Here is a 54,812-nt window from a genome sequence, read left to right as displayed (position 1 = left end):
AAGAAGACGGCCTTCACCCCGTGCCGGAGGAACCATTCCTCGGTCCGGTCGATGTCGCTGAGCTTCACCAACGGCAGCTTGGCGGCGATCGCGCGGACTCGCTCCCGGCCCAGGGTGGCGCCGATCCAGTAGAGCGCCAGGGCGCCCAGCAGCGAACCGAGCGTGGTCCAGAAGATCGCGCCGACCACGCTCATCCGGCCCTGGGCCGCGACGAACCCCGCCAGCGGCAGGATCACCTCGCTGGGAATCGGCGGGAACAAGTTCTCCAACGCCACGGCGAGGCCCGCGCCCGGTCCACCGAGCCGCTCCACCAGGTCGGTGACGAGGCCGACCAGCCCGTCCTCGGGTGGCGCGGACTGACTGAGCACGTCGGCAGCGGAGACGGTACGCGGAAAGTGAATCACCCTTACCACCCTACGAACTACACCCCGATGGCGCTGCGTCGGTATCGACCGCTGGCGACGAGTACTTCTAGGCTGGCCACGGTGGAGACTGCATTCGACCGGGTCCCGTTGCGGATCGCGGTGGCCCAGCCGACGTGCCGCGCGTACGACGTCGGCGCGAACGTGGCGGCGCACGCGGCGCTCGTCGCTGCGGCGGCGGCCCGGGTGGTGGTCTTTCCGGAGTTGTCCCTGACCGGCTACGAGTTGGACGCCGCACCTGTCGACCCGGCTGATTCTCGGCTGGCCCCGCTGGTCGACGCCTGCGTGGCGGCGGGATCGCTGGCCCTGGTCGGCGCACCGGTGGCCGGCGACCACATCGCCACCCTGGCGGTCGACGGGACCGGTGTGCGGGTGGCCTACCGCAAGATGTGGCTCGGCGGGGACGAGCCGCGCCGCTTCACGCCCGGCCCGGAACCGGTCGTGCTCACCGTGGACGGTTGGCGGCTCGGGTTGGCGATCTGCAAGGACACCGGGGTGGCGGAACACGCGGCCCGCACCTGTGCTCTGGGCGTCGACGTCCACCTCGCCTCGGTGGTGGAGTCCGCGGCCGACGTGGCGGTGCCCGACGAGCGGGCCCTGCGGATCGCGACCACGCACCGCGTGCACGTCGCGGTGGCCAGCTTCGCCGGCCCGACCGGTGGCGGGTTCCACGAGACGGCGGGCCGCTCGGCGATCTGGGCACCGGACGGCTCGGTGCTGGCCCGCGCCGGCAGCGAGCCCGGCGGGTACGCCCAGGCGACGCTGACCTGAGGTCAGCCGTCCTTCGGCAGGGTGGCCTCGACCCGGTCGAGCAGCTCGTCCATGCGGGCGGCGAAGTCGGCGGGAACCCGCCCCTGCTCGGCCTCCTTCTCGATGCGCTCGCGCAGGTCCTCGATCCGCTTCTGCCGATCCTTGGCGCGGCCCGCGGCGAGCTTGGCGAGGTCCTTGCGCAGCCGATCGGCCACCTTGCCGTCGAGGCCGTCGGTCAGCTGCGCCTCGGTGAGCAGCGCGATGAACTCGGTGGCGAACTCCCGCAGGTTCACCGGGTCGGGCGGCGTCGGCGAAGGGCTGGGTCGCTTCGCGGCCGGCGTGGCCGACGTCGGCGGGGCTGCGGGGGTGCTGGCGGGCGCGGCCGTGGACCGCCCGTCGTCGCCGTCCGGGGCCAGCAGCACACCGAACCCCACGAGCAGCACCAGGACGGCGGCGACCAGCACACCGACCGGGGGACGCCGGCGTCCGGGTCGGCCCGGGGCAGGTCGGAACGCCGCCGGGGGCAGCGACCCGGGCGGCCCCTCGGGACCGTACGGGCGGTGGGGCGAACGGACGGTCCGGTGCACGTCGCCGGCCACGGCGGCGGACCAGTCGCCGGTGCGGTCGACAAGGGTCGGCGGATGCGTCGGGGCCGCTGCGGTGACGGTGATGACCGCCTCGTCGGGCCCGCTCGGGGGCGTGACGATCGGCAGTACCGCGGTGGACGGGCCGGCCGGGCCGGTGGCGGCGGCACGGAACCGGGCGGCGAGCTGGCCGGCGGTGGGACGCCGCACCGGGTCCGGGTCCAGGCAGGCCAGCACCAGGGCGGCGATGTCGGTGGGCAGCCCGCTCACCCTCGGCGGCGGCACCGGCCGGCGCTCGGCGTGCACGATCAGGGCGTCCTCCCAGCTGCCCACGGGCAGCGGCACGTCGCCGGTGAGGGCGCGGTAGAGCAGCACGCCGAGCGCATACACGTCGCTGGCCGGATTCGGTGCGGCCGCCTGCAACCGCTCGGGGGCGGTGTACGCGGGCGTACCCATCATGGGTTCGACGGCGGCCTGTCCGGTGCCGGCGGCCAGCGGCCCGGCGAGCGCGGCGATGCCGAAGTCCAGCACCTTGGCGCCGGTCTCGGTGAGCATGACGTTGCCGGGCTTGATGTCGCGGTGCACCACGCCGATCCGGTGGGCGGCGGCCAGCGCGGCGGCGACCTGGGCGGCCATCCGCAGCGCCGACGGCCAGGGCAGCGGCCCGTCCGCGAGCCGGTCGGCGAGGTTGCGCCCGTCCACCAGTTCCATCACCAGGTACGGCACGATCGCCCCGTCGAGGCCGGCCTCGCCGTAGTCGTACACCTGGGTGACGTTCGGATGGGTGAGCCGGGCCGCGGCGCGGGCCTCGCGGCGGATGGCGGCCCGCAGATCGGGGTCGGCGGCGAAGCCGGCGGCGAGCACCTTCACCGCGACGGACCGCCCGAGCACCTCGTCGTTGGCTCGCCACACCTCGGACATGCCACCGAGGCCGATGCGCTCACGCACCACGTAGCGGTCGTGCAGGCGCAGGTGTGGGGTGAACGGCGACATCAGCGCCCAGTCTGCCTGGTCGATCGGCCCGCGCACCACCCGACGGTGCAGGCGGTGCGCGACGTGCCTCGGTTCGTGGCGATGATGCTGCCCGTCGCTACCGGGTGCAGTGCGGCGTGGCGGTCCGCGGGGCGGGCTGAATCTGGTCGGCCAGTAGCCGCAGGGTCTCGGCGGCGAGGTGGCGGGCACCGCTCAGCCGCGGGGTACGCGGCGGCTCGGGACGGATGGGCGCGTCCGGCCGAGCGGAATTGACGTGTCGGGTGACCGCGTCGATGGCGAAGACGAAGCCGGTGGGCTGTTCCATGGTCAACTCCTCGGGGCGGGTCCGGCGCTGGTCCGGACGACGAGCGTGGTGGGCAGCAGGATCTGGTGTGCGTCGGTGTCCACGGGCGGGTCGAGCAGGAGTTCCGCCGCGCGACGCCCCTTCTGCACACCGGGTTGGCGGACGGTGGTCAGGCCGACGGGCGCCGCCTCGGCGATGTCGTCGAAGCCGGTGACCGCGAGGTGTCGGTCGGCCTCCCGCAACGTGTCGAGCGCGCCGAGGGCGAGCACGTCGGCGCAGGCCAGCACGGCGGTGATCGGCTCAGGGAGGGAGTCCGGCGCGCCCACGGCGGCGGCACCGGCGGGACGGCTGTTGTCGGTCGCCGACAGGATCGTCAGCTGCGACCAGTCGACTCCGACCGCCGCGAAGGCGTCGGCGAACCCGGCGAGCCGTTCCCGGGTGGTGGGGTGTGGCACGTCGGCGAGGTCGCCGACCCGGACCGGCCCGGGTGCGGCGTCGGGCAGCACGCGGTCGGCGAGCAGGGCGACCCGCCGGTGACCGAGCCCGGTCAGGTGCTCGGCCACCGAGCGGGCGGCGGCCCGCTCGTCGATGCCCACCCACCGGTCCTCGGCGCGCGGGCGGGCCGAGGTCGTGACGAAGGGCAGTCCACGGCTCCGGATCGCGTCGACGATCTCCCCCTCCTCGTCGCCGCCGCAGTAGACGCAGAATCCGTCGACGGCGGCGTTCTCCACGGCCTTGCGGGCGCCGGCCGCGTCGGCGGGCAGCGGCACCAGCAGCAGGCTGCTGCCGTGCCGCTCGGCCGCCTGTGCCACACCGGTGAGGAACTGCGTGGCGAAGGGGTCGGTGAAGGCGTAGGACAGGCGGGAGGTGAACAGCACCCCGATCGCCCCGACGTAGCCGCGTCGCAGGGACCGGGCGGTCGGGTCCGGGCCGGGATAGCCCATCTCCCGCGCCGCGTCGAGGATGCGTCGGCGCAGCTCGGTGGAGAGCTGGTCCGGGCGGCTGTAGGCGTTGGAGACGGTGCTGCGGGAGACACCGACCGCCTCGGCCACCGCGCGCAGTGTGGGTTTCATCGACCCCTCCCCTCTCTGGATCGATTCAGACTAGATCGATCCAGAGATTAGTCGCACGACCGACGAGTGTCAATCGAATGACCGAAGGTGACGGTGCGGACGGTCAGTGGCGGATCAGGCGGCGTCGAACTCCGCGATCATGCGCTTCAGGATCTCCGGCGTACGCTCCGGCGGCTCGGCCTCGACGCAGAGTCGTTCCATGGCCACCGCGTAGAAGTCGAGGTCTTCCCGCTTGTCCAGGTAGAGCGCGCTCGTCAACTGTTCGATGTAGACGATGTCGGGCAGATCCTGGTCACCGAAGCGCAGGATCGTGAAGGCGCCACCAGCGGCGGCATGCCCACCGGCGGCGAACGGAATGACCTGCAACCGCACGTTCGGCGTACGGGTGGCCTCGAGCAACGCCTGCAACTGGCCACGCATCACCGCCGGCCCGCCGATCGGCCGGCGCAGCGCCGCCTCGTCGACCACCGCCCACAGGCGGGGCGGACGCGGTCGGCGCAACAACTCCTGACGGCGCATCCGCAGGTCAACCCGGCGCTCGATCTCGTCGAAGTCGGCCTGGCCGTGGCCGAGCAGCACCACGGCCCGGGCGTACTCGCGGGTCTGCAACAACCCCGGCACGAACTGGACCTCGTAGCTGCGGATCAGTACCGCCGCGGCCTCCAGACCGAGGTACGACTGGAACCACGACGGCAGGACGTCGCCGTACCGGTGCCACCACCCTGGATTGTTGGCGTCGCGAGCCAGCTTGAGCAGGGCGGCACGCTCCTGCTCGGCGGTGACGCCGTAGAGGGTGAGCAGGTCGGCGACGTCGCGTTCCTTGAAGCCGACGCGACCGAGCTCCATCCGACTGATCTTCGACTCGGACGAGCGGATCTCCCACCCGGCGCTCTCCCGGGTCACCCCGCGCGACTCCCGCAGCCGACGCAGCTGCGCACCCAGCAGCATTCGCAGCACGGTCGGGCCTGCCGCCGGGCCCTCCTCGGCGGAAACCATGGTCACCTGCCGTCCTCCGCATGCCATCGTCGGTCGCGCCGGTGGACCGGCCCGACCGACGTGTAAGCATGCCATGAACCTTCAGTGAGGTGAACATCCCCCGTGTGGGGCAAATCCCGCCGATGGGATGAGCGGATCAGTCGATCAGGTGGTCGAAGTCGCCGTCACGGGCGCCGAGCACGAACGCCGCGATCTCGTCCACTGTGTAGATCAGCGCCGGCCCCTCGGGGTGTCGTGAGTTGCGCATCGCGATGCCCGCTCCGCCGGGCAACTCCGCCAGCTCGACGCAGTTTCCACTGGGATTGCTGCGGCGGCTCTTCAGCCAGGCGAGGGGAGGCAACTGGTTGGCCGGTACACCGTTGGGCGGCTGCTGCATGGGGCGTCTGTTCTCTCCGATAGGCGCCGGCGCCGTGGGAGGAGCGGTAGCGGCACGAGGGTGTGGGTTTTCTCGTTCACATGCACGTGCATCTGCTATTGCATCTGCAATGGACAGCGAGCATGATAGCGCATGAGTATGGTGCCCATCCGCTCACAATCAGTTACACAAACCTGGTTGCCGCCAGGGGAAACGAGGCATCTGGCGACACTCGTCAGCCAGGGGATGGGCGCGCGTTGCGGCGAGGGGAGGACGGGGTGCCGGATCCGCTGACCGTCGCGTCCGGCGTCTGTGCGGTGGGAGCCCTGCTCTCCTCCTGGCAGCTGAGCCGCCGAGCCGTACGCGCCGAGGCCGAGATCGACCGCCTCCAGGCCGAGCTCACCGCCGAGCGACACGCCGCCAGCCACGACCCGTTGACCGGTCTGCCCAACCGGCGCGCCTTCTACCGGCTCGCCGCGGCGCTGCTCACCGACAACGCCGGCCGACCGCTCGTCGCCGTGGTGCTCGACCTGGACAACTTCAAGGAGATCAACGACCGGTACGGCCACGCCGCCGGAGACAAGGTCCTGATCAGTGTCGCCGAGCGGCTGGCCACCTTCGCCGGCGACAACCTGGTGGCCCGGCTCGGCGGTGACGAGTTCGCGGGGCTGCTGGCCAGCCCGACTGTCGACCACCGCTGGCTCGACCACGCCACCGGCCGGCTCTACGAGATGCTCGCCGCACCGATCCCGCTGGGCGCGGCCACCGTGCGGGTGACCGCCTCGGTCGGTCTGGCCCCGGTGCACGGCACCCAGCTCACCGAGGCGCTCGACCGCGCCGACGCGGCGATGTACGAAGCCAAGGCGATCGGATCGGCCCGCGCCCACCGGGCGTTGCGCGACGCCCCGCATCTCGCCGAGTGCTGACCGCGCTGTTCCGACGCCACCCCGGGTCCGCCGCAACGGCGGTGCGCCGGCTCAGCTCCCCAGCCGCAACCAGGCGTGGCGGGCTCAGTGCCAGGTGTGAGCCGGCGTGGCGGGCTCAGTGTCAGATGTGAGCCGGTAGAGCGCGACTCAGTGCCAGCCGTAGCCGGCGCGGAGGGCTGCGCTGACCCGGTCGAAGCGGGGACGGTCCAGCACCGCGCCTTCGCGCCGGATGCCGTCCTCCCGCATGGTGAGCACCCGGTCGAGCCGCACCCAGCTGTGTCGCTTGTCCCGGTCCCACTCCCCCGGCCCGAGGGCCAGCCAGTGCCGTTCGCCGTCGCGATCCCGGCTGGAGAGCATCAGTCCGAACAGCGTCCGGCTGTGTCGACCCACCACCAGCACCGGCCGGTCCTTACCCTGGCGGGGGTCGTCCTCGTAGGACACCCAGGTCCAGACGATTTCCCCCGGGTCGGCGTGGCCGTCGGGCTCCGGAGCGTACGACAGTTGCCGACGTTGCAGCGCACTTACCTGGCGGGGCCGCGCGACCTTGGCCGGGGTCGGCCCGGGACGCCGCGGGGCCGGAATCACCGCGCTGACGCGGGCCGCCATACTCCTCAACAGACCTGCCACGGCGGCAGCCTATCGGCTGGCGCCGACCGCCCCTACGCCAGGGAGGCGTCTGTTCGACAGCCGAACGGCCAGGACGGGTCAGCTCGACAGCCGAAGGGCAGGATCGGCGCAGACCCGCAGCTCACCAGCGACCGAGGCCGCTCAGGGCCAGGTCTCGTCCGGCCCACTGATCGGGTCGATGCTGCCGTCGGCGGCCGTGGGTAGCCCGGCCACCAGGGCCCGGAACTCGTTGACGGTGACGGCCTCGCGCAACGTCGCGAAGACCGCCGCCGCGCCGAGGCCCGCGGTCTGCTCGTCGACTCCGGCCCGCTCGCCGACCCGGCGCAGGAAGTCCCCCGGCCCGCTGGTGAACGGGTCACCGGCGGTGTCGCTCAGCTCGTCCGGCAGGTATCCGGTGGGATCGGTGGTCGGTTCACCGGTCATCCGTTCCGCCAGGGTCCGCAACACCGCCCGCGCCACACCGGCGGACTGGTCCGGTGACAGCCCGGACCGACGCGACACCGCGTCGACGAATAGGGGAAACCGCACGGCACCCTCCCGTCGTCAAGCCCGCGCTGGTTACCCCCGCCCCGGCCAGATAAACGGTGGCCGTCGTTCACCTCGCCCCGGAGCTCTCCTCGTCGGTCAGGGACAGTCGGGCCTCGCACCAGTCGGCGGCACGATCCTGGTCCACGCTGTAGCACAGCTCCCGGGGCGCCTCCGGGCGACCGGGTGACCTGTCGAACGGAAGCCCCCGCCCCGCGTAGTCGTGGTGGGCCTTCAACAGCCGGGTCAGCCCCGCCATCGCACCGATGATCTTCTGCCGGGGCCGGCCGGTGCGCTGGCTCAACTCCTCGACGGTGAACCCCCGTCCCGGCTCGGCCGACAGCGCGTCGAGCAGCGCCGCGACCGTACGGTGGGTGGCGCTGGCGCCCCGGCTGAGCCGCCGCAGTTCGTCGACCGTCCAGCCCTGCGTCGGCGCGTCGGGCCGGGGTGTGGACCGGCGTCGCGGCAGCGGGGCGGTCCGCCGCCGGGCGTCGAGGTCGGCCAGCAGACGGGCGACGTGCGGCAGGTGTGCCACCGGCACCGCCACCAGGACCATGCCCGGCGGGGCGGACGGCGTCGGCGGCCCGGGCGGTTCCCGGTTCGCCTCGGTCACGACGCCGACGGCGTGGTCGTGGTGGGCACGAAGCGGTAACCGAGGCCGCGTACGGTCACGATCATCGGCGCCTGGTCGCCGTCGAGGGCGAGCCGCCGACGGAGCCGCTTGACGTGCACGGTCAGGGTGTTGGAGGTGTCGTCGGAGATCCCACCCCACCCGGCGGCGAGCAACTGCTCGCGGGTGACAGTCCGCTCGGCGTTGCTCATGAAGAAGTACAGCAGGCGGAACTCCTTCATCGGCAGGGCCACCAGCCGGCCGTGCTGGCTCACCTCGAACGTCGCCGGATCCACCCGCAGCCCGCCCAGCTCGATCGGCGGGTCGAGGGCACCGGAGGTCTCCGGGCGGATCGCCCGCAGGATCGGCAGCACCTCGGTCGCCCGGTAGGGGCGGCGGACCCCGGCTGTCGCGCCCGCCTTCAACGCCGCGGCGGCCACCCCACCGTCGTCGTCGCCGACGCCCACCACCGTCGGGATGCCGGCCCGGCGGGCGAGCAGCCGTACCACCTCGGTGCTGCTCATGGTGGTCAGCCCCGAGGCGACGACGGCGGCGTCCGGCTGCAGGGCGCCGGCATCCAGCAGCGCCTCGGCGGCGTGCGGGTAGTGGTGTGCGCGTACCCGATGATCGGCCAACTCGGCGACCAGCGCGCCACCGACGCTCTCGTCGTCGTCGATCACGAGCAGCACGAAACGCCCGTTCGAGCCCACCGTCGTCGTCGCTTTCGTCACTCAGCCGAAGCGACCGGTGATGTAGTCCTCCGTACGCTTGTCGGCGGGGTTGGTGAACAGCTTGCCGGTCTGGCTGAACTCGACAAGCCGACCGTGACGCACCTGCTTGTCGTCCACCTCGGCGGTGAAGAAGGCGGTGTAGTGGCTGACCCGGGCGGCCTGCTGCATGTTGTGCGTGACGATGACGATCGTGTAGTCGCTGGTCAGCTCGAACATCAGGTCCTCGATCTTCGCCGTGGCGATCGGGTCGAGCGCCGAGCAGGGCTCGTCCATGAGGATGACCTCGGGCTTGACGGCGATCGTCCGGGCGATGCACAGCCGCTGCTGCTGGCCGCCGGAGAGCGCCAGGGCGCTCTTGCGGAGCTTGTCCTTGACCTCGTCCCACAGGGCGGCCTTGGTGAGCGCCTCCTCGACGTGGTCGTCGAGACGGCCCTTGATGCCGTTGATCCGCAGGCCGTACGCGACGTTGTCGAAGATGGACTTCGGGAACGGGTTGGGCTTCTGGAACACCATGCCGATGCGGCGGCGGACCTGGATCGGGTCGACGTCGCGGGCGTACAGGTCCTGGCCGTGGAAGGACACCTCGCCGCTGACCCGGGCGCCGGGGATCGGGTCGTTCATCCGGTTGAGCGCCCGCAGCACTGTGGACTTGCCGCAACCCGACGGCCCGATCATCGCGGTGACCTGGTTCTGCTGGATCGGCATGGTGGTGCCGCGCACCGCCTCGTAGCTGCCGTAGTAGACGCTGACGTCACGCAGTTGCATCACCGGCGTGTCGGTGGGCTCGACACCGGAGGCGGTACCGCCGGGGGCGTGCACCGCGACGGAGGGGCGGGTGGTGAGGTTGTTGCTGGCCATGTCAGCGCTCCTTGATGGCGAACCGGCTGGAGATGAAGCGGGCGATGACCGTGAAGCTGAGCACGATCACGATGAGCGTCAGTGCCGCACCCCAGGCCCGGTCCTGGGCGGCCGGGAACGAGGTGCTGGCGTTGCGGAAGATCTGTGCCGGCAGGGCGGTGTTGGAGCCGTCGAAGAGGTTCCAGTTCGGCGTGAAGACGATGCCGGTGACGATGATGATCGGCGCGGTCTCGCCGGCCGCGCGGGCCACGGCGAGCAGTGAGCCGCTGGTGATGCCGGAGATCGCCGCCGGCAGCACCACGGTCAGCGTGGTCTTCCACTTGCGCGCGCCCAGCGCCATGCTCGCCTGGCGCAACTCCTCCGGGACCAGCCGGAGCATCTCCTCGCTGCTGCGGATGACCACCGGCAGCATCAGGCAGGCAAGCGCCAGCGCACCGGCGAAGCCGGTCTGCTGACCGACGAGCAGCACCCAGCTGATGTAGACGAACAGACCCATCACGATCGACGGCACGCCGGTCATCACGTCGGCCATCAGCCGGATCACCCGGGCCAGCGGCTTCTGCTTGCCGTACTCGTTGAGGTAGATCGCGCCGAAGACGCCCAGCGGGATGGCCATCAGCGCGGCGGCGCCGGTGATGACAAGCGTGCCGATGATCGCCGGCGCCATGCCGCCGCCTTCCCGGCGGTAGGAGTTGGGGATGTCCTCGGTCAGGAAGGACAGGCTCATCACCCCGGCGCCCTTGCCGATGACCGTGTAGGCCACCAGGGCCAGCGGGATGACGGCGAGCAGCACGGCCCCCCAGATGGCGGCCGTGGCGAGGTGGTTGGTGAACCGGCGACGGCCCGACAGGGCGGCCCGGGTCAGGTCGGGTCCGCCGGTGGCCGGGCGGGTGGCGGGTGGTGCGGTGACGCTCACGCGACGCTTCCCTTCATCCGGGCCTCGGCCCGACGGACGACCGTCTGGGCGAGCACGTTGATCAGCACCGTCATCGCGAAGAGCACGACGCCGAGGCCGATCAGGGCCGCGGTGAAGGTGCCGGTGGACTCGCCGAACTGCTGCACGATCACGGCGGCCATCGAGTTGCCGGGGGCGAACAGGTTGGCCGTGATGTTGGTGGCGCCGCCGATCACCAGGGCCACCGCGATCGTCTCGCCCATCGCCCGGCCGAGGCCGAGCATCACCGCGCCGACGACGCCACCGAAGCTGTGCGGGAACACCGCGCCGCGGATCATCTCCCAGCGGGTGGCGCCGAGCGCGAGGGCAGCGTCCTTGTCGGCGCGCGGCACGGTGCTGAACACCTCGCGGGTGATCGAGGTGATGATCGGCGTGACCATGATCGCCAGGATGAGACCGGCGGTCATGAAGTTCCGCCCGCTGCTGACCGGGCCGAAGATGCTGCCCAGCACCGGAATGCCGCCGAAGACGTCGTGCAGCCACTGGTAGACCGGCACCATGGCGGGCGCGACGACCAGGATGCCCCAGAGACCGAAGACCACCGACGGTACGGCAGCCAGCAGGTCGATCACGGTCACCGCCGGCCCGCGCAGCCGGCGCGGCGCCAACTCGGTGAGGAACAAGGCGATGCCGACCGAGACCGGCACCGCGAACAACAGGGCGATGAGTGACGAGATCGCCGTGCCGAACGCGAACGACAGCGCGCCGAAGATCGCGTCACCGGCGGCCGGGTTCGGGTCCCAGGTCCGTTCGGTGAGGAACCGCAGGCCCATCGCGTCGAACGCCGGCCATGCCTCGCGGACGGTGGTGATCAGGATCAGCCCGAGAATCGCCAGCACCAGCAGGCCGGTGCCGAGCGTCCACCAGGAGAAGACGCGGTCGCCGAGTGCGCTGCTGCCGCGTTGGGACAGCGTCGACCGGGCGGTGGGGGGCTTGTTCGTCAAGGTCATCTTTACTCCAGCTCAGGTACCCGGCTGGGGACGGGATCGCGTCGATCCCGTCCCCGGCTGGCGATCTTGGTCCTGATCAGCCCTGGATCTTGTCGACCTGGGCCAGCGCCTTCTCCTTGAGGGAGGCGGGCAGCGGCGCGAAGTCGATCTCCTTGGCCAGGTCCTGACCGTCGTTGAGCAGGTACGTGAGGAAGCCCTTGACCAGGTCGGCCTTGGCGGCGTCGCCGTACGAGGTCTTCACGATGATGAAGGTCGGAGCGGTGATCGGGTACGAGGTGGCACCGGCGGCGTTGAGCGGGTTGTAGCTCAGGTCCGCGGCGATCTCGGCGCCCTCCAGGCCGGCGGTGGTGCCCTCGATCGTCGGCTCGACGAACTGGCCGTCCTTGTTCTTGATGGCGGCGAACTTCAGGCCGGTGGCCTTGGCGTCGCTGAGGTCCACGTAGCCGACGGCGCCGTTGGTCTGCTGCACGATCTGGGCGACACCTGTGTTCTTCTCGCCACCCTGGGTGCTGGCCGGCCAGTTCACGGTGTCACCGCTGCCGAGCTTCCAGGTGCCCGCCGCAGCGGCGTCGAGGTACTTGGTGAAGTTGCTGGTGGTGCCCGAGCCGTCCGAGCGGTGCGCGACCACGATCGGGGTGCTGGGCAGCGTGACGCCCGGGTTGTCGGCCTTGATCGCGGCGTCGTCCCAGGTCTTGATGTCGGTCTGGAAGATCTTGGCGAGCGTCTCCGGGCTGAGCTGGAGCTTGTCCACGCCCTGCAGGTTGTAGGAGATCGTGATCGGCGCCGCCACGGTCGGGACGTAGAGGAACGAGCCGGCGGCCACGCCGTCGGTGTCCTTGACCAGGCTGTCGGTGCCGGCGAAGTCGACCAGACCCTCACCGAACTGCTTCTTGCCGGTGCCCGAACCGGTCGCGTTGTAGGTGACCGTGACCTTGCCGGCCTCACCCTTGAAGGCCTCGATGACCTCTTGGTAGTACGCGTCGGGGAAGCTCGCGCCGGACGCCTTCAACTCACCGGACAGGTTCGCGTAGGCGCTGTCGCCGCCGCTGTTGCTGCCGGGCTCCGTGCTGTTGTCGTTGCTTGCGCAGCCGGTAAGCGCGAGCGCGGCAAGCGCGACGCCGGCGAGGACGCGCCGCGAAAGCACGTTGCGGTTCACCAGGTAAGCCTCTCTATCGGGGTGCATCAGCCCGTCCGGGCCGTACGCGAATCAAGCTGTCAGGCCCAGGTAGCCGGACTCCCGGAACCAGGTGAACGAAAAATGAACTTGGCGGCACCGGTGATGGCCGACCGGGAACGAGATGTGACGCTCTGGCGCACCGACGCCTCAGATGCCCGGTATGGGCACCTGGCTCAGAGCCGGACGGTCCCGGTCACCAGGTAGACGACCTGCCGGGCGACGTTCACGGCCTGGTCGGCGTAGCGCTCGTAGTAGCGGCCGACAAGCGCCAGGTCGATCGCCGACTCCACGCCGTACGACCAGCCGGAGACCAGCATCGACAGCAGGCGTTCCTGCGCGGCGTCGACCTCGTCGTCGTCGAGGCCGAGCTGCATCGCGTCCAGCGGGTCCCGGGTGGCCAGCACCACGGTCGTCTTGTCGGCGATGCGGGCCGCCGCGTGCGCCATTTCGGTAAGCACCGGCACCGCCGGCGCCGGCACCACACCCACCGGGTGGCGCATCAGGACGACCTTCGCGATGTGTACGGCGAGGTCACCCATCCGGTCCAGGGCGCCGGCGATGCGCAGCGCGCACACCACCAGACGCAGATCGGAGGCGACGGGCTGGTGCCGCACCAGCACCTCGGGGATCATCGCCTCGGCCTCGGCGCGGCGGCGGGCCAGGACCGCGTCGTCGGCGATCACCGTCTCGGCCGCGTGCCGGTCGACGTCGAGCAGGGCGACGCTGGCTTGCCGGATCGCCGCACTGGCCTCGCGGCTCATCGTCGCCAGGATTCCGGTGAGCCGGTCAAGTTGCTCGTCGTAGCTCTCGCGGCCCATCGCCCCTCCGTCCCACCGGGGCCACGGCCCGTCCTGCCGCAGTACCCGCCCAACGTCAGGCTGAACACCGTGGCACGGCACCGCCGGGCTGGTCGGCGCCCTGGCCAGCAACCTACCTGCCGAACCCGCCCCACGCCCGCTCCACGCCCGCTCCGCAATCCGCTGGCAGGGCTTTGTTAAAAGGGGGCCCTTCCTATACATCAGGCGTTAAGAAGGTGCCCTTCCTTACATCTCGGCGAGGAGGTCGAGCAGGAGGGCGGCGGTCCAGCTGAAGGCCGGGGAGCCGAGGCCCGCGCCGGTGTCCGGATGGAAGTACTCGTGGCACCCCGCCGTGACCGCCAGCTCGATCATCGACACGCCCAGGCCGGCGGCCAGTCGGGGGTGCCCGTGTGTCAGCAGCCCGTACCGGACCAGCCAGTTGATGTTCATCCAGCTGGGGCCGCGCCAGTAGCGCAGCGGCTCGAAGTCGACTGCGGTGCGGTCGTGGCTGGGCAGCGGGCGGGTCATCCGGGCGGCGAGCCCGAAGCGGGGTGAGCCGGCCTCGACGAGGATCGCCTCGACCTGCGCGGTGGGCAGGTCCGGCAGGATCAGCGGGGTCAGCCCGAGCACCGTCCGGGCCGGGGTGAGCCGGCCGGTACGCAGGTCGCGGGCGTGGAAGGTGCCGGTCGTCGGGTCGTAGAGCCGGTCCACAAGCGCGGTGGTGATCGCCGCGGCGCGCTGTCGGTGCGGGCCAGGGTCCGCGCCGATCTCCTGCGCGATGTGCGCCAGCGCCGACTCGGCCGCGCCCATCGCCGCGTTGAACAGCGGACACTCCACCAGGAACGGGTGCCGGTCGGCCAGCTGCTCGTCCCGGTAGCCGGCCGCCCGGTAGGCGGTGACTATCGCGACGTAGCGCGCGTAGTCCAGGTCCGTGGGGCGGTGCGCGGCGGCGGCGTGCACGATGTCGCGCCGACGGTACGCCCGCAGCACCGCCGCCTCGGCCGGCACGGCGGCCAACGGCTCGTCCCAGGCCGGGCTGTTGTCCAGCCCGGACTCCCACGGATGCACGATGCTGGCCAGCCCGGCACCACCGACGTCACGATGGTTGCTCAGGTAGTGCTGCTGAGCCACCAGGCGCGGATAGAGCCGACCCAGCGCGGCACGGGCCGGCTCGGACGGTGCCCGGCGGTAGGCGTGCCATGCGGCCAGGGCGTGCACCGGCGGCTGGACCAGCCCGGAGGTGACCGTACGCGGTGTGCCGGCCACCGAGGTGGTGGCCCAGAAGGCTGGTCCGGGGAAGTAGGCGTCGTCGGCGACCACCGGGTTGAAGACGATGTGCGGGACCCGCCCGTCGCGCCACTGGGCGTCGAACAGGCTGGTCAGCTCCGCCCAGGCGCGCTCGGGGCGCAGGTGCGCCCAGCCGATGGCGATGAACGCCGAATCCCAGCTCCACTGGTGCGGGTAGAGGGTGCGAGAGGGCACCGTGTGGTCGTGCTCCCAGTTGCCGTCGAGTGTGGTCCGGGCCACCGCGGCGAGGGCGGCCCGTTCCCGTGCTGCGGTGTCGGCAGGCGGGGTGTCCCCCGGCCCGACTGCTGGCACAACCTGTTCCACCATGTGTCACTTCCCGGTAGCGCTGGGTTCCAGAATAGGCTCCGGCCAATTCGACGCTCGCCGGACCCGGCCGCCGGCTCCCGGTGGCAACGATCACGAGATAGTCTGGGAACCGGCGCATATGGGTCGAAGGTGGTCGATGGCGCAGACCCGATCCATGCGTACGGGGGCGGCCGCAGGTCCAGTGGCATGACGAGGCGAAGGAGCCCCGGATGAAGCAGTCGCGGCAGGGTCCCACGGGCACCCAGGGCGCGGACTACACCGAACGCTTGCAGCAGCTCAGCGGCGCCCGCTGGAAGCGGGTCCTGGACGTGCAGGCGCCCTACCGGTGGAACCTGCGCCGGCTGCGCCTGGGCCGGACCCTCGACGTCGGCTCGGGACTCGGCCGCAACCTGATCAACCTCGGCGAGGGGGCGATCGGGGTGGACCACAACCCGACGTCGGTGGCGCACAGCCGCGCACTCGGCCTGCAGGCGTACACCACCGAGGAGTTCTTCGCCTCCGAGCACGCCCGGCCGGGTGCCTTCGACTCGCTGCTCGCCGCGCATCTGCTGGAGCACATGCCGGCCGAGCAGGCCCGCGCGGTGGTCGCCTCGTACCTGCCGTTCGTCCGCCCCGGCGGCCGGGCGGTCTTCATCACCCCGCAGGAGCGTGGCTACCACAGCGACTCGTCGCACGTCCGGTTCGTCGGCTTCGCCGAGGCGGCCGAGGACTGCGACGCACTCGGCCTGAACGTGCAGCGGCAGTACTCGTTCCCGTTCCCCCGCGCCGCCGGGCGGGTGTTCACCTACAACGAGTTCGTGACGGTGGCCCGACTGCCCTGAGCGCCGCTGGTTACGGTGGTCCGATGAGCGAGCGCAGCACCGCCCCGGGCAGCCCGACCCGCTGGGCCACCGACACCGGACCGGAACACTCGCAGTGGTACGTCGACCGGTTCCGGCAACTGGCCGCCGAGGGCGCCGACCTGGCCGGTGAGGCACGGCTGGTCGACGCACTGGTGCCGCCACGCTCACGGATTCTCGACGCCGGCTGCGGCACCGGCCGGGTCGGCACCGAACTGGCCGCTCGCGGCCACACGGTCGTCGGTGTGGACGCCGACCCGGTGCTGGTCGAGGCCGCCCGCGCCGACCATCCGGGGCCACGCTGGCTGGTCGCCGACCTGGCGACGTTGGATCTCGCCGCGGCCGGGGAGCCGGAGCCGTTCGACGCGGCGGTGCTGGCCGGCAACGTGATGACCTTCGTGGCCGCCGGCACCGAGGTGGCGGTGCTGCGTCAGGTGGCCGCGCACGTACGCCCCGACGGGGTGATCGCGATCGGCTTCGGCACCGACCGGGGCTATCCGCTTGCCGACTTCGACGCCCATGTGGCCGCCGCCGGGCTGCGGCGCGACCACCGCTTCGCCACCTGGGACCTGCGCCCGTGGCACGACGACGCGGACTTCGCCGTCAGCGTGCTGCGCCGCCCCGCCTGACCACGTCACGAGTCGCGGTCCGCGCCGCTCTCCGGACCGGCCGCGCCCTCCACAGCGGGTGCGGCCTGCGGAGCGGGTGCGGCCCCGCCGTGGGAGGTGCGGGCCGGCGGCAGCGGGCGGATCGGGGTGATCGTGGGGAGGTAGGCGATCGCGTCGAAGCTCTCGGTCAGCGACGGCAGGTCGTAGTAGTGCTCCTCGTCGCGTTCCGCCTCGTAGAGGCCGGAGATCAGACGGGTCCGCCAGGGCCGGTCGAGTTGGTGCGCGAGGTTGGCGGCAGGTTGGCCGCGCAGGTCGACGACCTGTGCACCGGTACGGTCGAGCAGCGCCTCCACCGATGTCGGGTCCGGCGGCGGGATCTCGGTGCCCGGTATCCGGCCCCGGCCGACGGTGATGTGCACGGCGGCGTATCCGCCGCCCAGCGCGGCCCGCAGGTGGGCGCCCATCATCGTGTCGCCGTGCGCCGCGACGTGAGCGCTGCCCTCCCAGACGACGACGCGGTCACCGGTACGCCGGTGGTGATCGAGCAGTCGCCCGGCGGCGTCGCGTTCCTCCCGGGCGGTGTCCCGGCCGACGCCGATGGCGTTGCCGTGGAAGTCGACAATCGCGTCGACCAGTCGCAGCGCCTCGTCGCCCCCCGGGCCGTCGGTCACGCCGGCGACCAGGTCGCGGGCGGTGCGGGCGAGGTGGACGAACGGTACGCCGGGGTGGGTGCCGAGCCGGCGTTGGACGTGTTCGCCGTTGTCGTGGGCGGTCCGGATGATGTCGAGGAGTTCACCGACCCGGGTGGCGGCCGCCGGGTCCAGCGGGGCGAGCAGTTCCGTGACCCGGTCGTAGTCGGCGGGCAGGGTGCCCGGGGCGTTGACCGCGACGACGCGTACCCGGTCGTGCGGGTGGGTCTCGTTGTGCCGTCGGAGCCGGATGAGCGCGTCGCGCATCTCCACCGTCCGCCACGGGCCCCACGCCTGGGCGAGGGTCGAGGTCAGGTCGACGTCCTCGCCCCGGACGAACCGGTCGTAGCGGTCACCGACCCGCTGGTTGTCCAGCAGCGCAATGGTCCGGAAGCCGCGCCGGATGAGCGCGTGGGTGGTCTGCTCGACAAGCCGGAAGGGTTCGGTCGCCTCGCGGGTGCTGGTGCCCAGGCCGACGACGGTGGCCGTCCCGACGAGGGCGGCGAGTCTCTGCGCGGTGCGGTGCTCGTCCATCCCCCGACGATGGGACTTGAACCATTGTTGAAGTCAAGTCGTGAGGTCAGCGGGCCGGGTCGTGCCGCCCGATCTCGCACAGCTTGGCACCGGACTCCATCGCGGCGAGTTGCGCCTTGAGGTGGCGTACCCGCTGCTCGACCTCGGTCACCAGCCGGCCCGCGACCCGCTCCCAGTCCTCGCGCTGCGGATCGACCGGCAGGTCGGTGAACAGGTCGGCGATCTCGCGCACGCTCAGGCCGACCCGCTGGGCGAGCTTGGCCACCTGGATCCGACAGGCGGCGGACTCGTCGAAGCGACGCTGGTTGCCGGCGGTGCGTACGGCGGTGACGACCCCGTGGTTCTCGTAGAACCGCACGGCCGACGGCGCGACACCGCTGTCGGTGGCCACCTCGCTGACGCTGTACGTGCGATGCCCGAGAACCGTCATGACGGCAGGATAGGCACCTCGCCCCGTTGACTTCAACTAATGTTGAAGTTGCAGGCTGGTGGTCATGAGCGGTCCGACCGAACACCACAGCCCTCCCACCGACGTACGCATCGCCGTGATCTCGGGCAGCGTCCGCACGGAGCGGATGGGCCCGACGATCGCCGGCTGGGTCGTCGCCGCCCTCGACGACACCACCGTCGATCTGATCGACGTCGCCGACGTCACGTTGCCGGACGACAGTCTGCTGTGGCCCGGTGGTGGCCCGAGAAGCGAGGTGGCCGACCGGATAGCCGCGGCCGACGGGTTCGTCTTCGTCACACCGGAGTACAACCACAGCTACCCCGCCGCGCTGAAACGGCTGATCGACTGGCACTACGCCGAATGGCGTCTCAAGCCGGCGACCGTGGTGGCCTACGGCGTGCAGGGCGGGCACGCGGCGATCGAGCACCTGCGCGGGGTGCTCGCCGAACTCGGCGTGGTGGCGACCCGGCGGGCGATGGGTCTGCGCGCACCGTGGCAGTTCCTCGACGATCAGGACCGGTACGCCCCGGACCCGGAGGTCTGCCAGGGCCTGGCCGCGAGCCTGGCCGAGCTGCGGTGGTGGGCCGAGCTGTTGGCCGAAGCCCGCCGCGACCGGCCCCTGCCGGTCTGACGTTCCTACGGGGGCAGCCGACCCGGCCGCGCCTCGGTGCCGCAGTGGCGTCGGGGGCGCGGTCGGGTCGGCTGGGCGTCAGCGGTCAGTCCGCCGAGTTCAGCCGGGCAAGGTGCGCCTCGTCGAGGGTGAGGGCGACTCCGTCCAGGGCCGCGTCGAGCTGGTGGAGTTTGCTGCCGCCGAGGATGGGCCGGATGCCCTGGCTGACCAGCCAGGCGAGCACCACCTGGCCGCGCGTCGCGCCGGTGTCGCGGGCCACCGCGTCCAGCGCCGCCAGCCGGCGGGTGTTGCCCGGATGGTCGTAGACCTGCGGGATCGACTTGGCCGGATTGTCGTACGCCCCGCTCAGCAGCGGCGTGTAGGCCCAGAGGTCCATCCGGTGCGCGCGGGCGAAGTCGAGTTGCTCGTCGCTGAGCACCCCGTGCGGGTGGACCACGCCGTCCGGTCGGGTGCCGGGGCGTACCCGCAGGTAGGTGGCGTTCAACTGGAACGCGTCGATCGGCATGGTGCCTCGGGCGGTCGCGTACGCGCGGGCCCGTTCGATCCGCCAGGCCGGGTGGTTGGAGGCACCGACCCGGCGTACGGTGCCGGCGGTGACCTGCTCGGCGATCGCGTCCACGCTCTCCTCGATGGGCGTGGCCCGATCCTCCTGGTGCAGCCAGAGCAGGTCGACGTGTCCGACTCCCAGCCGGTCCAGGCTGCCGGCGAAGGCGTCGCTGATCGCCCGACGGCTCAGCCCTGCCCGGTGTGCGGGCCAGGAGCCCTTCCACAGCGGCTCCGCGCCGACCTTGGTGGCGATGCGCACCCGCTCACGGACGCCGGGGCGGGCGGCGAGCCAGCGGCCGAGGATCCGCTCGCTGTCCCCGCCCCGTCCGTCCGGGCTGTGCCAGAACGCGTAGCAGTCGGCGGTGTCGATCCATTCGCCCCCGCGTTCCACGAACCGGTCGAGCAACTCGAACGACGTCTTCTCGTCGACGACAGTGCCGAAGGTCATCGCGCCGAGCACAAGAGCGGACACGGCCGGGCGTCGAGCCTCATCGAGGTGATCCGAAGTCATGCGACCACGATTCAACCTGGAGCGCGCTCCAGGTCAAGCGGTACGGTCCCGAGGGTGAGGACGTACACACCCGCCGAGGCGGCGCGGCGCAGCGGTTTCTCCATCGACACCTTGCGCTACTACGAACGGGAGGGCATCCTCGCGCCGGTGGCGCGTACACCCGGTGGGCGTCGGGTCTACCGCGACAGCGATCTGTCCACACTGGATTTCCTGCGCTGCCTGCGTGATGCGGGCATGCCGATCGAACGGCTGCGTCGCTACGGCGAGCTGTGCCGCGACCCCGACACCGTCGCCGAACGCGTCGAACTGCTGCGCGAGCACGCCGCCGCCGTCCAGCAGCAGATGGACCAGCTTCGAAGCTGGCAGGCCCGGGTCGAGGAGAAGCTCGCCTGGTACGAGCGGCAACTCGAACAGAGCTGAAGACCGCCGACGTCGCCGGGGCGGCAGATGATGCCGCCTGTGTGAATTAGGCCATTTTATGCTTGTTTGTAAGCTTGACTTGGTAGTTGGCTGGTCGGCATGGCACGCATCGCATACAACGCAGCCGACGCGGCGGCGTTCAAGGCCACCCGACACGTCACCGAGGACAGCCTCGCCGCCTGGCAGGCCGCCGTGATCCGGCATCTCGACCCGCAACCGGGGATGCGGGTGCTCGACCTGGGCTCCGGCACCGGAAGTTGGGCGCGGGCCTTCACCACCTGGCTGCCCGACGCCGAGGTCGTCGCCGTCGAACCATCAGCGGCGATGCGGGAGCAGAGCGTGTTCGCGCCGGTCCTGGCGGGCGACGCGGCGCACATCCCGCTGCCCGACGGCAGCGTCGACGCGGTATGGCTCTCCACCGTCATCCACCACGTTCCCGACCTGCCCGCCGCCGCCCACGAACTGCGCCGCGTGCTGCGCCCCGGCGCCCCGGTGCTCATCCGGTCGGGGTTCGCCGGTCGACCCGAGAGGATCAGCCTGTTCCGCTACTTCCCGGAAGCCATCGCGGTGCTCGACACCTTTCCGAGCATCGCCGACGTCGAAGCCGCCTTCGGCGCGGCGGGCTTCGCCCTGGTCGCCGTCGAGCAGATCCCCGAACTCACCGCCACGTCGCTCGGCGAGGTGGTCGCGAGCCTGCGTCGGGAGGCGCACACCCTGCTGCAACTGATCGACGACGACGCGTACGCAGCCGGGCTGCGGCGACTGCACCAGGCCGCACAGGTGGACAGTGGACCGGTGATCGACGCGCTCGACCTGCTCGTCCTGCGCTGATCGTGTTTCGGGCCACCGGGCAATCGTCGACTCCACTACGGTCATCGGTGGACAGCAGCAGGTCGTCGCCGGAAGGGCCGTGATGCCGGGTCGGTTCGTGTACTGGATGAACGTCTCCGTCGATCTGCGGATCGAGTACGCCACGGGCGAGGCGGGCGGCGGCAACTGGATGCGCATCACCGAGCCGCTGCACCGCGTCTTCAACGAGCGGGCCCGGGCCATGTCGCTCGCGGTCGAGGGCCGCACGATCTACGAGACGATGGAGTCGTTCTGGCCGGCCGCCCGGCACGACGACGCGCTGCCCGACTTCCTGCGCGAGTACGGCGAGATCTGGACCTCGATGCCCAAGGTGCTGGTGTCGCGCACCCGCACGCACGCCGAGCACAACACCCGGATCATCGGCGGCGACGACGCGATCGAGCAACTGGCGCAGCTGCGCGCCGAGACCGACGGTGTCATCGGCGTCGGCGGCGCCACCCTGGCCACCCAACTGCTGCGCGCCCGGCTGCTCGACGAGGTGCTGCTGTTCACCCATCCGGTCGTGCTCGGCAGCGGTCGGCCGCTGTTCGACGCGTACGACGAGCCACTGGAACTGGACCTGCTCGAACAGGCGTCCTTCGACGAGGGTGTGACGATGCACAGGTACGCCGTCCGGAACACCCGCCCCGCGTCGTCGTGAGCGCCATCCGGGCGGCCACCACCGTGATCCGTCCTGCCCGCGACAGCGACGCGGACGCCGTCGCCGAGGTGTTCCTGGCGTCCCGAGCAGCCGCCATGCCCTACCTTCCGCGACTGTACGACGACGAACAGACCAGGGCGTGGATCACCCAGGTGATGCTGCCGGCCAGCACCACCTGGGTGGCCGAGTCCACGGCGACCGCCGAGATCCTCGGCTTCGCCGCCCTCGACGGCGACCTGCTGGCACACCTGTACCTGCGGCCCGACGCCCGCCGGCAGGGCATCGGCACCGCGCTGCTGGCCCGGGCACAGCAGGCCAGCCCGGGTGGGCTCAGCCTCCGCGTCTTCACCCGCAACAGCGCGGCGCGGGTCTTCTACGAGCGGCACGGTTTCCGCCCGGTCGACAGCGACGACGGCAGCCGCAACGAGGAGAACGAGCCCGACATGACGTACCACTGGCCGGGGCTGCGCTGACCCACGACGGGTCAGCCCACCTCGGGCAGGTCGGCGGCGGCACCACGGAGTGCGGCGACGCTGGCCAGCACCGCGGGATGGTCGGCCGCACCCAGCCGGTACGCGATCCGGGTTCGTCGGCGAATGGGCAGCGGAATCAGGCGGGTGCCGGCCGGTGGCCCGTCGACAGCCAACTGTGGCACCAGCCCGACACCCTGACCGGCGGCGACCAGGGCGAGCACGGCGGTGAAGTCGTCGGCGTGGTGGCGCACGGTGGGGCGGAATCCGGCCAGTTCACAGGCGTGCAGGGTGACGGCGTGACAGAGCGTTCCCGGGCTGCCGATGATCCAGTCGGCGTCGCGTACCGCACGCATCGGGTCGTCGGGCACCGGGTCGGCGGCGGGCAGCGCGAGGAACACCGTCTCGTCCAGCAGCGGCGTCGAGTCCAGCGCCGGGTCGGGCTGCACCGGCACGATGTCGTAGTCGTGCACGAGGGCGACGTCGAGGCGACGCTCGCGCAGCGCGGCCGGCACCGCGACCGGATCCAACTCGGTGACCAGCAGATCCAACCCCGGATGCTGGCGGGCCAGGTCGACCAGGGCGGGTAGCAGCAGAGGACGCACCGCGCTGGGGTACGCCCCGATGCGTACCGTGCCGAGCAGTCCACCGCGAGCGGCGGCGAGGGTGGCCTCGGCGGCTTCCAGCCCGGCGAGGATCACCTCGGTGTGCTGCACCAGCGCCGTCGCGGTGGCGGTGAGGCGTACCCCTCGACCGACGCGTTCCAGGAGCACGACGCCGGTCTCCCGTTGCAGCGCGGCCAGCTGCTGGGAGACGGCGGACGGTGAGTAGGTGTGCGCCTCGGCGACGGCGGCGATGGTGCCGAGGCGGGCCAGGTCGCGCAGCAGACGCAGCCGACGAACGTCAAGCATCAGCTCAGCTTACGGATTCGTGGAGGAATCGGAACTGGTGCTTCACGCTGTGCGGTCGCAGGCTTGTGGCATGACACCCACCGGACTGTACGTACCGCTGATCACGCCCTTCGACGCGCGCGGCGAGGTCGACCAGGACGCGCTGACCCGCCTCGCCGACCAGGTGCTCGCCGACGGCGCCGACGGTCTGGTGGCCCTCGGCACCACAGGCGAACCGCACGCGCTGAGCACCACCGAGCAACGCGCGGTGCTCGACACCCTCGGCGCTGCCTGTCGGCGACACCGCGCCGGCTTCATGGTCGGCGCGCACACCGCCGAGGACCTGCGCGCCCTCGCCGGGCGGCCCGGCATCACCGCGGCGCTGTGCCTGGTGCCGCCGTTCCTGCGACCCGGCGAGGAGGCGGTGCTCGCGCACTTCGCCCGGCTGGCGGAGGTCTCCCCCGTGCCGTTGGTCGTCTACCACGTGCCGTACCGCACCGGGCAGGCGCTCTCCGCCGGGGCGCTGCGTCGCCTCGCCGACCTGCCACAGGTGGTGGGCGTCAAGCACGCGGTCGGCGGCATCGACGCCGACACCATCGCCCTGCTCGCCGACCTGCCACCGGACTTCGCGGTGCTCGGCGGCGAGGACGCGTACCTCTCGCCGCTGCTCGCGCTCGGCGCACACGGCGGCATCCTCGCCTCCGCGCACCTGGCCACCGCCGACTACGCCGCCCTGGTCGCGGCCTGGCGCGACGGGGACCTCGCCCGCGCCCGGCCGCTCGGGCACCGGCTCGCCACCCTCTCGACGACGCTGTTCGCCGAACCCAACCCGTCGGTGATCAAAGCCGTGCTGCATGCCCAGGGACGCATCCCGACCCCGACGCCGCGCCCACCACTGCTGCCCGCCACCGCCCAGGCCACGGCACTGGCGTTGACGTGCGCCGAGGAGGTGACCAGGACGGCCGACCCGCGCATGATCACCTCGACCGTCGGGACGTCATCGCGGTGTGACGCCGGGGCGTGACCATTGCGCGGTGGGGCGGCCGTTGAGACGCCACGGGTGCCCGGTGACCCGAGGCCAGCCTTCAGGCGAGTTCTCCCAGTTCTCCTGCCGGCCGTACACCGTGAGGTCCAGGGCGTGGTAGGTGGTCGTCAACGCCTCCACGCCCCGCCCGGTGGTCCAGTAGGTCTCGTAGACCTTGTCGCCGTCGCGCAGGTAGCACGCGATGAGCCCGAAGCCGCGACCGTCGACCAGGGCCGGGTCGGAGTCTTTCGCCGAATACCAGGGGAACCGGTAGCCCATGAACTCCGCGAACGGGGCACTTTCGTCGTAGGAACCCTGGCAGAACACGGCGTAGGTGACGTCCCGCGCGTGCAGGTAGTCAAGCATCTGCATGTGACAGGTCGAGAAGGTGCACCCCTCACACTGCTGCTCGTACGGCTTGCCGTCGTGCCACATGTGGAAGTAGGCGATGAGCATCCGACGGCCCTCGAACACCTCCACCAGCGGGATGTCCCCGCCAGGTCCCCGCACCGTCACCGTCGGCATCAGGGTCATCGGCAGCTGACGACGAGCGGCGGCGATCGCGTCTCCTTCGCGGGTGTGGGCCTTCTCCCGGGCCAGCAGTTCGTCACGCTCGCGCAGCCAGGTCTCCCGGTCGACGATCGGGGGCGCGGCGGCGCTGGAGGTGGGGGTTGCCGTCATGGCTGTCTCCTTCGTGCAGTGGGGATCGGTCACAGGTACAGACGACCGAGTCGGCGATCGTCATCGGTGACCGATGACAAATGGGTCCACGGTCGTCAGTACGGTAGTGCGGACCAATCAGCCCCGGAGAAACCACATGTCCGACTCGCCTGATGAGCAGGCGCTCTGGCTGCAGCGCGCCTTCGACGAGCACCGGCGTGAGCTGCACGTCCACTGCTACCGCCTCGCCGGCAACGTCACCGACGCGGACGACTTGGTGCAGGAGACCTTCCTGCACGCCTGGCGGGCTCGCGACCGCTTCGAGGGGCGGGCGTCGGCGCGCACCTGGTTCTCCCGGATCGCCACGAACATCTTCCTCGACAGCCGCAAGGCGGCCGGAAACCGGACGCTACCGTACGGTGATCCGCTGGAGTGGTCCACCGAGCTCGGCCCCTATCCCGACGCCCTGCTGGCCGACGATCCGCAGACCGGTCTCGCCGCCCGGGAGACCGTCGAGCTGGCCGTGATCGCAGCGCTGATGTACCTGCCGCCGCGGCAGCGGGCGGCCTTCGTGCTGCGCGACGTCTACGGCTGGACGCCGCAGGAGATCGCCGCCGCGCTCGACACCGCCGTAGCGGCCGTCAACAGCCTCCTCCAGCGGGCCTGCCACACCCTCCGGCAGCACGCTCCGTCGGCCCCGAAGGACTGGCGCCGCCCGAGCCGCAGGTCGTCGGGATCGACGCGGCCGCGGAGTTCCTCGGCCGACCGCTCGACTGGCGTACGTTCCCCACCTCGGCCAACGGGCGCCCGGCACTGATCAACTATCTCCGCCGGCCCGGCAGCCCGCACTACGAGGCGTTGGTCGTCGACGTACTCCGGATCGAGAACGGGAAGATCGTGGAGAGCAACGCCTTCATCGGTGCCCGCCACGTCGCCGCCTTCGGCATGCCCGCCACGCTCGAGCCCGACGCCGGAGCCGAGTGACGTGGGAGTACTAGGAGGTGATCGACCGGCGGGCCGCTTGCGGGTCCAGGCTCGCTCCGGCCGGGACCAGGCTCACCAGGCCCGCCGGCAGCCGGACGGGACGGGTCTGCCCGTAGCCGAGCATGGTGGCAACCTCGGCGTCGGCGAGCACGTAGCGCCGGCCCAGGTCGGTGACCACGCAGAGCGCGCCGCCGGTGGCGCCCGGGGTCGCCGTCGCCTCGACCAGGGCGCCGCTGCCGGGCTCGACCAGCACGTGGTCGGCCACCGTCCGGCCGGCCGCCGCCGCGACGGTGGGCGTGGCGGCGGACAGGTCGGGCAGGGTCGCGTCCAGGCGCAGGTCGACGCCGGTCGGGTCGTCGCCGACGAGGGCGCAGAGCACCGGTGAGCCGGGGGCGGCCAGTCGGGGCGGCGCGCTCGGTGGCGCGTCGGGGCCGGTGGGCGCGAGATCGGGCAGCTTCGGCAGGGTGGCGAACCGCCCGAGGCTGATCTGCTCCGGTTCGCGCTGACCGGTCCGGGCGAGTTGCAGACCGGCCTGCAACTCGGTGACGCCGGCGAGACCGTCGCGCAGCACCACCGCGTACTGTCGTCCGCCGCCGGAGTTGCTGACCAGCAGGACGTCGCCGATCCGGGCGTCGACCACCCGCTCGGAGGGCTCGCCGAGGTCGGGCAGGTGCAGTGGGGCGAGGTCGAGTCCGGCGGGCACGGTGTTGAGCACGGCCGCGGCGACCGGGACGGCCCGGGCGCGGGTCGTGGCCAGCGCGGCCAGCACCCGGTCGGCGTCGCGTATCAGGTGCCGGCGCTGTTGCCGTACCAGGTGCAGCCGGCCGCCCGGGTCACGCAGGATCAACGCCTCGTCGCGCAGCGGCCGCCCGCCGGGGTCGCCGGTGCCGATCAGCAACACCGACCGGGGATCGCGCCGGCCGGCCTGCGGGCCGGTCGAGCAGACCGTCCAGGGCGCGGCGGAGAGCCGGTTGGCCGCCGGCAACGAGTCGGGTGCGTCGGCGATGCCCAGGGGCAGCCCGCGGGGTACGCCGTCGATGGCGCGTCGCGACACGAGCACGGTCTTCGGCTGTTCGGCGCCGATGACCAGCAGCGCCGAGGTGTAGTTGGGCACCGGGTGCAGCCGGTTGTCCCGGTAGACGAACCGGGCCCCCGACTCCTTCTCCACGATCACCGCCGCAGTGTCGCGCCACTTCGCCGCACCACCGGTGAACAGGCCGTAGAGGGCGAAGCCGCCCAGCCCGACGACCGCCACCAGGACGCTGGCCAGGCCCGCCCCGGCGAGCCGGCGAAACGGTGACTGCGCGGGGTCGGTTTCGCGCATGACCAGCGCGGCGACCACCCGCTGGAGGGTGAACTGATACGAGTGCAGCTGATCCTGCCGCGACGGCATCGCTTCCCTTCCGGCGAGCTGATCGGCGCACAGAATATGCGGTGCGTCGATGTCTCGCCGACCGCCCGCGACGACGCCGCAGCCGCACCGGCGGCAGTCAATCGGCATGAACCGGGCGTTTCGGGGTAGCTGACCGGTCGGGCCGTCCGGATCGACCAGGCGGCGGGTTCGGGAGGTGGGAGATGCGCGCGCTGCTCTGGGTCGTCGGAGTCGTCGGAGGAATTATCGTCCTGCTCGGCCTGCTCCTCGAAGCGGTCCGCTGGCTGGTGATCATCGGGCTGGTCGCGCTCGCCGGGGTGATCATCCTGGCCTTCGTGCGGGGACGTCAGTCGGCCCACAACTATCCGAACCGCCGCTGAGCTCAGGTCGACCCGATCGGGCACCCCGCGTCAGCCGGGACGTGGCCCTGCGGTGGCCACGGCGCCCAGGCGGTACAGACCGCCCGCGCGCCGCGCCACCGCGGGCCGTACGCGGATCAGGTGCCGGCGGGAACGAGGGCCGGGGTCGGGTTCTCCTCGACGACGCCGGGCCGACGACGGTTCGGCAGCGAGAGCCGGAAGATCTTCTTCCAGGCCGAGAAGACCTGCCGCGGCAGTGAGCCGGTGACGTACTTGAGGCCGTACTTGTCGAACAGGGCCCGCACCTCGGGGGCGATCTCCTGGTAGCGGTTGCTCGGCAGGTCGGGGAAGAGGTGGTGCTCGATCTGGTACGACAGGTTGCCGGTCATGATGTGCATCAGCCGGCTGCCGCTGATGTTGGCCGAACCGAGCATCTGCCGCAGGTACCACTCACCGCGGGTCTCGCCCTCGATCGACGTCTTCTCGAAGGTCTCCACCCCCTCCGGGAAGTGCCCGCACATGATGACGGCGTGGCTCCACAGGTTGCGGATCAGGTTGGCGGTGAAGTTGGCGGCCATGGTGTGGAAGAACGACGGACCGGACAGCACCGGGAAGAGCACGTAGTCCTTGAGGATCTGGCGGCGCAGCTTGCGGCCGGTGGCCTTCAGGTTGGCGCGGAACTGCGGGTCGTTCTTGAGGCTGCCGTCCTTGAGCTTCTCGCGCAGCTCCAGGTCGTACGCGGCGATGCCGTACTCGAAGAAGCAGGCGTTGACGAAGTTGTAGAACGGCTGACCCAGGTGGGCCGGGTGCCACGGCTGGTCCTCGTCGACACGCATGATGCCGTAGCCGAGGTCGTTGTCCTTGCCGACGACGTTCGTGTAGCGGTGGTGCAGTTCGTTGTGCGACTGCTTCCACTGCTCGGCGGGGCTGACGTGGTCCCACTCCCAGGTCGTCGAGTGGATCTTCGGGTCGCGCATCCAGTCCCACTGGCCGTGCAGGATGTTGTGCCCGATCTCCATGTTCTCGAGGATCTTCGCCAGCGACAGCCCGGCGGTGCCGACGATCCAGGCCGGCGGGAACAGCGAGAACAGCAGCACGACCCGGCTGCCGACCTCCAGCTTGCGCTGGGTCGAGATGACCTTGCGGATGTAGGCGGCGTCCCGCTCACCCCGGTCGGCGATCACCCGTTCCCGGATGGCGTCGAGTTCCTTGCCGAGGGTCTCGATGTCCTCGGCGCTGAGGTGCGCGATCGGGTTGACGGCTTTCTTCTGGATGACGGTCACGTCGACGTTCTCCGATCAAATTTCGAGTTCACAGGCGCCGGCCGCGGCCGACACGCAGGTCTGCACGCGTACGCCGTCGCCCGGCAGGGCGGTGGTGAGCTGCCCGTTACGCAGGTCACGGACCGCGCCTTGACGCATCGGCAGCACACAGCCGAAACAGATACCCATCCGGCAGCCCGAGGGCATCAACACTCCGGCGTTTTCTCCGGCGTCGAGAAGAGGGGTGCCGCCGTCGGCCTCGATGGTGACCGACGAGCGGGTGAAGGTGACCGTGCCGCCGTCACCGGCGGTGATGATCGTCGGCCGGAACCGTTCGGTGTGCAGCCGGTCGGTGGCGCCCCGCGCGGCCCAATGCTGCTCGACGGCGTCCAGCAGACCGATCGGGCCACACGCCCAGGTCTCGCGTTCGCAGTGGTCGGGCACCAGGGTGTCGAGCTCGGCCACGTCCAGCAGGCCGTCGACGGCGGTGTGCCGCTCCACCAGCCGGATGACACCGCGCGCGGCCAGGTCACGCAGTTCCGCGCCGAACACCACGTCGGCCGAGGTCGGCGCGGAATGGATCAGCACCACGTCGCTGCCGGCCAGGGCGCCGCTGCGCAGCATCCCGGCGACCGGGGTGATGCCGCTGCCGGCGGTGAGGAACAACACCCGCGACGGTGCCGACTGGGGCAGGACGAAGTCACCGATCGCCTGGTCGAGCTGCACGATGGTGCCGGGGCGCACCCGGCGCACCAGGTAGTTGCTGACCACCCCGTCGGGGATCGCCTTGACCGTCACCGTGATCGGGTCGGTCCGTCCACCCGGCGCGGACGTCACCGAGTAGGCCCGCCACAGGCGTACGCCGTCGACGTCGACACCGAGTCGGATGTACTGTCCGGGCACGTGGCCACGCCAGCTGCGGCCGGGCTGGATGACCACGGTCGCCGCGTCCGGGGTCTCCGGGCGTACGGCGAGGATGCGGCCGCGCAGGTCGGCGCCGGCCCGCAGCGGCGCGACCATGTCGAGGTAGTCCGCGGGCAGTACCGGCGTGGTCACCGTCTCGGCGAGCCGCCACAGGCGGCGCCGGAGGGACCCTTTCGCGCCCGGTGGCGGAACGGTGGCGGTCATATAACGATCGTCGCGGCCCGCTGGCATAAAATCTTGGCCAGCGAAGGTAAAGCGATCCATCCCTTTTGTGCGGGGAGAACAACGTGGCGGACATTTCCGGCACCACTCATCGGGCATCCCGCCTCGAACTGGAACAGCGGGTGGCCCGCGAGCTACGCGACCGGCTACCGCTGGTCGCCGCGCAGACGGTCAGCGCGATCACGGCCGAGGTGCCCAGCTACTCCGGCACCCTGACCGGGCAGATGCGGGACAAGATCGAAAACGCGGTGCAGATCGCGTTGGGCACGTTCCTGCAACTGTTGGAACGCCCGCAGACCAGCGCGGCCAGCACCCCGCTGGTGCCCGCGCTGGAGGCGGCGTACGCGCTGGGCAGCGGTGAGGCCCGCTCCGGTCGCAGTGTGGACGCGCTGCTGGCCGCCTACCGGATCGGCGCCCGGGTCTCCTGGCGGGAGATGGCCGCGGCAAGCGTGGCGCTCGGGCTGCCCGCGGCCACCGTTGCGGAGTTCGCCGAGCTGATGTTCGCCTACATCGACGAGCTGTCCGCCGCCAGCGTGGCCGGGCATGCCGACGAGCTGGCCAGCGCCGGCCGGGCCCAGCGACGCAACCTGGAACGGCTCACCCAGCAGTTGCTCGCCGGCGAGCCGGAGGAGGTGCTGATGCGCAGCGCCGAGCGGGCCGGCTGGCAGGTCCCGGAGACGCTCACCGTCGCCCTGCTGCCGCAGGCCAAGCTGCGCGGCGCGCTCGCGCTGCTCGACGAGCACACCCTGGAGAGCAGCGAGGAGCTACCCGCCGGTGAGCCCGGCGAGGAGACGGCCGTGCTGCTGGTGCCGGACATGCACGGCGACCGGCGTCGCCAGCTCGCCCGGGTGCTGCACGGCCGCCGGGCGGTGCTCGGCCCGGCCCGCCCGTGGGCGCACGTCAGCTCGTCCTACCGGCGGGTGGTCCGCATCGTCGGGCTGGGCATCGCCCACCCCACCGACGGTGAGCCGCTGGACACCGACCGGCATCTGGCCGAGCTGCTGCTCAGCGCCGACATGGAGGCGCTGACCGACCTGCGCGCCCGGGTCCTGCAACCGCTCGCCGACCTGCCCTCGGCCACCGCGGAACGGCTCGCCGAGACGCTGCGTTCCTGGCTGCTGCACCAGGGTCGACGCGACGACATCGCCGCCGACCTGTTCGTGCACCCGCAGACGGTGCGCTACCGGATGGGGCAGCTGCGCCAGCTCTACGGCGAACGGCTCACCGACCCGCGCAGCCTGCTCGACCTGACGGTCGCGCTGGCGCTGCCCGGCGAAATCGCCACCGCGAGCTGACGGGCGGGATCCGAGCCGATCCGGCGGAATCGCCGCCGCGAGCTGACCGGGCGCTACCTCACTCGGGGGTCCTGGGCCCGAGCAGGCGGATCTCCTCGACGTCGAGTCGCGCCTCCAGCTCGCGCTGGACGGCGTCGTCGATCTGCCGGCGGTCCCGTAGCCGGGTGATCTCGCGCCGCTTGTGGTCGAGGGCCGCCAGGCGCAGCTGGCGTTCGACCTCCCGCGCGGCCGTCGTCTCGTCCTGCGGGTCGGACTGGAGTACGTCGAGATGGCTCTCGTACTCGTCCTGGATCCGGCGCACGGTGTCCGGGTCGGCACCGACCCGGTCGGCGAGGTCCGGCAGGGCGTGCAGGGTCTGCCGGATGGCGTGGCTCTGCGCCTGCCGTTTCTCGTCGGTGCGGTCCGGGTCCCCGGTCAGCCGGGCCCATTTCATCACCAGCGGCAGGGTGGTGCCCTGCACGAGCATGGTCAACAGGATCACCGCGGCGACACAGAAGATGATCAGGTCGCGCTCCGGCACCGGCTGGCCGTCGATGCTCATCGGGACCGCGAGGGCCGCCGCCAGGGAGACCGCACCGCGGAAACCAGCCCAGCCGGCCACCATACGGACCCGCCAGTTGACCCGCCGGTCGAGGTGGGCCTTGCGCACGTCCGCCAGGCGCAGGATGACGGCCATCAGGTTCACCCAGAGCATCCGTACCGCCACCAGCACCACGGCCACCACCACCGCGATGAGCAGCGCGCGGGTCAACGCCAGGCTGGTGACGCCGCGGACCGCCCGGGGGATCTGGAGCCCGACCAGCACGAAGAGCCCGCCGTTGATGAGGAAGGTGGTCAGGTCCCAGAACGACAGGGCAAGCACCCGGGAGCGGGCCCGGATCACCCGAGGGCTGGCGTAAGCGAGGATCAGCCCGGCGACCACCACCGCGAGCACCCCGCTCTCGTGGACGGCCTCGGCGAGGAAGAACGCGGCGAACGGGGTGAGGACGCTTACCGCACCCTCCCGCAGCGGATCGTCCAGGCGCTTGCGAATTTTGATCACCACGATGCCGACCAGCAGCCCGGCCGCGATGCCGCCGAGGAAGGACAGGCCGATCCGCTCGACCAGTTCGAAGGCGTTCGGTGCGGCCCCGCCGCCGAGCAGGCCGAGTGCCACGGCGAACAGCACCAGAGCCGTACCGTCGTTGATCAGGCTCTCGGTGTGCAGGGTGGTGAGCAGCCGGCGGGGCATCTTCTTGGCCAGCCCGGCGACCGCCGCCGCGTCGGTCGGGGCGAGGACCGCGCCGAGCACCCAGGCCACCGCCGGGTCGATGCCGAAGCGCTGCACGACCAGGGAGACCGCCACCATCGTGAGGCCCACCAGCACCACCGCCAGCATGGTGATCACCACGATGTTCGCCCGGATCTCACGCAGGCTGGTGGTCAGGCTCTCGCGGTAGAGGATGGCCGGCAGGAACAGCAGCAGCACCACCTCTGGCGCGAGCATCACGTGGGAGAACGGCGGCAGCAGTCCCAGCAGCGCACCGAAACAGATCAGCAGCACCGGCGGGGCAACCCGGTACCGACCGCCGATCGTCGTGCCGATCAGCACGGTGATCCCGAGAACGATGATCAGCAGCAGTTCCTGCACGTCGCCCCCCGTTCGTCGCCCACCACATGGTGGTACGCCGAACGGCCTCTCCGGGTCGATTCGCCAGCTAACTGCGCACGCCGGCCGCGCTGTCTGCTACCGCCGGGAGCCGACGGCGCAGCCGGTCACCGGCGGGAGCCGGCGGCCAGGTCCTCCTCGATCCGGCGGGCGGTGGCCAGCAACGGTGGCAGCAGTTCCCGACGGATCGCATCGAAGGTGCCGCGACTGGCGTGGGCGGAGACGTTGACCGCGGCGACCACCGCGCCGTCGTCGCCGTGGATCGGGGCGGCCAGCGACCGCAGCCCCTCCTCCAACTCCTGGTCGACGATGGCGTAGCCCTGCCCGGCGATCCGGTTCAGGGTGGTACGCAGCTTCGCCGGGTCGGTGATGGTCCGCCGGGTCAGCTGTCGCAGCTGCGCGGTGGCGAGGTAGTCGTCCAGCCAGTCGGTCGGCTGGGCGGCCAGCAGCACGCGCCCCATCGAGGTGGCGTACGCGGGGAACCGGGTGCCGACGCTGATCCCGACCGTCATGATCCGTTTGGTGGGTACCCGGGCCACGTAGACCACCTCGTCGCCGTCGAGGACGGACACCGAGCAGGACTCGTGCACCTGCGCGACAAGCGCCTCCATGTGCGGCTGGGCGACCTCCGGCAGGCTCAGGCTGGACAGGTAGGCGTAGCCGAGGTCGAGGATGCGCGGTCGCAGGGCGAACAGTCGTCCGTCGGTGTGCACGTAGCCCAGCTCGACGAGGGTGAGCAGGAACCGGCGGGCGGCGGCCCGGGTCAGCCCGGTGGCGCGGGCCACCTCGCTGAGCGTGAGTTGCGGGTGTTCGGCGTCGAACGCGCGGATCACGGCCAGGCCCCGTTCCAGGGACTGGACGAACTCCCCCGATCGCGCCGCGTCGGTCACCGGTCCTCCTGCCGCAGGGTTTCCTGAGCCACCTTGAACGCCCGGTTCGCGGCCGGTACGCCAGCGTAGACGGCGACCTGGAGCAGCACCTCGCGGACCTCCTGCGGGGTCAGTCCGTTGCGCAGCGCGGCGCGTACGTGCATCGCCAGTTCCTCGTCGTGGTGCAGGGTGGCCAACACGGCGAGGGTGATGCAGCTGCGGGTGCGCCGGTCCAGGCCGTCGCGGGTCCAGATCTCGCCCCAGGCGTAGCGGGTGATCAGGTCCTGGAAGTCGGCGGTGAACTCGTCGGTGTTGGCCACGGCCCGGTCGACGTGCGCATCGCCGAGCACCTGCCGACGTACGGCCATGCCGGCGTCGTGTCGCTGCTTGTCGTTCACGGGTTCGTCCCGCCCTCCGGCTCGAAGTGGGCGCGCAGCAGCCGGGCCACGGCGGCGGGCTGTTCGACGTTTGCCAGGTGCGCGGCGTCGTCGACGACGGCCAGCCGCGCGGCCGGGATCCGTTCGGCGATGTCGGCGGCGTGCTCGGGTGGGGTGGCCGGATCGTCGGCCGCGCCGATCACCAGGGTCGGTGCGCGCACGGCCGCCAGGTCGGCGCGCAGGTCCATGGCGGCGATCGCCTCGCAGCAGGCGGCGTAGCCGGCCGGCGGGGTGGCGGTCAGCATGTCCCGGTAGCCGGCGACCGTGTCGGGTCGGGCGGCGGCGAAGCCCGGGGTGAACCAGCGGGACACCACGGTGTCGGCGATGCTGCCCAGCTGTCCGGCGCGGACACCGGCCGCCCGGGCCCGCCACACCTCGGCCGGGCCCAGGCAGGCCGAGGTGCAGAGCAGGGCGAGCCGGTCGATCCGCTCGGGGGCGTGCGCGGCCAGCCACATGCCGACCATGCCGCCGAGGGAGAGCCCGGCGTAGTGCGCGGACCCCACCCCCAGGTGGTCGAGCAGCCCCAGCACCTCCCGGCCGAGCAGGTCGATGGTGTACGGCCCGGGCGGTACCGGTGAGCCGCCGTGACCGAGGTGGTCGTAGCGGACCACCCGGAACCGGTCCGCGAGGGCGGCCACCTGCGGTTGCCACATGGCTCCGGTGGTGCCCAGGGAACTGCCCAGCAGCAGCACCGGCGCATCCGGCGGCCCGTCGACGGTGGCGTGCAGTGTCATCCGGTCCCCCGCTCGTAGGTCTCCAGGGCGCGGTCGACAAGCGTGGCCGCGCTGCCGAGCCAGCCGGCCGGGTCCAGTGCCGCGTCGACGTCGGCCACCGACAGGTGAGCCCGTACGTCCGGGTCGGCGAGCAGGGCGTCCCGGAAGGAGGCGGCGGTGGCGGCCCGGGCGACCAGGTCGTGTGCGGCGGCCCGGCCCAGCGCCGGTGCCAGCCGGGTGGCGACGGCCTCGGCGAGCAGCAGGCCGCCGGTGGCGTCGAGGTTGGCACGCATCCGCTGCGGGTGTACCCGCAGGTTGCCGAGCATCCGGGCGGTACGGGCGGCCGCCCCGCCGGCGAGGTGCAGCAGGTCGAGCAGGGGTTCCCATTCGGCGTGCCAGCCGCCGGTGGCCCGTTCGTGTTCCTGCCCGGCGGCGGCGAACAGGGTGCCGACGAGGCCGGGACCGCGTCGGGCGGCGGCGGTGACCAGCACCGAGTCGACCGGGTTGCGTTTGTGCGGCATGGCCGACGAGCCACCGCGCCCCGGACCGCCCTCGGCCACCTCGCCGACCTCGGTCTGGGCGAGCAGTCCCACGTCGAGGGCGACCTTGCCGGCGGCGGCGAGCAGCCCGCCGAGCGCGGCGGCCAGGTCGAGCACCGGCTGGCGGCGGGTGTGCCAGGGCAGCGGGCCGGCCGCCAGGCCCAGGTGGGCGGCGAACCGGTCCGCCACGACCAGACCGCTCGGCCCGTACCCGGCGAGGGTGCCCACCGCCCCGCCGAGCTGTGCGGGCAGCGCGGCCCGCGCCTGCGCCAGCCGGGTCCGGGCGTCGTGCAGGCCGAGCAGCCAGCCGGCCGCCTTGAGCCCGAAGGTGGTGGGGGCGGCCTGCTGACCGAGGGTGCGGGCCACCATCACGGTGTCGCGGTGGGCGCGGGTGAGCCCGGCAGCGGCATCGGTGGCGGCGTCGAGGTGACGCAGCAGCGGCCCGGCGGCCCGGGTGACCACCAGGGCCAGGGCGCTGTCGAGGATGTCCTGGCTGGTCGCGCCGTGGTGCACCCAGGCGCGGGCGGGTGGAGCGACGGCGGCGGTCAGTTCGCGTACCAGCGGGACGACGGGATTGCCGGCGGCGTCGGCGGCCGTGCCGAGCGCCGCCGGGTCGTACCGGTCGGCGTGGCAGTGCCGGGCGATCTCGTCGGCGACCGGCCCGGGCAGCAGACCGGCGTCGGCACCGGCGCGGGCGAGCGCCGCCTCGGCGTCCAGCAGCGCCTGCAACAGGTGGCTGTCGTCGAGTTCGGCGTCGACGTCGACCGCGCCGGACAGGCCGCGCAGCAGCGACTCAGACGGCGAAGAAGACGGTTTCATGCTCTCCCTGCAGGCGGATGTCGAACTGGTAGCCGTCCGCGGCCGGACGGGCCACGAGCGTGTCGCGGCGGCCGGGGTCGACGGTACGCAACACCGGGTCGGCGGCGTTGGCCGGCTCGTCGGGGAAGTAGATCCGGGTGACCAGGCGGTGCAGCAGTCCCCGGCCGAACACCGACAGGTTCAGGTGCGGCGCCTCGGTCTCGCCGTCGGGGGTGGGCAGCGGTCCGGGTCGGACGGTGTGCAGCGCGTACCAGCCCTCGGCGTCGGTGTCGGTGCGGCCGAAGCCCCGGAAGCCGGGCACGGTGGCCGCGCGGGCGCCGCGCGGGTCGTCGGGGTGGTCGAAGTGCCCGTCCGGGTCGGCCTGCCAGCTCTCCACCATCGCGTCGCCGACCGGTGCGCCGGTGCCGTCGACGATCCGGCCCCGGATCCAGAACGCCCCCGGGGTGCCCTCGGGCACCACGTACGGGCCGTCCGGCCAGCTCAGACCGATGTGCAGGTACGGCCCGACGGTCTGGGCGGGCGTGACGCCCAGGCGCTCACTCATCGTCGTCCTCGTCCTCGAAGGGGGTGGCCGCCCGGCCCCGCAGCACGATGTCGAACCGGTAGGCCAGCGCCCACTCCGGCCGGGTGGCGGCATGGTCGTAGCGGGCCACCATCCGCTCGCGGGCCTGCGGGTCGCGGACCGAGTTGAAGATCGGGTCCTGGGAGAACAGCGGGTCGCCGGGGAAGTACATCTGGGTCACCAGGCGCTGGGTGAAGGCCCGGCCGAACAGCGAGAAGTGGATGTGTGCGGGCCGCCAGGCGTTGTCGTGGTTACGCCACGGGTAGGCACCGGGCTGCACGGTGACGAACTCGTAGCGCCCCTGGTCGTCGGTGAGGGTACGCCCCACGCCTGTGAAGTGGGGGTCCAGCGGGGCGGGCCAGTTGTCGATGGCGTGCCGGTACCGGCCGGCGGCGTTGGCCTGCCAGATCTCCACCAGGCTGTGCGGCACGGCCTGGCCGTCGCCGTCGAGGACCCGACCGTGCACGATGATCCGCTGCCCCTGGGGCTCGCCGTCGTGCTGCCGGGTCAGGTCGTGGTCGAGTTCGCCGAGGCGTCCCTCGCCGAGCAGCGGGCCGGTGATCTCGGTGAGCCGCTGCGGCAGATAGGTCAGCGGCTGCTGCGGCGCGCGGATGACTGTGGACTTGTAGCCGGGGCTGAGCAGCGGCGGGTGGGCCTCGACGTCGTCGCGCCGGTAGCCGGGCAGCAGCAGCTTCCGGGTGGTCTCGCTCATCAGGTCCCCTTCGGGCTTGCCGGACGACGCTTCATCACACCCCGGCCTTCTTGGTGGCTTCCAGGGCGCGCAGCACGGTGAGTTCGTCGGTGCTGGGTGGCTCGCCGGTGCTCACCTCGTCGGCGACGGCCAGCGGCCAGCCGGTGGCGGCACGGACCTGGTCGACGGTGACGCCGGGATGCAGCCGGGTGAGGGTGAGTTCGCAGGTCACCGGGTCGGCGGTGAGCACACCCAGATCGGTGATGACGGTCTTCGGGCCGCCGCCGCGCAGTCCGAGCCGGGCCCGGTCGCCCGGACCGGCGCCGTACCCGACCGAGGTGACGAAGTCGACCCGGTCGATGAACGTACGCAGGCTCTGCCGGACGATGACGACCACCTCGCCGCAGGAGGCGGCGATCTCCGGAGCGCCACCGGCGCCGGGCAGGCGGACCTTCGGGTCGGTGTAGTCGCCGCCGATGACCGTGGTGTTGATGTTGCCGTACCTGTCGAGTTGGGCGGCACCGAGGAACCCGACGTCGATGCGGCCGGGTTGCAGCCAGTAGTTGAAGACCTCGGGCACGGAGACCACCGCGTCGGCGGTGTCGGCGAGCACACCGTCGCCGATGGACAGTGGCAGCCGGTCGGGTTTGGCGCCGAGGCAGCCCGACTCGTAGATGAGCACCAGGTTCGGGGCGTGGGTGACCCGGGCCAGGTTGGCGGCGGTGCTGGGTAGCCCGATGCCGACGAAGCAGGCGGTGCCGTTGCGCAACTGTCGGGCGGCGGCCACGGTCATCATCTCGTCGGAACTGTAGTCGGCGCTCACGCCGGCACCTCCACATCGCGCACGTGCCGGGCGATCCACTCCTCGAAGCTGGCGCGTTCCCGGCTGATCGCGTCCCAGGCCCGGTAGAAGTCGTTGTCCCGCACCGAGTAACCCTGGGTGTACGACGGGTGCGCGCCGCCGGGGACGTGCGCCACGGCGGTGACTGCCCAGCCCGGCAGGATCACCTGCCCGGGTACCGGATCGAGGTCGTCGACGATCTCCTCGACGGTGACCAGCGACCGCCGGGCGGCCAGCACCGCCTCCTTCTGCACCCCGGTGATGCCCCACATCTGCACGTTGCCGGCGCGGTCGGCACGTTGGGCGTGCACCACTGTCACGTCGGGTCGCAGGGCGGCGACGGCGGTCAACGTCTCCCCGGTGAAGGGGCATTCGATCGGGCGGATGTTTGCGGTGTGCCGGGGCAGGTCGGTGCCGGTGTAGCCGCGCAGCACGGCGAAGGGCAGGCCGCTGGCGCCGGCGACATACCGGTTGGCCATCCCGGCGTGGCTGTGTTCCTCCAGTTCCAGCGGCACCGGCCAGGAGTTCTGCACGGCGTCGCGGAACCGGTGCAGGGAGCCGACGCCCGGGTTGCCGCCCCAGGAGAAGACCAGCCGACGGGCACAGCCGGCACCGATGAGCTGGTCGTAGATGACGTCGGGGGTCATCCGGACCAGGGTCAGATCGCGCCGTCGTTGTCGGATGATCTCGTGGCCGGCAGCGAACGGGATGAGGTGGGTGAAGCCTTCCAACGCCACCGTGTCCCCGTCGCGGACCAGCTCCGCGACGCCGTCGGCCAGCGAGACGAGCTTCGCCATCAGCTTCCGCCCTCCCGGGTCCAGGGCCGCCGCCGGTGTTCGGCATGCGGACTCGCGTACACATCTCGAACGTAGTGGCCCGGGCCGACGTCCGTCAACGCGTCGGATTCCGGTGCGCGGAATGTCCACAGCATGCGTTGACTAGCCTGACGGGCCGTGCCATGTTCTGAACGAGAACGATCGTTCGGTTTCCGAACAGCCTGTGGAGCGCTCCTCCGGACCACACCCCCACCCCGCAAGGAGGATCACCATGTCCCTGCTCGACACCGGCGCCTGGCACGGCACGCTCTACAGCGACGGCTGGGTGGAGGCGGCCGGCGGCACCGCCGCGGTCCGTTCCCCGGCCACCGGCGAGGAGATCGGTCGGGTCGGCGTTGCCGACGCCACCGACGTCGCCCGGGCCGCCGCGCGGGCCGCGCAGGCGCAGCGCGCCTGGGCCGCCACCAGCTACCAGGAACGGGCCGCGGTGCTGCGCCGGGCCGGTGCGCTGTGGGAGCAGCACGCCGCCGAGGTCGGCGACTGGATCGTCCGCGAGGCGGGGTCGATCCCGCCGAAGGCCGGCGTCGAGACCAGCACCGCCGCGCAGGAGTGCTACGAGGCGGCAGCCCTGGCCTCGCATCCGCTGGGCGAGATCATCCCGAGCGCGCAGCCACGTCTGAGCCTGGCCCGACGCCTGCCCGTCGGCGTGGTCGGGGTGATCGCGCCGTTCAACTTCCCGCTGATCCTGGCCATCCGCTCGGTCGCGCCGGCCCTGGCGCTGGGCAACGCGGTGGTGCTCAAACCCGACCTGCGTACGGCGGTGTCGGGCGGTTTGACGCTGGCCGCCGTCTTCGCCGAGGCCGGGCTGCCCGACGGGCTGCTGCACGTGCTGCCCGGCGGGGCGGACACCGGGGCGGCGCTGGTCGCCGATCCACACGTACGGGTGATCAGCTTCACCGGGTCGACCGCCGCGGGCCGCAAGGTCGGCGAGGCCGCCGCCCGGCACCTCAAGCGGGCCCACCTGGAACTCGGCGGCAACTCCGCCCTGGTGGTGCTCGACGACGCCGATCTGGACCTTGCCGTCTCGGCCGGCGCCTGGGGTTCGTTCCTGCACCAGGGGCAGATCTGCATGACCACCGGCCGGCACCTGGTGCACGCCAGCCTGGTCGAGCGTTACGTCGAGGCCCTCGCCGAGAAGGCCGACCACCTGCCCGTCGGCGACCCGACCAAGGAACAGGTGGCGCTCGGACCGATCATCGACGAGACCCAACGCGACAAGATCCACTCACTTGTCACCGCGAGCGTCGACGCGGGCGCCCGGTTGGCCGCCGGTGGCCGCTACGACGGGCTGTTCTACCGGCCGACCGTGCTCGCCGACGTCACCCCGGCCACCCCGGCGTACGCGCAGGAGGTCTTCGGGCCGGTCGCGCCGGTGCTCAGCTTCACCGACCTGGACGAGGCCGCCGCCCTGGCCGCCGACACCGAGTACGGCTTGTCGCTCGGCATCCTCAGCCGGGACGTGCCGAAGGCGCTGGCCCTGGCCGACCGGATCCCCAGCGGCATCGTGCACATCAACGACCAGACGGTCAGCGACGAGGCGGTGGCCCCGTTCGGCGGGGTCCGCGCCTCCGGCACCGGCTCCCGCTTCGGCGGCGCGGCGGCCAATGTGGAGGCGTTCACCGAGACGCAGTGGTTGACCGTGCAGGGTGACATCACCCGTTACCCGTTCTGAGTCGGGGGCAACAGTGGCGGGCGGCAGCCGCTCCCCCGGCGCGTCGGTGACCTCGCGGGTGCTGGCCGTGCTCGGCGCGTTCGACGCGGCCCATCCGGCGTTGACGCTCAGCGACATCGCCCGGCGCAGCGGCCTGCCGTTGGCCACCACGCACCGGCTGGTCGCCGAACTGGTGACCGGCCGGGCGTTGGCGCGCGGCGTCGACGGCACCTACCGCATCGGGGTGCGGCTGTGGGAGATCGGGCTGCTCTCGCCGCTGCACGGCCAACTGCGCGAGGTGGCGCTGCCCTACCTGCAGGAGCTGTACACCACGGTCCGGGAGAACGTGCACCTGGCGGTCCGCGACGGCGACGAGGCGCTCTACGTGGAGAAGGTCACCGGGCACCGCGCGGTGCCGACCATCTCCCGCGCCGGGGGCCGCCTGCCGCTGCACGCCACCGGGGTCGGCAAGGCGCTGCTGGCGTACGCCCCACCGGAGGTGGTCGCCGCGCACCTGCGAGGACCGTTGCGCCGCTGCACCCCGTACACCATCACGGAGCCGGGTCGACTGGCTCGCGAGCTGGCGGCGATCCGCGAGCGCGGCTGGGCGCGGACCCACGAGGAGATGACCCTCGGTTCCTGCTCGGTCGCGGTCGTGGTGCCGGGGCCCGACGGCGCGGCGCTGGCCGCGATCGGCGTCGTCGGGCACAGCCTGGGCGCCGCACCGCAGCGGCTGGTCCCGGCGCTGCGGGCGGCGGCCGACCAGGTGGCGGCCCGGCTGGCCGACGAGCCGCCCGCGACACAGCGCGCCACCGCCTGACCGGCGCAGGTTGGCCTTCCACTGGATGGAAACCGACAGCGGCGGCCCGGGTCGGCAGCGGGCAGGCTGAGGGCGGTGGGAGACGGCGACGAGGTCGCCGACGATCAAGGAGGCACGGATGCGTACCCAGGTCGGCATCGTCGGAGCGGGACCGGCCGGTCTCATGCTGTCGCACCTGCTGCACCGGCAGGGCATCTCCTCGGTGGTGCTGGAGAGCCGCAGCCGCGACTACGTGGAACACCGGGTGCGTGCCGGCGTGCTCGAACAGGGCTCGGTCGACCTGCTGCGCGCCACCGGCCTGGGCGACCGGCTGGACCGGGAGGGCCTGCGCCACGAGGGCATCGAGCTGCGCTTCGACGGCGAGTCGCACCGGGTGGCGATGACCGAGCTGACCGGCCGGGCGATCACCGTGTACGGGCAGCAGGAGGTGGTCAAGGACCTGATCGCCGCGCGGCTGGCCGCCGGTGGCACGATCCTGTTCTCCGCCGAGGCGACCCGGTTGTCCGGGCTGGAGTCGCCGTCGCCGGTGGTGCACTACCGGTACGAGGGGCGCGACGAGGAACTGCACTGCGACTTCGTGGTCGGCTGCGACGGCTTCCACGGGGTGAGCCGCTCGGCCGTCCCCGACGGGGTGCTGCACACCTACGAACGCACCTACCCGTTCGCCTGGCTGGGCGTCCTGGCCGCCGCCGCGCCGGCGGTCGACGAACTCATCTACGCCCACCACGAACGGGGTTTCGCCCTCTACAGCATGCGCTCGCCGGAGATCTCCCGGCTCTACCTGCAGGTCCCGGCGGACGAGGACATCGCCGACTGGCCCGACGAGCGGATCTGGGCCGAGCTGCGGACCCGGTTGGAGACCGTGCCGGGCTGGAGCCTCAACGAGGGGCCGGTGCTGGAGAAGGCGATCACCCCGCTGCGCAGCTTCGTGGTCGAGCCGATGCAGTGGCAGCGGCTGTACCTGGCCGGCGACGCCGTGCACATCGTGCCGCCCACCGGCGCGAAGGGCATGAATCTGGCCCTGGCCGACGTGGCGCTGCTCGGTGACGCCTTCGCCGCCTGGTACGCCGACGGTCGCACCGACCTGCTCGACGACTACTCGCGTACCGCCCTGCGTCGGGTCTGGCGGGCGCAGCAGTTCTCCTGGTGGATGACGTCGATGCTGCACCGCCTCAACGCCGACGACCCGTACGAGGCGAAACTCCAGTCGTCGGCGCTGCGCTACCTGACCACCTCCCCCGCGTACGCCACAAGCCTCGCCGAAAACTACGTCGGCCTGCCGACCGTCTGAAGGAAGGGCACCTTATTAACGCCTCGGGTAGAGGAAGGTGCCCTTCTTAACAGCACCCGCAGATGGCGGGAACCGGAGTCGTCTGCTGTCCGACTAGGTACCCGTAGCGACGGGCGTCCGGGCGAGACGCAGCATCACTGACCCGAAGGGCACGGGCCAGGCTACAGAAGGCTCCTACTCCGATCGGAAAAGTGCATGTCTCTGACCGACGTCTCCGGCCCGCCGGATTCCGCTCCCGAGCCGTCCACTGTCGAGCCACCGTCGGGTCGGCCGCAACGGCGGTCGTCCCCGCTGGCGGCGCTGCTGGTGCGGCTGCACTTCTACGCCGGCGTCCTGGTCGCCCCGTTCCTGGTGGTCGCCGCGTTGACCGGCCTGGCGTACACCGTCACGCCGCAACTGGACCGGGCGCTGCATGGTGACCAGCTGATCGTGACCACCAGCGGCGAGCAGCCACGACCACTGGCCGAGCAGATCACCGCCGCGCGGGCGGCCCACCCGGACGGCAGCCTCGTGGCCGTGTCACCCGGCACCGCAGACCGTACGACAGCTGTGGTGTTCGCCTTGCCGGAGTTGGGCGACAAGCAGCACACCGTCTACGTCGACCCGTACACCGGCACGGTGGCCGGGCAGTTGACCACCTGGTTCGGCTCCACCCCGGTCACCACCTGGCTGGACGACCTGCACCGCAACCTGCACCTCGGTGCCGTCGGCCGGCACTACTCGGAGATCGCCGCGAGTTGGCTGTGGGTGCTGGCGCTCGGCGGCATCATCCTGTGGTGGCGTCGCCGCGCCACCGGGCGGGGACGGGTACGGCACCTGCTGGTGCCGGACCTGTCGACCGGGCGCGGAGTACGCCGGACCCGGGGCTGGCACGCCACTCTCGGCGTCTGGCTCGCCGTGGGCCTGCTCGTCCTCTCGGCGACCGGGCTGACCTGGTCCCGGTTCGCCGGCGGCAACTTCTCCGCCGGCCTGACCGCGCTCGACGCCGCCCGCCCGACCCTGTCCACGAGTCTCACCGCCGCTCCCGTTGACGGTGGCGGGGAACACCACCACGGCGGCGCACCGTCGCCGACGGCCGAACCGGCGACCTTCGACCGGGTGCTCGCGGTGGCCCGGGACGCCGGGCTGGACGGGCCGGTCGAGATCAGCCCGGGTGAGGCCGGCGAGGCCTGGGTGGTCGCCCAGACCGACAACACCTGGCCGGTCGGCTGGGACCGGGTGGCAGTGGACCCCGACGCCGGTACGGTGACCGCGCGCAGCGACTACGCCGACTGGCCACTGCTGGCCAAGCTCAGCGCGCTCGGCATCCAGGCGCACATGGGTGTGCTGTTCGGCCTGGTCAACCAGATCCTGCTGGCCGCCCTCGCGATCGGTCTGCTCTGCGTCATCGTCTGGGGCTACCGCATGTGGTGGCAGCGCCGCCCCACCCGGGTCGACCGGCGGGCCCTTGTCGGCGCCCCGCCTGCCCGGGGTGCCCTGCGCGGACTGCCCTGGTGGGCGCTGCTGCCGGGCGTGCCGCTGGTCGCCGCGCTGGGCTGGGCCCTGCCGTGGTTCGGTGTGACGTTGCTCGGCTTCCTGGCCGTCGACGTGGCCCTGGGCCTGGCGGCCCGACGACGCACGGGCCTGACGTCCGTCGGGTGAGGCACTGCGTTTCGGCGCGATGGCGGTGACCGGGTGCGCCCGAAGCCGCCATCACGCCGAAACGGAGTCGATCACCGCGGGTCAGTCGACGACCGGGCTGCGCCGTTCCAGCAGCGTGACGTCGCGCCAGCGGCCGTGGTGGCGGGCCACCCGCTCGCGGACGCCGACCACCCGGAATCCCGCCCGACTGTGCAACGTCAGGCTGGCGGTGTTCTCCGGGAATACCGCGGACTGGATGGTCCAGATGCCCGCCGCCTCGGTCGAGGCGATCAGGCCGTCGAGCAGCAGGCGGGCCACTCCCCGGCCCTGTGCCGCCGGGTCGACGTAGACGGAGTGTTCCACCACACCGGCGTACACCGGCCGGGTCGAGGTGGGCGACACGGCGACCCAACCGAGCAGCGTTCCGGCGTCGTCGACCGCCACCAGGCGGTGCGCCGGCAACCGCCCGGCGTCGAAGGCCGCCCAGGTGGGGGCGACGGTCTCGAAGCTGGCCTGCCCACCGTCCAGCCCGGCCTGATAGATCGCCAGCACCCGGTCGGCGTCCGCGGCCGTCATCGGCCGCAACACCACCTCAGCCATCGGCCCCCGCTCTCGTTCGCTCCGTACCTGCTCAGGGGCGGTCTCCGGGGTCCGTGACGCGCCCTCGCCTCACCGTACTCCGGCACCTCACGGCCTTGATCATCGGCATCCCGCCGGGACGGGGACCGCCGCCAGTCGGTATCCCGCCGGGACGGGGACCGCCGCCAGCAGGCCGGGACCGCATCATCGGCAGCACGCCGGCCCGCTGCCGAGGGGTTCTCGACAGCGGGCCGACATGGTGCAGGGCGGGTCGGGTCAGCGTTCGGTGAGGTAGTCCTCGACCGCGTCCGCCGCCTTGGCGGTGCCGCCGTTGGCCCGTACCTCGGACTGGGCCTCGGTCAGGCGGCCGCGCAGCGCCGTGTCTGCGGCGACCGCGTCGACGGCCGCGCGCAGCGTCTCGGCGGTGACCTCCTCGGCGGACAGCAGCCGACCGAGACCGGCATCGGCCAACTGTTGCGCGTTGGCGAACTGGTCGACCGCCTGCGGGATCGCGACCGTGGGCACCCCGAACCAGAGCGCCTCGGTGCAGCCGCCCATGCCGGCGTGGGTGACGAAGGCCGAGGCGTGGGCCAGCACCACCAGCTGCGGCACCCGGCGATGCGCCTCGACGTTGCCGGGCAGCGGTCCCAGGTCCGCCGGGTCGACCTTGTCACCGATGGCGATGACCACGTGCCACGGCGAGTCGGCGAACCCTTCCAGGCAGGCCCGGTACACCGGCAGCTGGTCGTTGTAGGCCGTACCGAAGGAGACCAGCAGGACCGGCCGCCCGTCGGTGGGCGGCGTCCATCCCGGCTCGGTGAGCCGGGCCGGGTCCAGGCACGGGCCGACGAACCGGACCGTCTCCGGCACCCGGTCGGCGTGGGGTTGCATCACCCGTGGGATCAGCGACAGCACCCGCTGGGGAAAGGTGAGGAAGGTGCGCGAATCCTGGTGGATGCCGTGGTCGGCCAGCCAGGCGTCGAAGGTGGCGTAGTAGTCCCGCCCGGACGCCGAGGAGGTCAGGGCGGTGAAGAACTCGGCCATGTCCTGCTGGTAGCCGGTCCAGGCGACCATCGTCGGTGACAGTTGCACCGCCGGCACGCCGTATCGCTCACCCAGCAGCGGGCCTGGCAGGCCGCCGATGTCGTAGAGCACGAGGTCGGGCCGGTCCGCGTCGTAGCGTGCGGTCAACTGCGGCAGCACCGCGATGCCCTCGTCGAGGAAGACCCGCATGGCCGTGGCCGGGTCCTCCGGCCACGGCGTGTCGCCCTGCGGCAGGATCGTCGGGTGGGCGATGGGCTCGGCGCCGGTCGGCGCGACCAGGCCGGTGAGCGGTTCGCCGACCACGTAGGTCACCCGGTGTCCCCGGTCGACCAGTTCGCGGATCAGCGCCAACGAGGGGTAGATGTGGCTCGGCGCGGTGCAGCCGACCATGGCGATATGAGCTGGTTTACGCATTCGAGATAGGTCCCGTCGAGTCGGAGAGACGTGTCATCCGAGGGAAGAGGCGACGCGGACCGGGCCCGGGCCACTCACCGGGGGTGAGGGCGTCACCGGGCCGACGAGGCACCGGTCAACGACCGGTGCGACGCGCGCCGCCTCAGGCGGAACGCAGGCGCATGAAAGCGATGATCATGCGTACGACCCTAGTGCGGCAGCTCAGAGCCGTCAAACCGGAAACACCGGTACGTCTTGTCGGCCGCGAACATCAGCCGGTACTGTCCCGGCAATAGCCACCGATCAACCCGCCGCCACCCCGACCGGCCGGCATCTGCTCTGGTTTCGGCGGCCCGCCGTGGACTGGCAGTCCCAGGCCCTGCCGATCGGCAACGGCCGCCTCGGTGCCATGCTCTTCGGTCAGCCCGACCACGAACGCATCCAGTTCAACGAGCAGAGCCTGTGGGCCGGGGTCGACGACTACGACAACGCCGTGGCCGGGCAGCCCGACGACGTATTCGACCCGAGCATGACCGGGTTCGGCTGCTACCTGGCCTTCGGTGACCTGCACCTGTGCTTCCACGCCCACCAGCAGCCGGACGTCGACTACCGCCGGACGCTGGACCTGGAGACCGGCATCCACACCACCCGCTTCGGTACGCCCGGTCGAGTCCTCCGGCGGGAGGCGTTCGCCAGTCGTACCGCCGATCTGCTCGTCCTGCACTACGTAGCCGAGCGGGCCGACGCGCTCGACTGCGACATCACCCTGACCAGCGCGCAGGACGCGACCGCGACCGCGGACGCCGCGACCATCGCCTTTCGCGGCATGCTGGGAAACGGGCTGCGGTACGCCGCGGCCGTCCGGGTGGCGGCCACCGACGGGCAGGTCACCACCGACGGCCACCGCCTGCGGGTACGGTCGGCGACCCGGCTGACGCTGCTGCTGGACGCGCGTACCGACTACCGGCTCGACGCCGCCGCGCGGTGGCGGGGCGCGGACCCGGAGCCGGCGGTGCGCGCGGCGCTCGACGCGGCGGCCGGACAGCCCCACGCCTCGCTGCGGGCGGCACATCGTGCGCAGAGCAGGACGGTGGCCGACCGGGTACGGGTGAGCTGGGGTGCCAGCGCCGACCAGGTCGTGGCGTTGCCGACCGACGAGCGGCTGGCCCGTTACCGCGCGGGCGGCGTCGACCCCGAACTGGAACAGACCATGTTCGTGCTCGGCCGGTACCTGCTGCACAGTTCCTCGCGGCCCGGTGGCCTGCCCGCCAACCTGCAGGGGCTGTGGAACGACAGCAACCAGCCACCCTGGGCGGCGGACTACCACACCAACATCAACGTCCAGATGGCCTACTGGTGCGCCGAGACCACCGACCTGGGCGACAGCCACCGGGCACTCGTCGAGTTCGTCCGGCAGGTGGCGGTGCCGAGCCGGGTCGCCACCCGTAACGCCTTCGGCGCGCGCACCCGGGGTTGGACGGCCCGCACCAGCCAGAGCATCTTCGGCGGCAACTCGTGGCAGTGGAACACCGTCGCCAGCGCCTGGTACGCCCAGCACCTCTACGAACACTGGGCCTTCGGTCAGGACGTCGGCTATCTGCGGAACACCGCCTACCCGATGATCAAGGAGGTCTGCGAGTTCTGGACCGACCGGCTGGTCGACGACGGCACCGGCACGCTCGTCGCGCCGCAGGGCTGGTCACCGGAACACGGCCCACGTGAGGACGGCGTGCCGTACGACCACCAGATCATCCGGGACCTGTTCCAGAACTACCTCGACTGTGCCGCCGCCCTCGACGTCGACCACGACTACCAGGCCACCGTCGCCGACCTGCGATCGCGGCTCGCACCGGACCGGATCGGCAGGTGGGGTCAGCTCCAGGAGTGGCGGGAGGATCGCGACGACCCGGACGACCGGCACCGCCACACCTCGCACCTGTTCGCCGTCTATCCGGGCCGCCAGATCACCCCGACGGGGTCACCGGCGTTCGCGGCCGCCGCGCTTGTGTCGTTGACGGCCCGCTGCGGTCGGCACGACGGCGGCCCGGTCAGCGACACCACTGTCACCGGCGACAGCCGCCGGTCGTGGACCTGGCCCTGGCGGGCGGCGATCTTCGCCCGGCTGGGCCAGGCACCGCAGGCATGGACGATGCTCCGCGGGCTGCTGCGGCACAACACCCTGGACAACCTGCTGTGCACCCACCCGCCGATGCAACTGGACGGCAACTTCGGCATCACCGCGGCGATCGCCGAGATGCTGCTGCAGAGCCACGACGGCACCATCCACCTGCTGCCCGCGCTGCCACCACACTGGCCCGACGGCAGCTTCGCCGGGTTGCGGGCCCGAGGCGGCTACCGCGTCGACTGTGTCTGGCGGGCCGGCCGGGTCACCGACTTCACGATCACCGCTGACCGCACACCCCGCCGCGACCCGGTGGCCGTCCGGGTCGACGGGCAGGACGTGCTTGTCGAGCCGGCACCCGGCTGACCGTCTCAGGACGTCAGCAGGCCCTCGGCCGCCAGGTCGTCCCAGAGCGCGTCGGGCACCGGCTTGGCGAGCAGGTCGGCGTTACGCACCACCTGCTCAACACTCTTGACCCCGACGACCACGGTCGCCACCGCCGGATGCCGGGCCACGAAGGCCATCGCCGCCTGCGGCAGGGTCACCCCGTGCCGCCGACACGTGGCGGCGATGCGGACCGCCCGGTCGTACACCGGCTGCGGCACCGGACGGTAGTCGTACATCCTGCCTGGCTCCTCGGTGGCCAGCACGCCGCTGTTGAAGACCCCGGCGGCGAGCACCGACACCCCGCGTTCCTGGCAGGCGGGCAGCAGGCGCTCCTGCGCCGACTGGTCGAGCAGCGTGTACCGGCCGGCGAGCATCACGGTGTCGACGTCGGTCTCCACCACGAACCGGTGCAACATCTGCCACTGGTTCATACCGACGCCGATGGCACCCACCACGCCCTGCGCCCGCAGGTCGTGCAACGCCGGGTACGCCTGCTCGACCGCCTGCTGCCAGTGGTCGTCGGGGTCGTGCAGCAGCACCACGTCGATGCGGTCGAGACCCAGCCGGTCGAGGCTGGACTCCAGCGACCTGCGGACCCCGTCGGCGCTGAAATCCCACTCGCGGACGTGGTCGGCCGGCACGTCGAAGCCGCCTTCCTCGTCACGCAGGTGCGCGGTCTGCGGCGAGGGCACCAGCAGCCGTCCGACCTTCGTGGACACGGTGTACTCGGCGCGAGGCCGGTCGGCCAGGGCGGCGCCCAGCCGGCGTTCGGACAGGCCGAGGCCGTAGTGCGGGGCGGTGTCGAAGTAGCGGATACCCGCCTCCCACGCCGCGTCGAGGGCGGCGTGCGCCCCCTGCTCGTCGACGGTCCGGTACAGGTTGCCGATGCCGGCCGCGCCGAAGCCGAGCGGACTGACGGTTACCTGCGAGTGGCCGAGCCGTCTCATTGCTGCCTCGATTCTGCGGTGGGGGTGGTGGTCGGTGGGCGCAGCCGCAGCCCGTGCATCCCGCCGTCGACGGCGAGCACGGTCCCGGTGGTGGCGGCGGCCAGTGGGCTGGCCAGGTAGGCGACCGCCGCCGCGACCTCGGCCGGGGTGACCAGCCGTCCGATGGGCTGGCGGGCACGCAGGGCCGCGTACTCGGCGGTGGGGTCGTCGGCGGCGTCGACCAGGCGGCGTACCCACGGGGTGTCGACGGTGCCGGGGTTGACGCAGTTGACCCGGATGCCCTCACCGACGTGGTCGGCGGCCATGGCGAGGGTCAACGCCTGCACCGCACCCTTCGTGGCGCTGTAGAGGGCCCGGCCGGGCAGGCCGGCGGTCGCCGCGATCGAGCAGGTGTTGACGACGGCGGCGGACGCGGAGACCCGCAGGTACGGCAGGGCCGCCCGGGTGACCCGGACGATGCCGACGACGTTTACGTCGTACACCCGGTGCCACTCGTCGTCCGACTGGGCCTCGATGGTGCCCTGCGCACCGGCACCGGCGTTGTTGACCAGGATGTCCAGCCCGCCGAGCCGGTCCACGGCGGCACGCACCGCCGCGTTCACCGAGTCGGCGTCACCCACGTCGCACGCGATGGCGTGCAGCGGCGCGGGCACGTGCGACGGGTCGAGGTCGAGGCAGGCCACCGCGGCCCCCCGCGCGGCGAGCAGCTCGGCCACCGCCAGGCCGATGCCCGATCCCCCGCCGGTCACCACGGCCGACAGCCCGGCGAACTCCCTGCTCACGCGGTACCGACCGGCTGGCGTTGCCGACCGAGCCCGTCGATCTCCAACTCGATCACGTCACCGCCGCGCAGGTACGGCTTCGGCTCGGGCATCCCGAGCGCCACCCCGGCCGGGGTGCCGGTGTTGATGACGTCGCCCGGCTCCAACACCATGAACTGGCTGACGTAGTGGACGATCTCGGCCACCCCAAAGATCATGTTCTTGGTGTTGCCGTCCTGGCGCAGGATGCCGTTGACACTGCACCGCAGGCCCAACTGCTGCGGGTCGGGCACCTCGTCGGCGGTGACCAGCCACGGGCCGAGCGGGTTGAACGTCTCGCAGGACTTCCCCTTGTCCCACTGACCGCCGCGTTCCAGCTGGAACTCGCGCTCCGAGACGTCGTTGGAGATCGTGTACCCGGCGACGCAGTCCCACGCCTCGGCCGGGCTCGCCAGATAGCGGGCGGTACGGCCGACGACGACGGCTAGCTCGACCTCCCAGTCGGTCTTCCGGCTGCCCCGAGGTATGAGCACCTGATCGTTCGGCCCGACCACGGTGTTCGACGCCTTCATGAACAGGACCGGCTCGGCGGGCGGCTTCGCGCCGGTCTCGGCGGCGTGGTCGGAGTAGTTCAACCCGACGCAGACGATCTTGCCTGGTCGGGCGATCGGGGCACCGATGCGGGCCGTGGGATCGGCCTCGGGAAGCGTGCCGCCGTGCACCGCCGCCCGGACCTCGGCCATGCCGTCCCCGCCGAGGAACGCCCCGTCGATCTCGAACACCAGGCCGGACAGGTCGACCAGTCGGCCGGCCCGGTCCAGTGCGGCGGGCCGCTCCTGCCCGACCGCCCCCACTCGCAGTAGCTTCACCGTGCCCCCTCCGGCCAGACATCGGATCTATCGCCCTGGTTCTATCCGGATCATCGAGCACCGGCAAGACCCCGACCGGAACTCATCCGAAAAGAATCCACGATCCCGTACGCCGAGAAGGGTCGGTCGCAGCGGCCTCGCAGCCATGAGCGGAGCCGGCCGCCGCAACCGATACCTCCGATGTCTGCCCGGTTGACGCTCCGGCGATCAGGCGGCAGCGCGTTCGGCGGCGTCGATGGCGGCATCGGTGACCCAGAACATGCCGACCAGCAGGATCAGGGCCAGCACGCCCATGATGACGAAGACCGCTTGGAGGCCGAACACCTCGGCGAGCCCGCCACCGACCAACGCCCCCAGCGGCATGCTCCCCCAGGCCAGCAGCCGGTATCCGCTGTTGACCCGTCCGAGCAGGCGGTCCGGGGTGATCTGCTGGCGCAGCGAGACCGTGATGACGCTCCAGGAGGTGAGCAGGATCCCGCCGACGAAGAAGATTCCGCCGAGGACGAACGGGTTGGTGCTCACCGCCGGAGCGCCCACGACGACCGCGATCGCGATCATCGCGACGCCGAGCGCGCGGGCCCGGCCGAGCAGCCGCTCGATCCTCGCGGCGACGAGTGACCCGAGCACGATGCCCGCCGCCAAGGCGGTCAGCAGAAGGCCGTAGCCCGGCTCGCTGAGCCCGATGGCCGAGTTCGGCCCGACCGCGTACAGCACCAGCACCGCGAACGTGGCCGTGGTGGTGAGGTTGCTGACCCCGACCATCAGCGCCAGGGTCCGCAGCAGTCGGTGTCGCCAGAGGAACCGTACGCCTTCGGCGATGTCGGCGCGCAGTGTGCTCGTGCCCTGCCGCGCCACCCGGAACCGGCCGCCGACCAGCAGCAGGGCCACTACTGCGGCCGCCCAGAGCCCGGCCGGCCCGAGCATCGCGTACGCGACTCCGCCGGCGACGAGGAATCCGGCCAACGGCGGGCCGACGAACTGGTTGGCGGCCAGTTCGACGGCGTACAGCCGTCCGTTGGCGCGGGGCAGCATCGCGCGCGGGACCAGTTGCGGCAGGATCGACTGGGCCGAGGTGTCGTACAGGGTCTCGGCGGTGCCCGCGCCGAAGGCCACCACGTAGAGCAACCAGATCGAGCCGGCGTCGAGGGCCACGGCCAGGGCCAGCGCGCCGAGCAGGGCCGCCCGGAGGCTGTTGGCGACCAGCATCACCCGCCGCCGGTCGAGCCGGTCGACGAGCGCGCCGGCCGGCAGGGCGAACAGCAGCCACGGCAGGCTGAACGCGGCGGCCACCCCGGCGACGAGCACCGGCGAGGTCGTGTAGCCGACGGCGGCCAGCGGCAGGGCGATCTTGACGATCCCGTCGGCGAGGTTGGACACCGCCGACGCCGACCACAACCGCCAGTACCGGCCACCCAGACCGCCCGTGCCCGTCGACTCCGCAGCGGTCGGCTCGAGACCGGCCGACACCGCGCCCGTCGACTCTGAGCCGGCCGGTTGCGCGGTCGCTACTGGCTCATCCACCCCCGTCACCGCCAGATCATCGCAGACCTCGCGCCCCTGCTCGACCCCACCCGAGGCCGCCGACCCACGGCGGTCGACCGGCCGGAAAACCGACCGTGGAGAACCGCGATCATGGATGACCGGAATTATCGATATTCACAAGCATCTTGCTCCGACCCATGGTGCACGCCCATACTTTGGCTACACGCGAAGCAGCGGATTGGCACGAATTGCACCGTTGGCACGGCGAGGTGGACGGACACCAGCTCCGTAGGGCAGCACCTCGCGCATCGCGACGCCGGTCCTCGTCCTCGGTCCACGCTTACCTGCCGTGGCCCGGTCCGGCGCGCTGTCGTAGTCCATGGAGGTGGACGTGAAACGAACCGTAGCGGCGCTGGGATCCCTGGCTGCCGCGTCCCTTCTCGCCGTGACGGGCGTGCTCTTCGCCCCGTCACCGGCCTCCGCCGCGTCCCTGGTCGAGGTGACCAACTTCGGCACCAACCCGGGCAACATGCGGATGCACATCTACGTGCCGGACGTCCGGCCCGCCAATCCCGCAGTCGTGGTCGCCATGCACGGCTGCGGCGGCAACGGCCCCGGGTTCTACTCCGGCAGTGAGTTCGGCCGCCTCGCCGACCAGTACGGCTTCGTGGTCATCTACCCCACCGCCACCCAGCAGGCCGGCTTCGGCAACTGCTTCGACGTGTGGTCCGCCGCCTCGAAGGTGCGCAACGGTGGCAGCGACCCCGTGTCGATCATGTCGATGGTCAGCTACGCCCAGCGCCAGTACGGCGGCGACCCGCAGCGGGTGTACGCCACCGGCAGCTCGTCGGGCGGCATGATGACCCAGGCCCTGATGGCGCTCTACCCGGACGTCTACAAGGCCGGTGCGGCGTTCATGGGCGTGCCGTTCAACTGCTTCGCCAACGCCGCGGACTTCCCGCCCACCAACAGCCAGTGCGTCAACGGCCGGATGGACCGGACCCCGCAGCAGTGGGGTGACGCGGTCCGGCAGGCGTACCCCGGCTACACCGGTGCTCGCCCGCGGGTGCAGCTGTGGCACGGCACCAACGACAACCTGATTCCCTTCCAGCTCCTGCAGGAGTCGGTGGAGCAGTGGACCAACGTGGCCGGGCTGAGCCAGAACCCGACCCGCACGGACACCCCGCAGGCGAGCTGGAACCGGCGTCAGTTCGCCGACTCCACCGGCACGGTGCGGGTGGAGGCGTACGCCATCCAGGGCGCCGGGCACAGCCTGCCGTCGACCGGCATGGCTCGGGCCGCCATCGACTTCTTCGGCCTGACCAGCAGCACCCCGCCGCCCACCACCCCGCCGCCGGCGACGGGTGCCTGCTCGGCGACGTACCAGGTGACCAACAGCTGGTCCGGTGGCTTCCAGGGTGAGGTGACTGTGACCGCGGGCAGCGCGGCCATCCGCAGCTGGCG

59 protein-coding genes (2 of these 59 running past the window's edge) are annotated in these 54,812 nt (G+C 71.9%); 20 read left to right on the top strand and 39 right to left on the bottom strand.

Features of this window, described 5'->3' with window-relative positions; all coding sequences use genetic code 11:
- Window positions 1-404: the 5' end (the start) of a DedA family protein gene (locus tag C1A38_RS08195; protein ID WP_102657220.1), read on the bottom strand. It extends 406 nt beyond the left edge of the window; only the first 404 of its 810 coding nucleotides appear in the window; its start codon is at window positions 402-404; the stop codon falls past the left edge of the window.
- Between the two features lie 81 nt (window positions 405-485).
- On the opposite strand from C1A38_RS08195, the gene C1A38_RS08190 reads away from it, so the two are divergent.
- Window positions 486-1,193 carry a carbon-nitrogen hydrolase family protein gene (locus C1A38_RS08190; protein ID WP_102657219.1) on the top strand — a complete coding sequence of 236 codons (708 nt, stop codon included), beginning with the start codon at window positions 486-488 and terminating at the stop codon, window positions 1,191-1,193.
- Window positions 1,194-1,195: 2 nt separating this feature from the next.
- On the opposite strand, the gene C1A38_RS08185 is transcribed toward C1A38_RS08190, so the two are convergent.
- From C1A38_RS08185 to C1A38_RS08165, 5 genes are all read right to left on the bottom strand, one after another.
- Complete coding sequence (locus C1A38_RS08185) at window positions 1,196-2,785, bottom strand: serine/threonine-protein kinase (RefSeq protein WP_233196702.1); 1,590 nt, start codon at window positions 2,783-2,785, stop codon at window positions 1,196-1,198.
- A gap of 61 nt (window positions 2,786-2,846) precedes the next feature.
- Window positions 2,847-3,053 (bottom strand): hypothetical protein, encoded by a 207-nt coding sequence (locus C1A38_RS08180; RefSeq protein ID WP_102657217.1) that lies wholly within the window; start codon window positions 3,051-3,053, stop codon window positions 2,847-2,849.
- A gap of 2 nt (window positions 3,054-3,055) precedes the next feature.
- The gene (locus tag C1A38_RS08175) at window positions 3,056-4,105 is read right to left on the bottom strand and encodes a LacI family DNA-binding transcriptional regulator (RefSeq protein ID WP_102657216.1); all 1,050 of its coding nucleotides are present in this window, start codon (window positions 4,103-4,105) and stop codon (window positions 3,056-3,058) included.
- Between the two features lie 114 nt (window positions 4,106-4,219).
- A complete protein-coding gene (locus C1A38_RS08170; protein WP_373306919.1) occupies window positions 4,220-5,101 on the bottom strand; it encodes a Sco1979 family transcriptional regulator in 882 nt (293 codons plus the stop codon).
- Window positions 5,102-5,237: 136 nt separating this feature from the next.
- A complete protein-coding gene (locus tag C1A38_RS08165) occupies window positions 5,238-5,477 on the bottom strand; it encodes a DUF397 domain-containing protein (RefSeq protein ID WP_013733736.1) in 240 nt (79 codons plus the stop codon).
- Window positions 5,478-5,734: 257 nt separating this feature from the next.
- Between C1A38_RS08165 and C1A38_RS08160 the strand changes: the two genes are divergently transcribed.
- Window positions 5,735-6,382 carry a GGDEF domain-containing protein gene (locus tag C1A38_RS08160; RefSeq protein ID WP_102657214.1) on the top strand — a complete coding sequence of 216 codons (648 nt, stop codon included), beginning with the start codon at window positions 5,735-5,737 and terminating at the stop codon, window positions 6,380-6,382.
- Between the two features lie 147 nt (window positions 6,383-6,529).
- On the opposite strand, the gene C1A38_RS08155 is transcribed toward C1A38_RS08160, so the two are convergent.
- From C1A38_RS08155 to C1A38_RS08110, 10 genes are all read right to left on the bottom strand, one after another.
- Window positions 6,530-7,009 carry a type II toxin-antitoxin system PemK/MazF family toxin gene (locus tag C1A38_RS08155; RefSeq protein ID WP_102657213.1) on the bottom strand — a complete coding sequence of 160 codons (480 nt, stop codon included), beginning with the start codon at window positions 7,007-7,009 and terminating at the stop codon, window positions 6,530-6,532.
- A 141-nt stretch (window positions 7,010-7,150) separates the two neighbouring features.
- Window positions 7,151-7,537 carry a DUF2267 domain-containing protein gene (locus C1A38_RS08150; protein WP_102657212.1) on the bottom strand — a complete coding sequence of 129 codons (387 nt, stop codon included), beginning with the start codon at window positions 7,535-7,537 and terminating at the stop codon, window positions 7,151-7,153.
- Between the two features lie 67 nt (window positions 7,538-7,604).
- On the bottom strand, window positions 7,605-8,147 hold the full coding sequence (locus C1A38_RS08145; RefSeq protein WP_102657211.1) for a hypothetical protein: 543 nt from the start codon (window positions 8,145-8,147) through the stop codon (window positions 7,605-7,607).
- Complete coding sequence (locus C1A38_RS08140) at window positions 8,144-8,875, bottom strand: winged helix-turn-helix transcriptional regulator (protein WP_102657210.1); 732 nt, start codon at window positions 8,873-8,875, stop codon at window positions 8,144-8,146. Before C1A38_RS08140 ends, C1A38_RS08145 begins: the two co-directional genes overlap by 4 nt.
- Window positions 8,876-9,733 carry a phosphate ABC transporter ATP-binding protein PstB gene (pstB, locus tag C1A38_RS08135; protein ID WP_102657209.1) on the bottom strand — a complete coding sequence of 286 codons (858 nt, stop codon included), beginning with the start codon at window positions 9,731-9,733 and terminating at the stop codon, window positions 8,876-8,878.
- Window position 9,734: 1 nt separating this feature from the next.
- Window positions 9,735-10,649, bottom strand: coding sequence for a phosphate ABC transporter permease PstA (gene pstA / locus C1A38_RS08130; protein WP_102657208.1), 915 nt, complete (start codon window positions 10,647-10,649; stop codon window positions 9,735-9,737).
- Window positions 10,646-11,638 (bottom strand): phosphate ABC transporter permease subunit PstC, encoded by a 993-nt coding sequence (gene pstC, locus C1A38_RS08125; RefSeq protein ID WP_102657207.1) that lies wholly within the window; start codon window positions 11,636-11,638, stop codon window positions 10,646-10,648. The genes pstA and pstC overlap by 4 nt, the downstream gene beginning before the upstream one ends.
- A gap of 76 nt (window positions 11,639-11,714) precedes the next feature.
- Window positions 11,715-12,794, bottom strand: coding sequence for a phosphate ABC transporter substrate-binding protein PstS (pstS, locus tag C1A38_RS08120; RefSeq protein ID WP_102657206.1), 1,080 nt, complete (start codon window positions 12,792-12,794; stop codon window positions 11,715-11,717).
- Window positions 12,795-12,988: 194 nt separating this feature from the next.
- Window positions 12,989-13,633: a phosphate signaling complex protein PhoU gene (gene phoU / locus C1A38_RS08115; protein WP_102657205.1), complete on the bottom strand. Its 645-nt coding sequence runs from the start codon at window positions 13,631-13,633 to the stop codon at window positions 12,989-12,991.
- A gap of 225 nt (window positions 13,634-13,858) precedes the next feature.
- A complete protein-coding gene (locus C1A38_RS08110) occupies window positions 13,859-15,226 on the bottom strand; it encodes an MGH1-like glycoside hydrolase domain-containing protein (protein ID WP_102657204.1) in 1,368 nt (455 codons plus the stop codon).
- A 209-nt stretch (window positions 15,227-15,435) separates the two neighbouring features.
- Here C1A38_RS08110 and C1A38_RS08105 point away from each other — a divergent pair, with 209 nt between their 5' ends.
- Both C1A38_RS08105 and C1A38_RS08100 read left to right on the top strand, forming a co-directional pair.
- Window positions 15,436-16,047, top strand: coding sequence for a class I SAM-dependent methyltransferase (locus C1A38_RS08105; protein WP_102657203.1), 612 nt, complete (start codon window positions 15,436-15,438; stop codon window positions 16,045-16,047).
- 23 nt (window positions 16,048-16,070) lie between these two features.
- The gene (locus tag C1A38_RS08100; protein ID WP_102657202.1) at window positions 16,071-16,694 is read left to right on the top strand and encodes a class I SAM-dependent methyltransferase; all 624 of its coding nucleotides are present in this window, start codon (window positions 16,071-16,073) and stop codon (window positions 16,692-16,694) included.
- A gap of 5 nt (window positions 16,695-16,699) precedes the next feature.
- On the opposite strand, the gene C1A38_RS08095 is transcribed toward C1A38_RS08100, so the two are convergent.
- Together C1A38_RS08095 and C1A38_RS08090 are read right to left on the bottom strand one after the other, a co-directional pair.
- Entirely contained in the window at window positions 16,700-17,896 is a 1,197-nt protein-coding gene (locus tag C1A38_RS08095) for an erythromycin esterase family protein (protein WP_102657201.1), read from the bottom strand.
- A 46-nt stretch (window positions 17,897-17,942) separates the two neighbouring features.
- Window positions 17,943-18,326: a MerR family transcriptional regulator gene (locus C1A38_RS08090; RefSeq protein ID WP_102657200.1), complete on the bottom strand. Its 384-nt coding sequence runs from the start codon at window positions 18,324-18,326 to the stop codon at window positions 17,943-17,945.
- 64 nt (window positions 18,327-18,390) lie between these two features.
- Here C1A38_RS08090 and C1A38_RS08085 point away from each other — a divergent pair, with 64 nt between their 5' ends.
- Complete coding sequence (locus C1A38_RS08085; RefSeq protein WP_102657199.1) at window positions 18,391-18,978, top strand: NADPH-dependent FMN reductase; 588 nt, start codon at window positions 18,391-18,393, stop codon at window positions 18,976-18,978.
- Between the two features lie 85 nt (window positions 18,979-19,063).
- Here the strand turns inward: C1A38_RS08085 and C1A38_RS08080 are convergent, their stop codons facing one another.
- Window positions 19,064-20,035, bottom strand: a complete 972-nt coding sequence (locus C1A38_RS08080) for an aldo/keto reductase (RefSeq protein ID WP_102657198.1) — start codon at window positions 20,033-20,035, stop codon at window positions 19,064-19,066.
- A 54-nt stretch (window positions 20,036-20,089) separates the two neighbouring features.
- Here C1A38_RS08080 and C1A38_RS08075 point away from each other — a divergent pair, with 54 nt between their 5' ends.
- From C1A38_RS08075 to C1A38_RS08060, 4 genes are all read left to right on the top strand, one after another.
- Window positions 20,090-20,455, top strand: coding sequence for a MerR family transcriptional regulator (locus C1A38_RS08075; protein WP_102657197.1), 366 nt, complete (start codon window positions 20,090-20,092; stop codon window positions 20,453-20,455).
- A gap of 99 nt (window positions 20,456-20,554) precedes the next feature.
- Window positions 20,555-21,286 carry a class I SAM-dependent methyltransferase gene (locus C1A38_RS08070; RefSeq protein WP_102657196.1) on the top strand — a complete coding sequence of 244 codons (732 nt, stop codon included), beginning with the start codon at window positions 20,555-20,557 and terminating at the stop codon, window positions 21,284-21,286.
- Between the two features lie 82 nt (window positions 21,287-21,368).
- A complete protein-coding gene (locus C1A38_RS08065; RefSeq protein WP_102657195.1) occupies window positions 21,369-21,965 on the top strand; it encodes a dihydrofolate reductase family protein in 597 nt (198 codons plus the stop codon).
- Entirely contained in the window at window positions 21,962-22,438 is a 477-nt protein-coding gene (locus C1A38_RS08060) for a GNAT family N-acetyltransferase (protein WP_233196701.1), read from the top strand. The genes C1A38_RS08065 and C1A38_RS08060 overlap by 4 nt, the downstream gene beginning before the upstream one ends.
- An 11-nt stretch (window positions 22,439-22,449) precedes the next feature.
- On the opposite strand, the gene C1A38_RS08055 is transcribed toward C1A38_RS08060, so the two are convergent.
- Window positions 22,450-23,346 carry a LysR family transcriptional regulator gene (locus C1A38_RS08055; RefSeq protein ID WP_102657194.1) on the bottom strand — a complete coding sequence of 299 codons (897 nt, stop codon included), beginning with the start codon at window positions 23,344-23,346 and terminating at the stop codon, window positions 22,450-22,452.
- Window positions 23,347-23,416: 70 nt separating this feature from the next.
- On the opposite strand from C1A38_RS08055, the gene C1A38_RS08050 reads away from it, so the two are divergent.
- Window positions 23,417-24,349 carry a dihydrodipicolinate synthase family protein gene (locus C1A38_RS08050; protein ID WP_233196700.1) on the top strand — a complete coding sequence of 311 codons (933 nt, stop codon included), beginning with the start codon at window positions 23,417-23,419 and terminating at the stop codon, window positions 24,347-24,349.
- Here C1A38_RS08050 and C1A38_RS08045 read toward each other — a convergent pair.
- Complete coding sequence (locus C1A38_RS08045; RefSeq protein ID WP_102657193.1) at window positions 24,323-25,030, bottom strand: DUF899 family protein; 708 nt, start codon at window positions 25,028-25,030, stop codon at window positions 24,323-24,325. The two genes, C1A38_RS08050 and C1A38_RS08045, sit on opposite strands and share 27 nt — an antisense overlap.
- A 136-nt stretch (window positions 25,031-25,166) precedes the next feature.
- On the opposite strand from C1A38_RS08045, the gene C1A38_RS08040 reads away from it, so the two are divergent.
- The gene (locus C1A38_RS08040) at window positions 25,167-25,826 is read left to right on the top strand and encodes a sigma-70 family RNA polymerase sigma factor (RefSeq protein ID WP_233196699.1); all 660 of its coding nucleotides are present in this window, start codon (window positions 25,167-25,169) and stop codon (window positions 25,824-25,826) included.
- A 41-nt stretch (window positions 25,827-25,867) separates the two neighbouring features.
- Window positions 25,868-25,993, top strand: coding sequence for a hypothetical protein (locus tag C1A38_RS32175; protein ID WP_286046952.1), 126 nt, complete (start codon window positions 25,868-25,870; stop codon window positions 25,991-25,993).
- 10 nt (window positions 25,994-26,003) lie between these two features.
- Here the strand turns inward: C1A38_RS32175 and eccB are convergent, their stop codons facing one another.
- Entirely contained in the window at window positions 26,004-27,386 is a 1,383-nt protein-coding gene (gene eccB / locus C1A38_RS08035) for a type VII secretion protein EccB (protein ID WP_102657192.1), read from the bottom strand.
- Between the two features lie 182 nt (window positions 27,387-27,568).
- Here eccB and C1A38_RS31315 point away from each other — a divergent pair, with 182 nt between their 5' ends.
- Window positions 27,569-27,745, top strand: coding sequence for a hypothetical protein (locus tag C1A38_RS31315; RefSeq protein WP_199180131.1), 177 nt, complete (start codon window positions 27,569-27,571; stop codon window positions 27,743-27,745).
- 116 nt (window positions 27,746-27,861) lie between these two features.
- Here the strand turns inward: C1A38_RS31315 and C1A38_RS08030 are convergent, their stop codons facing one another.
- On the bottom strand, window positions 27,862-29,007 hold the full coding sequence (locus tag C1A38_RS08030; protein ID WP_102657191.1) for a fatty acid desaturase family protein: 1,146 nt from the start codon (window positions 29,005-29,007) through the stop codon (window positions 27,862-27,864).
- A gap of 15 nt (window positions 29,008-29,022) precedes the next feature.
- Window positions 29,023-30,114 (bottom strand): ferredoxin reductase, encoded by a 1,092-nt coding sequence (locus tag C1A38_RS08025; protein ID WP_102657190.1) that lies wholly within the window; start codon window positions 30,112-30,114, stop codon window positions 29,023-29,025.
- A gap of 83 nt (window positions 30,115-30,197) precedes the next feature.
- Between C1A38_RS08025 and C1A38_RS08020 the strand changes: the two genes are divergently transcribed.
- Window positions 30,198-31,427, top strand: a complete 1,230-nt coding sequence (locus C1A38_RS08020; protein WP_102657189.1) for a PucR family transcriptional regulator — start codon at window positions 30,198-30,200, stop codon at window positions 31,425-31,427.
- A gap of 58 nt (window positions 31,428-31,485) precedes the next feature.
- Here the strand turns inward: C1A38_RS08020 and C1A38_RS08015 are convergent, their stop codons facing one another.
- The 9 genes from C1A38_RS08015 to C1A38_RS07975 form a co-directional block, all read right to left on the bottom strand.
- A complete protein-coding gene (locus C1A38_RS08015) occupies window positions 31,486-33,057 on the bottom strand; it encodes a Na+/H+ antiporter (RefSeq protein ID WP_199180130.1) in 1,572 nt (523 codons plus the stop codon).
- Between the two features lie 125 nt (window positions 33,058-33,182).
- Window positions 33,183-33,965, bottom strand: coding sequence for an IclR family transcriptional regulator domain-containing protein (locus C1A38_RS08010; RefSeq protein ID WP_102657188.1), 783 nt, complete (start codon window positions 33,963-33,965; stop codon window positions 33,183-33,185).
- Complete coding sequence (pcaC, locus tag C1A38_RS08005; protein ID WP_013733706.1) at window positions 33,962-34,342, bottom strand: 4-carboxymuconolactone decarboxylase; 381 nt, start codon at window positions 34,340-34,342, stop codon at window positions 33,962-33,964. Before pcaC ends, C1A38_RS08010 begins: the two co-directional genes overlap by 4 nt.
- Window positions 34,339-35,115, bottom strand: a complete 777-nt coding sequence (gene pcaD, locus C1A38_RS08000) for a 3-oxoadipate enol-lactonase (RefSeq protein ID WP_102657187.1) — start codon at window positions 35,113-35,115, stop codon at window positions 34,339-34,341. Before pcaD ends, pcaC begins: the two co-directional genes overlap by 4 nt.
- Window positions 35,112-36,452, bottom strand: a complete 1,341-nt coding sequence (gene pcaB / locus C1A38_RS07995; RefSeq protein ID WP_102657186.1) for a 3-carboxy-cis,cis-muconate cycloisomerase — start codon at window positions 36,450-36,452, stop codon at window positions 35,112-35,114. The genes pcaD and pcaB overlap by 4 nt, the downstream gene beginning before the upstream one ends.
- Entirely contained in the window at window positions 36,427-36,996 is a 570-nt protein-coding gene (gene pcaG / locus C1A38_RS07990) for a protocatechuate 3,4-dioxygenase subunit alpha (RefSeq protein WP_102657185.1), read from the bottom strand. The genes pcaB and pcaG overlap by 26 nt, the downstream gene beginning before the upstream one ends.
- Window positions 36,989-37,726: a protocatechuate 3,4-dioxygenase subunit beta gene (pcaH, locus tag C1A38_RS07985; RefSeq protein WP_102657184.1), complete on the bottom strand. Its 738-nt coding sequence runs from the start codon at window positions 37,724-37,726 to the stop codon at window positions 36,989-36,991. The genes pcaG and pcaH overlap by 8 nt, the downstream gene beginning before the upstream one ends.
- A gap of 34 nt (window positions 37,727-37,760) precedes the next feature.
- Window positions 37,761-38,528 carry a CoA-transferase subunit beta gene (locus C1A38_RS07980; protein WP_199180129.1) on the bottom strand — a complete coding sequence of 256 codons (768 nt, stop codon included), beginning with the start codon at window positions 38,526-38,528 and terminating at the stop codon, window positions 37,761-37,763.
- Window positions 38,525-39,343, bottom strand: coding sequence for a CoA transferase subunit A (locus tag C1A38_RS07975; protein ID WP_102657183.1), 819 nt, complete (start codon window positions 39,341-39,343; stop codon window positions 38,525-38,527). The genes C1A38_RS07980 and C1A38_RS07975 overlap by 4 nt, the downstream gene beginning before the upstream one ends.
- A gap of 250 nt (window positions 39,344-39,593) precedes the next feature.
- On the opposite strand from C1A38_RS07975, the gene C1A38_RS07970 reads away from it, so the two are divergent.
- The 4 genes from C1A38_RS07970 to C1A38_RS07955 all read left to right on the top strand — a co-directional run bounded on the left by C1A38_RS07970 (window position 39,594) and on the right by C1A38_RS07955 (window position 44,785).
- On the top strand, window positions 39,594-41,054 hold the full coding sequence (locus C1A38_RS07970) for a benzaldehyde dehydrogenase (protein ID WP_102657182.1): 1,461 nt from the start codon (window positions 39,594-39,596) through the stop codon (window positions 41,052-41,054).
- Between the two features lie 13 nt (window positions 41,055-41,067).
- A complete protein-coding gene (locus C1A38_RS07965; protein WP_102657181.1) occupies window positions 41,068-41,853 on the top strand; it encodes an IclR family transcriptional regulator in 786 nt (261 codons plus the stop codon).
- Window positions 41,854-41,971: 118 nt separating this feature from the next.
- On the top strand, window positions 41,972-43,144 hold the full coding sequence (locus tag C1A38_RS07960) for a 4-hydroxybenzoate 3-monooxygenase (RefSeq protein ID WP_102657180.1): 1,173 nt from the start codon (window positions 41,972-41,974) through the stop codon (window positions 43,142-43,144).
- A gap of 195 nt (window positions 43,145-43,339) precedes the next feature.
- On the top strand, window positions 43,340-44,785 hold the full coding sequence (locus C1A38_RS07955) for a PepSY-associated TM helix domain-containing protein (protein WP_013733696.1): 1,446 nt from the start codon (window positions 43,340-43,342) through the stop codon (window positions 44,783-44,785).
- An 81-nt stretch (window positions 44,786-44,866) separates the two neighbouring features.
- Here the strand turns inward: C1A38_RS07955 and C1A38_RS07950 are convergent, their stop codons facing one another.
- Window positions 44,867-45,364 carry a GNAT family N-acetyltransferase gene (locus tag C1A38_RS07950; protein WP_102657179.1) on the bottom strand — a complete coding sequence of 166 codons (498 nt, stop codon included), beginning with the start codon at window positions 45,362-45,364 and terminating at the stop codon, window positions 44,867-44,869.
- Window positions 45,365-45,619: 255 nt separating this feature from the next.
- Window positions 45,620-46,801, bottom strand: coding sequence for a macrolide family glycosyltransferase (locus tag C1A38_RS07945; RefSeq protein ID WP_233196698.1), 1,182 nt, complete (start codon window positions 46,799-46,801; stop codon window positions 45,620-45,622).
- On the opposite strand from C1A38_RS07945, the gene C1A38_RS07940 reads away from it, so the two are divergent.
- A complete protein-coding gene (locus C1A38_RS07940; RefSeq protein ID WP_353505511.1) occupies window positions 46,800-49,268 on the top strand; it encodes a glycoside hydrolase family 95 protein in 2,469 nt (822 codons plus the stop codon). The two genes, C1A38_RS07945 and C1A38_RS07940, sit on opposite strands and share 2 nt — an antisense overlap.
- Before the next feature lie 5 nt (window positions 49,269-49,273).
- Here C1A38_RS07940 and C1A38_RS07935 read toward each other — a convergent pair whose 3' ends face one another.
- The 4 genes from C1A38_RS07935 to C1A38_RS07920 form a co-directional block, all read right to left on the bottom strand.
- The gene (locus C1A38_RS07935) at window positions 49,274-50,236 is read right to left on the bottom strand and encodes an aldo/keto reductase (RefSeq protein WP_102657176.1); all 963 of its coding nucleotides are present in this window, start codon (window positions 50,234-50,236) and stop codon (window positions 49,274-49,276) included.
- Complete coding sequence (locus C1A38_RS07930) at window positions 50,233-51,018, bottom strand: SDR family NAD(P)-dependent oxidoreductase (protein WP_102657175.1); 786 nt, start codon at window positions 51,016-51,018, stop codon at window positions 50,233-50,235. The genes C1A38_RS07935 and C1A38_RS07930 overlap by 4 nt, the downstream gene beginning before the upstream one ends.
- Window positions 51,015-51,866: a fumarylacetoacetate hydrolase family protein gene (locus tag C1A38_RS07925; protein ID WP_102657174.1), complete on the bottom strand. Its 852-nt coding sequence runs from the start codon at window positions 51,864-51,866 to the stop codon at window positions 51,015-51,017. Before C1A38_RS07925 ends, C1A38_RS07930 begins: the two co-directional genes overlap by 4 nt.
- A 207-nt stretch (window positions 51,867-52,073) precedes the next feature.
- Window positions 52,074-53,333: an MFS transporter gene (locus tag C1A38_RS07920; RefSeq protein ID WP_233196704.1), complete on the bottom strand. Its 1,260-nt coding sequence runs from the start codon at window positions 53,331-53,333 to the stop codon at window positions 52,074-52,076.
- A 394-nt stretch (window positions 53,334-53,727) separates the two neighbouring features.
- Between C1A38_RS07920 and C1A38_RS07915 the strand changes: the two genes are divergently transcribed.
- Window positions 53,728-54,812 carry the 5' portion of an extracellular catalytic domain type 1 short-chain-length polyhydroxyalkanoate depolymerase gene (locus C1A38_RS07915; RefSeq protein WP_102657173.1) on the top strand. The gene runs 199 nt beyond the window's last position, so 1,085 of the gene's 1,284 nt are visible here — the first part of the coding sequence; its start codon is at window positions 53,728-53,730; the stop codon falls past the right edge of the window.

Source organism: Verrucosispora sp. ts21, assembly GCF_002879555.1.
GTDB classification, from domain to species: domain Bacteria; phylum Actinomycetota; class Actinomycetes; order Mycobacteriales; family Micromonosporaceae; genus Micromonospora; species Micromonospora gifhornensis.
The sequence above is the reverse complement of the archived record's forward strand: the minus strand, read 5'-3'. Positions and strand labels throughout refer to the sequence as shown.

Bases quoted from the DNA above. Each gene is read 5' to 3' on its own strand.
- C1A38_RS08180 (WP_102657217.1), bottom strand. From the start codon at position 3,053: ATGGAACAGCCCACCGGCTTCGTCTTCGCCATCGACGCGGTCACCCGA.
- C1A38_RS08175 (WP_102657216.1), bottom strand. From the start codon at position 4,105: ATGAAACCCACACTGCGCGCGGTGGCCGAGGCGGTCGGTGTCTCCCGC.
- C1A38_RS08170 (WP_373306919.1), bottom strand. From the start codon at position 5,101: ATGGTTTCCGCCGAGGAGGGCCCGGCGGCAGGCCCGACCGTGCTGCGA.
- C1A38_RS08165 (WP_013733736.1), bottom strand. From the start codon at position 5,477: ATGCAGCAGCCGCCCAACGGTGTACCGGCCAACCAGTTGCCTCCCCTC.
- pstB (WP_102657209.1), bottom strand. From the start codon at position 9,733: ATGGCCAGCAACAACCTCACCACCCGCCCCTCCGTCGCGGTGCACGCC.
- pstC (WP_102657207.1), bottom strand. From the start codon at position 11,638: ATGACCTTGACGAACAAGCCCCCCACCGCCCGGTCGACGCTGTCCCAA.
- phoU (WP_102657205.1), bottom strand. From the start codon at position 13,633: ATGGGCCGCGAGAGCTACGACGAGCAACTTGACCGGCTCACCGGAATC.
- C1A38_RS08110 (WP_102657204.1), bottom strand. From the start codon at position 15,226: ATGGTGGAACAGGTTGTGCCAGCAGTCGGGCCGGGGGACACCCCGCCT.
- C1A38_RS08105 (WP_102657203.1), top strand. From the start codon at position 15,436: ATGAAGCAGTCGCGGCAGGGTCCCACGGGCACCCAGGGCGCGGACTAC.
- C1A38_RS08100 (WP_102657202.1), top strand. From the start codon at position 16,071: ATGAGCGAGCGCAGCACCGCCCCGGGCAGCCCGACCCGCTGGGCCACC.
- C1A38_RS08095 (WP_102657201.1), bottom strand. From the start codon at position 17,896: ATGGACGAGCACCGCACCGCGCAGAGACTCGCCGCCCTCGTCGGGACG.
- C1A38_RS08090 (WP_102657200.1), bottom strand. From the start codon at position 18,326: ATGACGGTTCTCGGGCATCGCACGTACAGCGTCAGCGAGGTGGCCACC.
- C1A38_RS08085 (WP_102657199.1), top strand. From the start codon at position 18,391: ATGAGCGGTCCGACCGAACACCACAGCCCTCCCACCGACGTACGCATC.
- C1A38_RS08080 (WP_102657198.1), bottom strand. From the start codon at position 20,035: ATGACTTCGGATCACCTCGATGAGGCTCGACGCCCGGCCGTGTCCGCT.
- C1A38_RS08070 (WP_102657196.1), top strand. From the start codon at position 20,555: ATGGCACGCATCGCATACAACGCAGCCGACGCGGCGGCGTTCAAGGCC.
- C1A38_RS08065 (WP_102657195.1), top strand. From the start codon at position 21,369: ATGCCGGGTCGGTTCGTGTACTGGATGAACGTCTCCGTCGATCTGCGG.
- C1A38_RS08055 (WP_102657194.1), bottom strand. From the start codon at position 23,346: ATGCTTGACGTTCGTCGGCTGCGTCTGCTGCGCGACCTGGCCCGCCTC.
- C1A38_RS08050 (WP_233196700.1), top strand. From the start codon at position 23,417: ATGACACCCACCGGACTGTACGTACCGCTGATCACGCCCTTCGACGCG.
- C1A38_RS08045 (WP_102657193.1), bottom strand. From the start codon at position 25,030: ATGACGGCAACCCCCACCTCCAGCGCCGCCGCGCCCCCGATCGTCGAC.
- C1A38_RS08040 (WP_233196699.1), top strand. From the start codon at position 25,167: ATGTCCGACTCGCCTGATGAGCAGGCGCTCTGGCTGCAGCGCGCCTTC.
- eccB (WP_102657192.1), bottom strand. From the start codon at position 27,386: ATGCCGTCGCGGCAGGATCAGCTGCACTCGTATCAGTTCACCCTCCAG.
- C1A38_RS31315 (WP_199180131.1), top strand. From the start codon at position 27,569: ATGCGCGCGCTGCTCTGGGTCGTCGGAGTCGTCGGAGGAATTATCGTC.
- C1A38_RS08025 (WP_102657190.1), bottom strand. From the start codon at position 30,114: ATGACCGCCACCGTTCCGCCACCGGGCGCGAAAGGGTCCCTCCGGCGC.
- pcaD (WP_102657187.1), bottom strand. From the start codon at position 35,115: ATGACACTGCACGCCACCGTCGACGGGCCGCCGGATGCGCCGGTGCTG.
- pcaB (WP_102657186.1), bottom strand. From the start codon at position 36,452: ATGAAACCGTCTTCTTCGCCGTCTGAGTCGCTGCTGCGCGGCCTGTCC.
- pcaG (WP_102657185.1), bottom strand. From the start codon at position 36,996: ATGAGTGAGCGCCTGGGCGTCACGCCCGCCCAGACCGTCGGGCCGTAC.
- pcaH (WP_102657184.1), bottom strand. From the start codon at position 37,726: ATGAGCGAGACCACCCGGAAGCTGCTGCTGCCCGGCTACCGGCGCGAC.
- C1A38_RS07975 (WP_102657183.1), bottom strand. From the start codon at position 39,343: ATGGCGAAGCTCGTCTCGCTGGCCGACGGCGTCGCGGAGCTGGTCCGC.
- C1A38_RS07970 (WP_102657182.1), top strand. From the start codon at position 39,594: ATGTCCCTGCTCGACACCGGCGCCTGGCACGGCACGCTCTACAGCGAC.
- C1A38_RS07960 (WP_102657180.1), top strand. From the start codon at position 41,972: ATGCGTACCCAGGTCGGCATCGTCGGAGCGGGACCGGCCGGTCTCATG.
- C1A38_RS07955 (WP_013733696.1), top strand. From the start codon at position 43,340: ATGTCTCTGACCGACGTCTCCGGCCCGCCGGATTCCGCTCCCGAGCCG.
- C1A38_RS07950 (WP_102657179.1), bottom strand. From the start codon at position 45,364: ATGGCTGAGGTGGTGTTGCGGCCGATGACGGCCGCGGACGCCGACCGG.
- C1A38_RS07945 (WP_233196698.1), bottom strand. From the start codon at position 46,801: ATGCGTAAACCAGCTCATATCGCCATGGTCGGCTGCACCGCGCCGAGC.
- C1A38_RS07935 (WP_102657176.1), bottom strand. From the start codon at position 50,236: ATGAGACGGCTCGGCCACTCGCAGGTAACCGTCAGTCCGCTCGGCTTC.